At 74.1% G+C, this 53784-nt stretch carries 40 protein-coding genes; 37 read left to right on the top strand and 3 right to left on the bottom strand.

Annotated features, from left to right (window positions below; genetic code table 11):
• The 33 genes from infB to AC6EXY_RS24485 form a co-directional block, all read left to right on the top strand.
• Positions 1-1769 (top strand): translation initiation factor IF-2 (gene infB, locus AC6EXY_RS24645; protein WP_499842415.1); only part of this gene is annotated, 1769 nt, incomplete at its 5' end.
• A gap of 83 nt (positions 1770-1852) precedes the next feature.
• Complete coding sequence (locus tag AC6EXY_RS24640; protein WP_499818877.1) at positions 1853-2185, top strand: DUF503 domain-containing protein; 333 nt, start codon at positions 1853-1855, stop codon at positions 2183-2185.
• A gap of 123 nt (positions 2186-2308) precedes the next feature.
• Positions 2309-2980 (top strand): 30S ribosome-binding factor RbfA, encoded by a 672-nt coding sequence (gene rbfA / locus AC6EXY_RS24635; RefSeq protein ID WP_341477237.1) that lies wholly within the window; start codon positions 2309-2311, stop codon positions 2978-2980.
• Positions 2981-3046: 66 nt separating this feature from the next.
• A complete protein-coding gene (locus AC6EXY_RS24630) occupies positions 3047-4285 on the top strand; it encodes a DHH family phosphoesterase (RefSeq protein ID WP_101832645.1) in 1239 nt (412 codons plus the stop codon).
• The gene (truB, locus tag AC6EXY_RS24625) at positions 4282-5202 is read left to right on the top strand and encodes a tRNA pseudouridine(55) synthase TruB (protein ID WP_101832644.1); all 921 of its coding nucleotides are present in this window, start codon (positions 4282-4284) and stop codon (positions 5200-5202) included. The genes AC6EXY_RS24630 and truB overlap by 4 nt, the downstream gene beginning before the upstream one ends.
• A gap of 67 nt (positions 5203-5269) precedes the next feature.
• Positions 5270-6199 (top strand): bifunctional riboflavin kinase/FAD synthetase, encoded by a 930-nt coding sequence (locus AC6EXY_RS24620; RefSeq protein WP_101832643.1) that lies wholly within the window; start codon positions 5270-5272, stop codon positions 6197-6199.
• Between the two features lie 218 nt (positions 6200-6417).
• Positions 6418-6687, top strand: a complete 270-nt coding sequence (rpsO, locus tag AC6EXY_RS24615) for a 30S ribosomal protein S15 (RefSeq protein WP_101832642.1) — start codon at positions 6418-6420, stop codon at positions 6685-6687.
• Between the two features lie 285 nt (positions 6688-6972).
• Positions 6973-9159 (top strand): polyribonucleotide nucleotidyltransferase, encoded by a 2187-nt coding sequence (locus tag AC6EXY_RS24610; protein WP_101832641.1) that lies wholly within the window; start codon positions 6973-6975, stop codon positions 9157-9159.
• Between the two features lie 139 nt (positions 9160-9298).
• Positions 9299-10609, top strand: a complete 1311-nt coding sequence (locus AC6EXY_RS24605) for a M16 family metallopeptidase (protein WP_499818879.1) — start codon at positions 9299-9301, stop codon at positions 10607-10609.
• Positions 10610-10693: 84 nt separating this feature from the next.
• Positions 10694-11461: a 4-hydroxy-tetrahydrodipicolinate reductase gene (dapB, locus tag AC6EXY_RS24600; RefSeq protein ID WP_165818452.1), complete on the top strand. Its 768-nt coding sequence runs from the start codon at positions 10694-10696 to the stop codon at positions 11459-11461.
• Positions 11462-11502: 41 nt separating this feature from the next.
• The gene (locus tag AC6EXY_RS24595; protein ID WP_499818878.1) at positions 11503-13467 is read left to right on the top strand and encodes an Hsp70 family protein; all 1965 of its coding nucleotides are present in this window, start codon (positions 11503-11505) and stop codon (positions 13465-13467) included.
• Positions 13468-13478: 11 nt separating this feature from the next.
• A complete protein-coding gene (locus AC6EXY_RS24590) occupies positions 13479-15911 on the top strand; it encodes a hypothetical protein (protein ID WP_499842414.1) in 2433 nt (810 codons plus the stop codon).
• 504 nt (positions 15912-16415) lie between these two features.
• Entirely contained in the window at positions 16416-17369 is a 954-nt protein-coding gene (locus AC6EXY_RS24585) for a UDP-glucuronic acid decarboxylase family protein (protein WP_101832639.1), read from the top strand.
• 358 nt (positions 17370-17727) lie between these two features.
• The gene (galE, locus tag AC6EXY_RS24580; RefSeq protein ID WP_499818525.1) at positions 17728-18771 is read left to right on the top strand and encodes a UDP-glucose 4-epimerase GalE; all 1044 of its coding nucleotides are present in this window, start codon (positions 17728-17730) and stop codon (positions 18769-18771) included.
• Entirely contained in the window at positions 18771-20402 is a 1632-nt protein-coding gene (locus tag AC6EXY_RS24575) for a UDP-glucose dehydrogenase family protein (protein ID WP_243407687.1), read from the top strand. The genes galE and AC6EXY_RS24575 overlap by 1 nt, the downstream gene beginning before the upstream one ends.
• Positions 20403-20652: 250 nt before the next feature.
• Positions 20653-21975, top strand: a complete 1323-nt coding sequence (gene hisS, locus AC6EXY_RS24570) for a histidine--tRNA ligase (protein WP_101832637.1) — start codon at positions 20653-20655, stop codon at positions 21973-21975.
• 713 nt (positions 21976-22688) lie between these two features.
• Complete coding sequence (thyX, locus tag AC6EXY_RS24565) at positions 22689-23423, top strand: FAD-dependent thymidylate synthase (protein ID WP_101832661.1); 735 nt, start codon at positions 22689-22691, stop codon at positions 23421-23423.
• Positions 23424-23463: 40 nt separating this feature from the next.
• Entirely contained in the window at positions 23464-24591 is a 1128-nt protein-coding gene (locus tag AC6EXY_RS24560) for an acetate/propionate family kinase (protein WP_101832636.1), read from the top strand.
• A gap of 215 nt (positions 24592-24806) precedes the next feature.
• The gene (locus AC6EXY_RS24555) at positions 24807-26330 is read left to right on the top strand and encodes a hypothetical protein (protein WP_499818527.1); all 1524 of its coding nucleotides are present in this window, start codon (positions 24807-24809) and stop codon (positions 26328-26330) included.
• A 21-nt stretch (positions 26331-26351) separates the two neighbouring features.
• Entirely contained in the window at positions 26352-26546 is a 195-nt protein-coding gene (locus AC6EXY_RS24550) for a hypothetical protein (protein ID WP_101832635.1), read from the top strand.
• Between the two features lie 479 nt (positions 26547-27025).
• Positions 27026-28033 carry a 4-hydroxy-tetrahydrodipicolinate synthase gene (gene dapA, locus AC6EXY_RS24545; RefSeq protein ID WP_101832634.1) on the top strand — a complete coding sequence of 336 codons (1008 nt, stop codon included), beginning with the start codon at positions 27026-27028 and terminating at the stop codon, positions 28031-28033.
• The gene (locus tag AC6EXY_RS24540; RefSeq protein ID WP_101832633.1) at positions 28030-29715 is read left to right on the top strand and encodes a ribonuclease J; all 1686 of its coding nucleotides are present in this window, start codon (positions 28030-28032) and stop codon (positions 29713-29715) included. Before dapA ends, AC6EXY_RS24540 begins: the two co-directional genes overlap by 4 nt.
• Positions 29716-30095: 380 nt before the next feature.
• Positions 30096-32720: an FtsK/SpoIIIE family DNA translocase gene (locus AC6EXY_RS24535; RefSeq protein WP_499818526.1), complete on the top strand. Its 2625-nt coding sequence runs from the start codon at positions 30096-30098 to the stop codon at positions 32718-32720.
• Positions 32721-32833: 113 nt separating this feature from the next.
• On the top strand, positions 32834-33679 hold the full coding sequence (locus tag AC6EXY_RS24530) for a helix-turn-helix domain-containing protein (RefSeq protein WP_101832631.1): 846 nt from the start codon (positions 32834-32836) through the stop codon (positions 33677-33679).
• A gap of 38 nt (positions 33680-33717) precedes the next feature.
• On the top strand, positions 33718-35382 hold the full coding sequence (gene rimO, locus AC6EXY_RS24525) for a 30S ribosomal protein S12 methylthiotransferase RimO (RefSeq protein ID WP_101832630.1): 1665 nt from the start codon (positions 33718-33720) through the stop codon (positions 35380-35382).
• Positions 35379-36023: a CDP-alcohol phosphatidyltransferase family protein gene (locus AC6EXY_RS24520; protein WP_243407684.1), complete on the top strand. Its 645-nt coding sequence runs from the start codon at positions 35379-35381 to the stop codon at positions 36021-36023. The genes rimO and AC6EXY_RS24520 overlap by 4 nt, the downstream gene beginning before the upstream one ends.
• Positions 36013-37323 carry a competence/damage-inducible protein A gene (locus AC6EXY_RS24515; RefSeq protein ID WP_101832629.1) on the top strand — a complete coding sequence of 437 codons (1311 nt, stop codon included), beginning with the start codon at positions 36013-36015 and terminating at the stop codon, positions 37321-37323. Before AC6EXY_RS24520 ends, AC6EXY_RS24515 begins: the two co-directional genes overlap by 11 nt.
• Before the next feature lie 108 nt (positions 37324-37431).
• Complete coding sequence (locus AC6EXY_RS24510; RefSeq protein ID WP_101832628.1) at positions 37432-37746, top strand: helix-turn-helix domain-containing protein; 315 nt, start codon at positions 37432-37434, stop codon at positions 37744-37746.
• 120 nt (positions 37747-37866) lie between these two features.
• Positions 37867-38334 (top strand): Dps family protein, encoded by a 468-nt coding sequence (locus AC6EXY_RS24505; protein ID WP_101832627.1) that lies wholly within the window; start codon positions 37867-37869, stop codon positions 38332-38334.
• Positions 38335-38528: 194 nt separating this feature from the next.
• On the top strand, positions 38529-38723 hold the full coding sequence (locus AC6EXY_RS24500) for a hypothetical protein (RefSeq protein WP_101832626.1): 195 nt from the start codon (positions 38529-38531) through the stop codon (positions 38721-38723).
• Positions 38724-38876: 153 nt separating this feature from the next.
• Positions 38877-39839 (top strand): PspA/IM30 family protein, encoded by a 963-nt coding sequence (locus tag AC6EXY_RS24495; RefSeq protein ID WP_101832625.1) that lies wholly within the window; start codon positions 38877-38879, stop codon positions 39837-39839.
• Positions 39840-39895: 56 nt separating this feature from the next.
• Complete coding sequence (pspM, locus tag AC6EXY_RS24490; RefSeq protein ID WP_101832624.1) at positions 39896-40720, top strand: phage shock envelope stress response protein PspM; 825 nt, start codon at positions 39896-39898, stop codon at positions 40718-40720.
• 542 nt (positions 40721-41262) lie between these two features.
• Positions 41263-41760, top strand: a complete 498-nt coding sequence (locus AC6EXY_RS24485) for an RNA polymerase sigma factor (protein WP_243407683.1) — start codon at positions 41263-41265, stop codon at positions 41758-41760.
• 5 nt (positions 41761-41765) lie between these two features.
• Here AC6EXY_RS24485 and AC6EXY_RS24480 read toward each other — a convergent pair whose 3' ends face one another.
• From AC6EXY_RS24480 to AC6EXY_RS24470, 3 genes are read right to left on the bottom strand one after another with little or no spacing between them, the layout of a single operon-like run.
• Positions 41766-42722 carry a DNA-formamidopyrimidine glycosylase family protein gene (locus AC6EXY_RS24480; RefSeq protein ID WP_101832622.1) on the bottom strand — a complete coding sequence of 319 codons (957 nt, stop codon included), beginning with the start codon at positions 42720-42722 and terminating at the stop codon, positions 41766-41768.
• A complete protein-coding gene (locus AC6EXY_RS24475) occupies positions 42709-44346 on the bottom strand; it encodes an MFS transporter (protein ID WP_101832621.1) in 1638 nt (545 codons plus the stop codon). The genes AC6EXY_RS24480 and AC6EXY_RS24475 overlap by 14 nt, the downstream gene beginning before the upstream one ends.
• Positions 44343-49106, bottom strand: a complete 4764-nt coding sequence (locus AC6EXY_RS24470; protein ID WP_101832620.1) for an ATP-dependent helicase — start codon at positions 49104-49106, stop codon at positions 44343-44345. Before AC6EXY_RS24470 ends, AC6EXY_RS24475 begins: the two co-directional genes overlap by 4 nt.
• A 211-nt stretch (positions 49107-49317) precedes the next feature.
• Between AC6EXY_RS24470 and AC6EXY_RS24465 the strand changes: the two genes are divergently transcribed.
• The 4 genes from AC6EXY_RS24465 (at position 49318) to rny (ending at position 53657) form a co-directional block, all read left to right on the top strand.
• Positions 49318-49512, top strand: coding sequence for a DUF3046 domain-containing protein (locus AC6EXY_RS24465; protein ID WP_499818528.1), 195 nt, complete (start codon positions 49318-49320; stop codon positions 49510-49512).
• 168 nt (positions 49513-49680) lie between these two features.
• Positions 49681-50721, top strand: coding sequence for a recombinase RecA (recA, locus tag AC6EXY_RS24460; protein ID WP_101832619.1), 1041 nt, complete (start codon positions 49681-49683; stop codon positions 50719-50721).
• Positions 50722-50724: 3 nt separating this feature from the next.
• Positions 50725-51303, top strand: a complete 579-nt coding sequence (recX, locus tag AC6EXY_RS24455) for a recombination regulator RecX (RefSeq protein ID WP_101832618.1) — start codon at positions 50725-50727, stop codon at positions 51301-51303.
• 356 nt (positions 51304-51659) lie between these two features.
• Complete coding sequence (rny, locus tag AC6EXY_RS24450) at positions 51660-53657, top strand: ribonuclease Y (protein ID WP_101832617.1); 1998 nt, start codon at positions 51660-51662, stop codon at positions 53655-53657.
• Positions 53658-53784: the final 127 nt, after the last annotated feature.

Below are 53784 nucleotides of genomic sequence, written 5' to 3'. Positions count from 1 at the left end.
CGCTGGCGGACTTCGCCGACAAGATCGACGCCAACCCCGGCGCGCTGGTCCAGGTCGTGTTCACCCAGCTCGGCGAGATGGTGACGGCGACCCAGTCCTGCACCGACGAGACGCTGCAGCTGCTCGGCGTCACGCTCGGGTACGAGGTGCAGATCGTCAGCCCCGAGGACGAGGACAAGGAGCTGCTGGAGAGCTTCGACCTGTCCTTCGGCGGCGAGTACGGCGACGATGTCGAGCTGGCCATCCGGCCGCCGGTGGTGACCGTCATGGGTCACGTCGACCACGGTAAGACGAAGCTCCTCGACGCCATCCGCTCCACGGACGTGGTCGGGGGCGAGGCCGGGGGCATCACCCAGCACATCGGTGCCTACCAGGTGCGGGCGACGGTCGACGGCGACGAGCGACCGATCACCTTCATCGACACCCCGGGTCACGAGACCTTCACCGCCATGCGTGCCCGCGGTGCCCAGGTCACCGACATCGTGGTCCTGGTCGTCGCGGCGGACGACGGCGTGAAGCCGCAGACCATCGAGGCGCTCAACCACGCCCAGGCGGCGAACGTGCCGGTGGTCGTCGCGGTCAACAAGGTCGACAAGGAGGGGGCGGACCCCGCCAAGGTGCGCGGCCAGCTCACCGAGTACGGCCTGGTGGCCGAGGAGTACGGCGGCGACACGATGTTCGTCGACGTCTCCGCGCGCAACCGGACCAACATCGACGGGTTGCTCGAGGCGATCGTCCTGACCGCCGACGCCTCGCTGGACCTGCGGGCGCCGACGGGCACGGAGGCCCAGGGCGTCGCGATCGAAGGCCGTCTCGACCGTGGCCGCGGCCCGGTGGCGACGGTGCTCGTCCAGCGCGGCACGTTGCGGGTCGGCGACTCGGTCGTCGCCGGCGAGGCGTTCGGTCGCGTCCGCGCCATGCTCGACGAGCATGGCGGTCAGGTCACCGAGGCGGGCCCGGCCCGCCCGGTGCAGGTGCTCGGCTTCACCAGCGTCCCCGATGCGGGTGACAACTTCCTGGTGGTGCCCGAGGACCGGGTGGCCCGTCAGATCGCCGAGCGTCGCCAGGCGCGTGAGCGCAACGCCGAGCTCGCGCTCAGCCGTGGCCGTCCGACCCTGGAGACGATCCTCGAGCGGATGAAGGAGGGCGAGAAGACCCAGCTCAACCTCATCCTCAAGGGTGACGTCTCCGGGTCCGTCGAGGCCCTTGAAGACGCCCTGCTCAAGATCGACGTCGGCGACGAGGTCGGTCTGCGGATCATCGACCGCGGTGTCGGCGCGATCACCGAGACCAACGTCATGCTGGCGTCGGCCTCGGACGCGATCATCATCGGCTTCAACGTCCGCCCGCAGGGCAAGGCGACGGAGCTGGCCGACCGCGAGGGCGTGGAGGTCCGCTACTACTCGGTGATCTACCAGGCCATCGAGGACATCGAGAACGCCCTCAAGGGCATGCTCAAGCCGGTCTACGAGGAGGCCCAGCTCGGCACCGCCGAGGTGCGCGAGGTCTTCCGCGTGCCGCGCATCGGCAACGTCGCGGGTTCGCTGGTCCGGTCCGGGATCATCCGCCGCAACACCAAGGCCCGCCTCATTCGCGACGGTGTGGTCGTGGCGGACAACCTCACGGTCGAGTCGCTCAAGCGGTTCAAGGACGACGCCACCGAGGTCCGCGAGGGCTACGAGTGCGGTATCGGCCTCGGGTCGTTCAACGACATCAAGGTGGATGACGTCATCGAGACCTTCGAGCAGCGGGAGGTTCCCCGCGTCTGAGGCACGACGTCGATCGGTGCCGGCCGGCCAGCCAGTGCGGCCGGCCGGCGCCGGACACCCGTGCCGCACAGCGGGAGACGATCATGTGGATCGGAACCCTCAGCCTGGATCTTCTCCTCGGGGACGTGCACTCCCTCAAGGAGAAGCGATCGGTGGTCCGGCCGATCATCGCCGAGGTGCGGCGCCGCTTCGCGGTGAGCGTTGCCGAGACCGGACAGCTTGACCTGCACCGCCGCGCCGAGATCGGGGTGGCGGTCGTCGCCGCCGACCGGGCGCACTGCGCCGAGGTCCTGGCGGCCTGTGAACGGCTCGTGGCGGACCGGCCCGAGGTCGAGGTGCTCGCCGCTCGCGAGCGCCTTCTCGCCGAGGACGACGCCGACGGCCAGCCGCACGCGACGGCGGGCCTGCCTGACTGACCGCTCGCCCGGAGGGGGCCGCACCCCCACCCCCGCCCGGGCGGCGGACCGCGACGCCCGCCCGGTGGTGGGGCGCGCTGCCCGCCCTCGCAGCGGGGCACACACGGAGCAAGGAGATGAACGGTGGCTGATCCGGCCCGGGCGCGGCGGCTGGCCGTGCGTATTCGCGAGGTGGTCGCGTCCACACTGGAGCGTGGCGTGAAGGATCCGCGGCTCGGCATGGTCACGGTCACCGACGTGCGGGTGACGCCGGATCTCGTCGACGCGACCGTCTTCTACACCGTCTACGGCGACGAGGACGCGCGGCGCACGTCCGCGCAGGCCCTGGAGTCGGCCCGCGGCCTGCTGCGCAGCCAGGTCGGGCGGGCCACCGGCATCAAGAACACGCCGACGCTGACGTTCGTGCACGATCGACTGCCCGACGACGCACAGCACCTCGAGGACCTGATCAGCGTCGCGCGGGAGCGCGACGCCCGCCTCGCCGAGGTCCGCCGGGATGCGCAGCCCGCCGGCGACGACGATCCCTACCGTCGCCCGCGCGTCATCGACGACGATGCCGACGCCGACGGCTCCGACGAGCCCGACTCGGACGAGCCCGACTCGGACGAGGCAGACCGCGGCGAGGCCGGCCTGGGCGCCGCCGATCCCGCCGGCGCCGGCCTCGCCGACCGAGATGGCTCGCGGCGCGGGGAGGCCGACGACCTCGACGGGACCGACGGGACCGTCCGCGGCCCGGCGTGGCGGATGTACTCGGCGTCACCCGGGCAGGGTTCGGGCGCCGTCGGCGGGCAGTGACAAGCCCCTGAGGGGGACGGGCCACCCGGGTGACGGCGGGCGGCGGAGACGGCGAGGGGGCCGGCGATGACCGATCTGTGTGACACCGCGACGGGCGTCGCCGACCCGCCGCCCGCCGGCTGGGACGACGTCCCGGCCGGGCGGGCGGCCGTGGCCGCGCAACTCGCCGGTGCGGTCGCCACGGGCACGGAGGTCGTGCTCGCGGCGCACGTCAGCCCGGACGGCGACAGCCTCGGCTCGGCGCTCGCGCTCGCTCTCGCCCTGCGGGCGATGGGCGGCCGGCCGCGGGTGACCTTCGACGCCGAGCCGTTCGCGGTTCCCCGCACCCTGCGTTTCCTCGCCGGGCAGGAGCTGCTCGCCGATCCGGTGACGATCAGTGGCCCACCGGAGCTGGTGGTCTGCCTGGACGTGGCGAGCCGATCCCGGCTCGGCCGGCTGGCCCGCCTCACCGAGCCGGCCGGCAGGGGTACGTCGCCGGCGACGGGATCCCAGCCGGCGACGGGATCCCGGGAGGCGACGGGATCCCGGGAGGCACCGCGCGTGGTGGTCATCGACCACCACGCCTCCAACACCCGGTTCGGCACGCTCAACCTCGTCGATCGTGACGCGGCGTCGACCAGCGCGATGGTCATGGAGCTGATCGACGCCCTCGGCGTGCCCCTCGACGCCGACATGGCGGCGGCGATCTACACCGGCCTGGTGACCGACACCGGCTCGTTCCGGTTCGTGGCGACGACCCCCGCGGTGCACGGCCTGGCCGCCCGACTGCTGGCCACCGGCATCCGGCACGACCTGATCAGCCGGGCGCTGTGGGACACCCACCGGTTCGGCTACGTGAAGCTGCTCGGCACCGTGCTCGGCCGGGCCCGCCTGGAGCCCGAACACGACCTCGTCTGGAGCTGGTGCGGCGAGGGCGACCTGGGCACGGCCGGACTCGACCACGACGAGATCGAGGGATTCATCGACACGCTGCGCACCGTGTCGGAGGCGCAGGTCGCGGTGATCTGCAAGCAGGACGGCGCGGCCTGGAAGGTCTCGGTGCGCTCCCGCGGCGGCGTCGACGTCGGGGTGCTGTGCTCCGGTCTCGGCGGGGGCGGCCATCAGCTGGCCGCCGGCTTCACCTCCCGGGCGCACCTGGCGGCGCTGATGGACACGTTCCGCGACGCCCTGGTGCGCGCGCCGCGGCTGGCCGATCCCGCGGCCGGGCCGCTCGCGGGGCCCGACGACGCGGCTGGACGCACCACCGTCCCCGCCGCTCGCCGCGGCGGCGAGCCGTCGATCGGCCCGGCGCTGGGGCGCCGGTGAGCCCGCGCGGCCGGGCCGCGCCCGGGCCGCAGGTCGACGGGCTCGTCGTGGTCGACAAGCCGGCGGGATGCACCTCGCACGACGTCGTCGCCCGCGCCCGGCGCTTCCTCGGCCAGCGGCGCGTCGGCCACGCCGGCACCCTCGACCCGATGGCGACCGGGGTGCTGCTGCTCGGCGCCGGGCGCGGCACGCGGCTGCTGGGCCATCTCGCGCTCACCGACAAGGTGTACGACGCGACGATCCGCCTCGGCCGGACCACGACGACCGACGACGCGCAGGGCGAGCCGGTCGAGGACCGCCCGGTCGACGTCGACCCCGAGCGCCTCGCCGCGCGGATGGCGGCGCTGACCGGGCGGATCGACCAGGTGCCGTCCAGCGTCAGCGCGGTCAAGGTCGACGGGGTCCGCGCCTACGCCCGGGTGCGTGCCGGCGAGGAGGTGAACCTCGCGCCCCGGCGGGTGACGGTGCACCGTTTCGACCTGCTCGCCCGGCGCGGCGCGCACGGCGCTCCCGACCCGGCGGGGACGGATCTCGACGTGACGGTCCACTGCTCCAGCGGCACCTACATCCGGGCACTGGCCCGTGATCTCGGCGCGGCGCTGGGCTGCGGGGCGCACCTGACGGCGTTGCGGCGCACCGTCGTGGGACCGTTCGCGCTCGCGGACGCGGTGAGTCTCGACACGTTCGAACAGCGGGGACGCGCGGCGGTGACGCCGCTGGGGGAGGCGGTCGCGGCCGGTTTCGCCCGCCGTGACGTCGACGCCGGGCCGGCGCTCGACGTGGCCCATGGACGCCGGTTGGAGCCGGTCGGGCGGGCTGGCACCTACGGCGTCTTCGGCCCTGACGGCGCGGTGCTGGCGCTCGTCGAGGAGACCGCGGACACCGTCCGCTCCCTCGTCGTGTTCGCCCCGGCCTGAACCGTCCGCCCACCGCCGGTGGGTCCCGCCCGGACCGCGCCCCGCGAGAATGTCCTAGGCTTCCCCCGTGCAAACGTGGCGAGGCGCGGAGAACACGCCAGCCGACTGGGACGGCGGAGTCGTCACGATCGGCTTCTTCGACGGAGTGCACCTCGGGCACCGGCAGATCATCGGGCGGGCGGTGGCCCGTGCCCGGGAACGCGGCGAACGGTCGCTCGTGCTCACCTTCGACCCGCATCCGGGCGAGGTGCTGCGCCCGGGCAGCCATCCCGCGCTGCTGACGACCCTGCGGTTCAAGGCGGAGCTGCTGGCGGCCATCGGGGTGGACGCGATGTGCGTGCAGCCGTTCACGCTGGGGTTCAGCAAGGTGTCGGCCGCCGGTTTCGTGCGGGAGGTGCTCGTCGAGCGGCTGCGCGCCAGCGTCGTGGTGGTCGGGGAGAACTTCAGCTACGGCCACCGGGCCGCCGGACGGCTGGCCTCGCTGGAGGCGGCGGGCGCCCGCGAGGGGTTCGAGGTCGACGGGGTGCGCCTGGTCCGCGTGGGCGAGCAGGTGATGTCCTCGACCGCGATCCGCAGCCGGGTGGCCGACGGGGACGTCGAGGCGGCCGCGGCGGCGCTGGACCGCCCGCACCGGGTCGAGGGCGTCGTGGTGCATGGCGACGCGCGGGGCCGGACGATCGGCTACCCGACGGCCAACGTCGACGTGACGCCATGGGCGGCGGTGCCCGCGGACGGCGTCTACGCGGGCTTCGCCTGCTGGGACGGCCGCCGCCAGCCGGCCGCGATCTCGATCGGGACGAACCCGACCTTCGCCGGACGGGAGCGGCGCGTGGAGGCGTTTCTGCTGGACTTCGACGGGGACCTGTACGGGCAGTACATGGCCTACGAGTTCACCCACCGGCTGCGCCCGACGCTGCGCTTCGAGTCCGTCGACGAGCTCGTGACCCAGATGGCCGCGGACGTCGAGGCCACCCGGGAGCTCACCCTGACGGTGTGAGCCACCGTCCCGGGCATGTCCGTGCCGGGTCACGGCCCGCGACCCGCGGCGGGCCGACGACCGGTGGCCGGGCGGTTCCCCTCGGGTTGATAGGCTTCGGGACCAGGCGGGTGCGGCGTGTCCGGATCGCGCGGCGACGGTGCCGTGTGCCGGAGGTCGGTCCGGGTGAGGAAGACCCCGGGCGCGCGCCGTCCCGAAGCAGAAGGAGAGGGTGGAGCGTGCCGCTCGCGAACGACGTCAAACAGAAGATCATGTCCGACTACGCCACGGTCGAGAGGGACACCGGCTCGCCGGAGGTCCAGGTGGCGATGCTGACCCGTCGGATCAGCGACCTCACCGAGCACCTGAAGGTGCACAAGCACGACCACCACAGCCGCCGCGGCCTGCTTCTGCTCGTCGGGCGCCGGCGCCGGCTGCTGAACTACCTGGCGAAGACGGACATCAGCCGCTACCGCGCCCTGATCGAGCGACTCGGGCTACGGCGGTAGCACGTGAGAGGGAGCGACCCCGCCGGGGACGCTCCCTCTGACGCATCGGGGGTAGATACCGGATGCGTCGTCCGCCGGCGGGCAGATCCGCCGGCGGTGGAGGACCTGACCGGGTCCGTGGTGGTGGGAGCCGCCGGTCCTCGGTCGTGGCCGTCGGGAGCGGGCATGTCGCCCGTGGTTCCCGGGGACTTCGACTGAGCGCCGGCATCCTCAAGGACGCGGACCCGGCCGACGTACAAGATCGGCTGCGTGGACCCGGCCGAAGAAGAGGATGGAGTGGTTCGAGTGGACGACTCGACACATGCGGCCGAGGCGGTCATTGCGACCCCGGCCGGCAACCGCACGGTGCGTTTCGAGACCGGCCGGGTCGCCCGGCAGGCCGCGGGATCCGCGGTCGCCTACCTGGGCGACACGATGGTGCTCTCCGCGACGACGGTCAGCAAGAACCCCAAGGAGCAGCTCGACTTCTTCCCCCTGACGGTGGACGTCGAGGAGCGGATGTACGCCGCCGGGCGCATTCCCGGCTCGTTCTTCCGCCGCGAGGGGCGGCCCAGCGAGGACGCGATCCTCACCTGCCGGCTCATCGACCGGCCGCTGCGCCCCTCGTTCGCCAAGGGGCTGCGCAACGAGATCCAGGTCGTGGCCACCGTGCTGGCCCTCGACCCGGACACGCTCTACGACGTGGTCGCGATCAACGCGGCCAGCGCGTCCACGACCCTGTCGGGCCTGCCGTTCAGCGGCCCGATCGGCGCGACCCGCGTCGGGTACGTCGACGGCGAGTGGATCGCCTTCCCGACCCACGAGGAGCTCGCCCGCGCGACCTTCGACATGGTCGTCGCCGGCCGGGTCGTGGACGACGGTGCCGACGTCGCGATCATGATGGTCGAGGCGGAGGCCACCCCGGGCACGGTGGAGCTGATCGCCGGCGGCGCTCCCGCGCCGACCGAGGAGGTCGTCGCCGCCGGTCTCGAGGCCGCCAAGCCCGCCATCCGCGAGCTGTGCCGGGCGCAGAGCGAGCTGGCGGCCCTCGCCGGCAAGCCGGCGCGCGAGTTCCCGGTCTTCATCGACTACCACGACGACGTGCTCGACGCGCTGGCCGCGGCGGTCGGCGACGAGCTGTCCGCGGCGCTGCGCATCGCCGGCAAGGCCGAGCGGGAGAACGAGCTCGACCGGGTCCGCCAGCTCGCCGTCGAGAAGGTCACCGGCCAGTTCGAGGGCCGCGAGAAGGAGATCTCCCCGGCCTACCGCGCGCTCACCAAGAAGCTGGTGCGGGCCCGGATCGTCGGCGAGGGGGTGCGGATCGACGGTCGCGCGACCACCGAGATCCGCGCGCTGTCCGCCGAGGTGGACTACATCCCGCGGGTGCACGGCTCGGCGCTGTTCGAGCGGGGTGAGACGCAGATCCTGGGCGTCACCACGCTCGCGATGCTGCGCATGGAGCAGACGGTCGACACGCTCAACCCCGACCGCACCAAGCGCTACATGCACAACTACAACTTCCCGCCGTACTCCACCGGGGAGACGGGCCGGGTCGGATCGCCGAAGCGCCGCGAGATCGGCCACGGCGCGCTCGCCGAGCGGGCGCTGCTGCCGGTGCTGCCCAGCCGCGAGGAGTTCCCCTACGCGATCCGCCAGGTCTCCGAGGCGCTGAGTTCCAACGGCTCGACCTCGATGGGCTCGGTCTGCGCGAGCACGCTGTCGCTGCTCAACGCCGGCGTGCCGCTCAAGGCGCCGGTCGCCGGCATCGCGATGGGCCTCGTGCACGCCGACGACGCCTACGTCACGCTGACCGACATCCTCGGTGCCGAGGACGCGTACGGCGACATGGACTTCAAGGTCGCCGGCACCCGTGATTTCGTCACCGCCCTGCAGCTCGACACCAAGCTCGACGGCATCCCCGCCTCGGTGCTGGCCGGGGCGCTGCAGCAGGCCCGCGGCGCGCGCCTGGCGATCCTGGACGTCATGGCCGAGGCGATCGGCAGCCCGGACGAGATGTCCGCGCACGCCCCGCGGGTCATCTCGGTGAAGATCCCGGTCGACAAGATCGGTGAGGTCATCGGGCCCAAGGGCAAGATGATCAATCAGATCCAGGCGGACAGCGGCGCCGAGATCACCGTCGAGGACGACGGCACGATCTACATCGGCGCGGCGGACGGCACCTCGGCCGAGACCGCCCGCTCGGCGATCAACGCGATCGCGAACCCGCAGATGCCCGAGGTCGGGGAGCGCTACCTCGGTACGATCGTCAAGATCACCAATTTTGGCGCGTTCGTGTCGCTCACGCCTGGTCGGGACGGCCTGCTGCACGTGTCCAAGCTCAAGACGCTGTCGGGGGGCAAGCGGGTGGAGAAGGTCGAGGACGTGCTCACCGTGGGCCAGAAGCTCCAGGTGGAGATCACCGAGATCGACAGCCGAGGCAAGATCAGCCTGTCTCCGAGTGCCGAGGCCGCGGACGCGGCGGACGCGTCCTGACGGCCGCGCCGTGAGCGACGCCTCCACGCCCACCCGTCCCGTGGACTCCGCCGGCGCCTCCGGTGCCGGCGGGCCAGCCGCCGGCACCGGACCAGCCGGCACGGCGGGGTCCAGCGAGCCCGGCGACCGGGTCGCCCGGCTGCTCGCCGCCGGCGGGTCCGGCGAGTCGCTGCTGGGCGGTGCCGTGCGGCGCACCGTGCTGCCCGGCGGCCTGCGGGTCGTCACCGAGCGCGTCCCCGGGGTGCGCTCCGCCGCGATCGGCGTCTGGGTGGGCGTCGGCTCGCGCGACGAGACCCCGGTGACCGCCGGCTGCTCCCACTACCTGGAGCACCTGCTGTTCAAGGGGACGCCGACCCGCGACGCGCTGACCATCAGCGCGTCGCTGGAGGCGGTCGGCGGCGATCTCAACGCGTTCACCAGCAAGGAGTACACCTGCTACTACGCGCGGGTGCTGGATTCCGACCTGCCGCTGGCCGTCGACGTCGTCGCCGACATGGTCACCCGCTCGCTGGTGACCGCGGACGACGTCGAGGCCGAGCGTGGCGTGATCCTCGAAGAGATCGCCATGCACGAGGACGACCCGGGCGACGTCGTCCACGACGTGTTCGCCGAGGCGATGCTCGGCTCGTCCGCGCTCGGCCGGCCGGTGCTCGGCTCGATCGCGTCGATCGAGGGGCTGGGCCGCGAGACGATCGCCGACTACTACCGCTCGCGGTACACCCCGCCGGCGATGGTCGTCTCGATCGCCGGCAACCTCGACCACGACCGGGCGCTCGCCCTCGTCGTGGACGCCTTCGGCGATCAGCCCACGGCGGCCGCGGCGGACCCGAGCCCACTGCGTGCCGGCAGCTACGACTACCCGCCGGCGCCGGGCATCGTGGTCTCCGAGCGGCCCACCGAGCAGGCGAACCTGGTGCTCGGCACGGTCGGCATGTCGCGCCACGACCCGCGCCGGTTCGCCCTCGGGGTGCTCACCACAGCGCTCGGCGGCGGGATGAGCTCCCGGTTGTTCCAGGAGATCCGGGAGAAGCGGGGCCTGGCGTACTCCGTGTACGCGTTCGCGTCCCACTTCGCCGACGCGGGGTTGTTCGGCGTCTACGCGGGCTGTGGGCCGCGGCGCGCCGACGAGGTGCTGGAGATCGCCCGCGCCGAGGTGCGCTCGATCGCCGAGCGCGGGATCACCGCGGAGGAGCTCGAGCGGGCCCGCGGGCAGAGCCACGGCTCGCTGCTGCTCGGCCTGGAGGACACCGGCTCGCGGATGAGCCGGCTCGGCAAGAGCGAGCTCGTCCACGGGGAGCTGCTCTCCGTCGACGAGATCATGGCTCGGGTCGACGCGGTCACCCTCGACGATGTTCAGGCGGTCGCGGCGACCCTGGTCGAGCAGCCCTGGGCGCTGGGCGTCATCGGCCCGTTCGACGATCACGACTTCACCGCGGCCGTCGCCCGCTGACGGCCCGCCGGCCGCGCCCCGGACCGGGGCCGGCCGCGGGCCGCGTGCCCACTCGGCCCGCGCGTACCTGAGGAGGACTGCACCATGAGTGAGCGGCTCGCGGTGGGCGTGCTCGGCGCGCGCGGGCGGATGGGCGCGACGGTGTGCGCCGCCGTCGAGGCCGCCCCGGATCTCGCGCTCGTCGCCGCGCTGGACGCCGGCGACGACCGGGCGCCGCTGCGCGCCGCCGACGTGGTCGTCGACTTCACCACCCCGGACGCGGTGCTCGACAACATCCGCTGGTGCGTCGAGGAGGGCCGGCACGTCGTCGTCGGCACCACCGGGTTCGACGACGGGCGGCTGGCGACGGTGCGCGGCTGGCTGGGCGAGTCGCCCAAGGTCGGGGTGCTCGTCGCGCCGAACTTCGGCGTCGCCGCCGTGCTGATGATGATGTTCGCGGCGCGGGCGGCGCGCTATTTCGACTCCGTCGAGATCGTCGAGCTGCACCATCCGAACAAGATCGACGCGCCGAGCGGTACCGCGCGGCGCACCGCCGAGCTGGTCGCGCAGGCGCGGGCGGCGGCCGGTCTTGCGCCGGGCGGGCCGGACGCGACGGCGACGGCCCTCGACGGTGCCCGCGGCGCCCGGGTGGCCGGGGTGCCGGTGCACGCCGTGCGCCTCGCCGGCCTCGTCGCCCACCAGGAGGTGCTGCTCGGTGGCTCCGGCGAGACGCTGACCCTGCGCCACGACTCCTACGACCGCACGTCGTTCATGCCCGGCGTGCTGCTGGCCGTGCGTCGCGTCGCGGACCGCCCGGGCCTCACCGTGGGCCTGGAGCACCTGCTCGACCTCGACCGAACGTCAGATAGCTGACCACGGTGAGGTCAACCGGAGCCGAAAGATAGGTTTCCGGTGTGGTCGGACACGTTGACCGCCGTCTGCCGGCGGGAACCCGCAGCGTCTACGGTATCGATCTGGGCACGACGTTCAGCTGCCTCGCCCGTGTGTCGGGTTCGGGGGAGCCGCAGATCGTGCCCTTGGCCGATGGAGCGCAGACGCTGCCCAGCGTCGTGCTGTTCGTCGGTGCGGACGACTACCTGACCGGGCAGACCGCCCGCCAGCTCGCCCGCGCCCGCCCCGACGACGTCTGCTCGCTGGTCAAGCGGCGGATGGGCGACGGCGACTGGCGCTTCGTCACCCGGGGCGCGGCCTGGTCGGCGCCGGCGGTCAGCGGGCTTATCCTCAAGGCTCTGATCTCCGACGCGACGCTGGCCACCGGCGAGCCCGTCGAGGACGCCGTCATCACCGTCCCGGCGTACTTCGGCGACGAGGAGCGGCGGGCGACGGTGCTGGCCGGCGAGTACGCGGGCCTGCACGTCGTCGACGTCATCAACGAGCCGACGGCCGCCGCCCTGTCCTACGGCTTCGCCCGTTTCGAGATCGGCGGGCGGCGCACCCTCGGCGGCCCGGGCACGGTCGCCGAGGAGGTGGCCCTCGTCTACGACCTGGGCGGCGGGACGTTCGACGTGACGGTCGTCGAGCTCGCCGACCGGCGGGTGTCCGTCGTCGCCATCGACGGCGACCATCAGCTCGGCGGCGCCGACTGGGACGAGAAGATCGTGCTGCTGGCCGGCGACCGCTTCCTCACCGAGCATCCGGGCGCGCCGGACCCGCTCGATGAGGGGGACAGTGCGCAGGCACTGCTGCTCGCCGCCGAGACCGCCCGCCGGGAGCTGACCGACGCGCCGTCCACGACGATCGTCGTCGAGCACGCCGGGCGGCGCAGCGAGATCACGCTGACCCGCGACGAGCTCGAGGCGCTCACCGCGGGCCTGCTCGACCGGACCGTGGCACTCACCCGGGCCGCCCGCGACGCGGCGCTGGCCCGCGGGGTCCGCGGCATCGACCGGATCCTGCTGGTCGGCGGGGCATCGCGGATGCCGGCCGTCGCCCGCCGGCTCGAAGCCGAGTTCAACGTGCCCGTCGAGCTGTCCGACCCGGATCTCGCCGTCGCCCGCGGCGCCGCCATCTACGGCGAGAAGAAGGCCCTGGAACGGCTCGTGCTCGCCGATCTGGTCACCCGGGGCCAGCTGGTCGACGGCGCCGGGGTGGACGCGGCCGCCCCCGCCGACCTCGACGCGGCCTGCCGCCGCCTGGCCGAGGTGCTCGGCCTGCCTCCCACCCGGGTGCGGCGCACCGTCGAGGTGCAGGTCGTGAACGTGGTGTCCCGGGGGTTCGGGGTGCTCGCGCTCAACCGGTTCGGCGAGCAGGGCGCGGTGTTCCTGGTGCATCGCAACGACCGGCTGCCGGTCGCGGTCCGCCGGTCCTTCGGCACGGTGCGCGACGATCAGGACGCCGTCACCGTGTATGTCGTCGAGCAGGCCGGTGGGGTCGAGTCCACTCGGGTAGAGGACAACAAGGTGATAGCCGAGGCGGAGATCACCGGCATTCCGCCCGGCTTCCCGGCGGGCTCGCAGATCCAGATCCTGTTCCGGATGGGATTCGACGGCATCCTCGAGGTCACCGCTACGCATGAGGGCATGGCCGACCGGCCGCTGACCGTGCGGGTGGAGACCTCGGCGGCCCTCAGCCAGGCGGACGTGGCCCGGGAACGGGAGCAGGTGGCCAGGGCCCGGCGCGAGCGGGGCGGCATCCCCGGCGCGTTCGGCGCTCCCGGCGGATGGGAGAAGCCGGCGGGCCTCGGGGGTACCGACGGAACGGGCGGCCCCGGCGGTCCTGCCGGGTTCGGCGGATCTGGCGGATCTGGCGGATCTGGCGGATCTGGCGGATCTGGCGGACCCGGCGGACCTGGCGGTGCCCGGGGACCGGACGAGCCCGGTGGGCCCGGCCCGGCGGGCGCACCCGGCCTCGGCGGCTGACGGGGGAGACGATGCTGGACTTCGACTCCGACGACTATCGCCGCCGGGTGCTGGCGGTGATCCACCGTCGCGGCGGCGCCGAGCACAGCGACCCCTTCGAGATCTACGACATCCCGCTGGACGAGGTCGACACGCTCGACGACGCGGCGGTGCGAGCCCGTATCGCCGAGGTCTGGGCGTTCTGGCAGCGCGGCCGTGACCATCCGCGGTATCGCGGTGTGATCATCGGCCTGCTCGAGCGGCACGGCGACCTGTCGGCGGCCCTCGCCGACCGGACGTCCCGCCTCGCTCTGCGCGACCGGGTGATCGCGGCGCGCGCCGAGCGGGACGGCGAGCGCTTCACCGCCCTCGACGCCGCCGCCGCCCGCCTGGTCGCCCGCTTCGGCGGGCTGCCGGCGGACCGGATCGACGGCCTGCGGGCGTGGGCGGCCACCCAGGGCATCGACGAGGCGGAGTTCGCCGCGCGCATCCGGCGCCACCGCGTCCTGTCCGCGCAGCCCACCGGCGGGCCGACCGACCGGGCCGAGCCCGAGCCGATCTCTCCGGCGGTGCTCCGCCAGATCCGGGCCGACCTCGACGAGCTCGGCCGGATCACCGCCACCCGACCGCCGCGCAGCCTGTTCGACCTGCTCGGCCTGCCGCCGGGAACGCCGCAGGACCGCATCCGCTCCGTGCGCGACGTCGCGCTCGCCAGCAACCGGGCCCGCCGTCCGGACCGCCGGCGCGCTCTGCTCGACGATCTGCTCGCCGCAGTCGGCTCCCTGCTCGTCGACGGCGACCCGGACGCCTACCTCGACGCCCTCGCCGCCGCCACGAGCGCGCGGCTGCGCCCGCGAGTGGCCGCCGCCGTCCTTGTCGAGGACGCGCTGCTGCCGGCGGAGGCCGCCGCGCTCGTCACCGAGGCCGAGACCGACGGCCTCGATCCGCACCGGGCCCGGGAAGTGGTCCGGGCTCTCGCCCGGGAGCACGGGGTCAGCCCGCCGCGGATGCCGGCCCCCGCGGCTCGGAGCGGCCCGCGTCCTGGTGGTGCCGCCCGGCCCGGTCCGCCGGAGACGTCGCGCACCCCGGCAGCGTCGCGCGCCGCGCAGACGCCGCCGGGGGCGGGCGGCCGCGCGGGGCACTGGCAGGCGGCGGTGTCCCAGGCTCGCGCCGCGCTGCGGGCGGGCCGCCCGGTGGAGGCCAGTGAGCACGTCGCCGCCGCGCGGGAGCTGGCGGGGGAGACCCTGCCGCCCATCCGCGCCATGGACGACGAGGTCGAGGCCGCGATCCGCGCCGCAGGCGCACAGTGGGCCACCCTCGCCCCGCTCGTCGCGGCCGGGCGCTACCAGCACCTGGTCGAGGCGGCGCGCCGGCTCGCCCGCAGCGCCGGTGACGTTCCCGGCCCGGGCGGCCAGCTACCCGGCGAGCTGCTGTCCCTGGCCGAGTCGCGCTGCCGGGCCGCGGACGAGCTCGTCGTCCGCGCGCGGGCGACGGCCGCGGACACCCCCGACCGGACCCGGCTGCTCGACGAGGCGCTCGGCCTGGTGGCCGACCACGCCGAGGCCCTCGCCCTACGCGCCGGCGCCGCCGGTCCCAGGGCGTCGTCCGACCCCGTCCGCGCCGGCCGCGCCGCGCCGCGGCCGACCGCGCCGACCGCGCCGACCGCGCCGGGGCAGGACAGCGCTGACGCCCCGGCCCCGGTCTCGGTCGCGCCGCCCATGCGGGTGCTGGTCCGCCGAGAGGGGGGTTCGGTCGTCGTGAACTGGCAGCCGTCGGCGACGCCCGGCGAGGTCCGCTACCGGGTCGCCCGGATCGCCGCGGACGGCACGGCGCGCGCGGTCGGTGTCACGACGGCGACCAGCCTCGAGGACGGCGGCGCCCCGCGAGACGCGGTCCCGGTCTACGCGGTCACCGCCGGCGTGGGCGGAGCCTGGTCCGCCGCGGCTCGCAGCGAGGTTTCCGCGGCCGCCGACGGCGCGCCGCAGCGCCGGCCTGAGGCGGCGGCCAGCGGCGCGGCGCGGGCCGGTGGCGCCGCCACGGCGGATGGCGATGCGTCGACCACCGCCCAGGTGCCGGCGGGCCCGGCCAACACCGCCGACACTGCCGACACTGCCCAGACCACCAACGCGGCCAACACTGCTGACGCTCTGGCGCCGCCCGCTGGGCTGCGATGGGTCGAGGGACGGTTGCGGTGGAGCTGGCCGTCCGGCTGCACGGAGATGGTGGTGGTCTGCCGGACCGACGCCCCTCCCGACGGCGCGGCCGATCCCCAGGCCCAGGCGCGCAAGGTGACCAACACTCGCTACGAGATCGACGGCGGCGTCTCCGTCCCGTCGGCGAGACCACTGCACGTCGCGCTGTTCGGGTGTGTCCGGTCGGAGGGCCGCCTGGTCGTCGCGACGACGCCGGGAGCGCGGCTGCGGCTCGGGCCGCCCGAGGCCGACACGTCCGGCGAATCAGTGTGACGGTCATCTCGGAAATGAGCGCCGGAGCGGCCGCCGGGTATCGGATCGCCCTCGTCGCTCGGCGGTCGTTTGCTTACGGAAGGCAAAGAGGCCTACCGGCCACCATTGCGCACTCACGAGAAGTGACCGGGTGTCGGCCGGCCGACGGTTTTCGGGCCGTCGGCCTCACGCTGGGGGAGGCTGGTGGGTATGCCCGGCCGGGTGTGTGTACCATGCCCCGAAAGGGGTCGGTACGGCCGGCCGGACCACTGGGGGGTGGTGCTGTGGTGAGGTCGTATGACCTTTCCTGGCGGGTGTCGCCGGGGCTGTGCTGACCGGCCGGGTGAGCCGGCGGCCGGGTGTGATTCCTGATGTCGCGCCGCCCGCGGCGCGCCGCCTCTGGTGGAGCCAGGGGTTGTGTCGGGTGCCCGGGGCGAGGTCGGTCGACGCGGGAGCCCGCGCCCGAGGCAGTCGGCGGGAATTTTCCAGGGTTCGGCAAGTATCACAGCTCCGGGAGCACTTGACGTGCGTGCGATAGTGACCGGCGGCGCCGGTTTCCTTGGCAGTCACCTCTGCGAACGCCTGCTCGGCGACGGGTATGAGGTCGTCTGTATCGACAACTTCCTGACCGGTCGGCCGGACAACGTCGAGCATCTGCTCGCCGACCCGCGCTTCCGTCTGGTCAACCGGGACGTGAATGATTTCATTTATGTTTCCGGTCCGGTGGACGTCGTCCTGCACTTCGCGTCGCCGGCCTCGCCGATCGATTATCACGAGCTGCCGATCGAAACGCTCAAGGTCGGCTCGCTGGGCACCTTCCACGCCCTCGGTCTCGCCCGGGAGAAGAACGCGCGATTCCTGCTCGCCTCCACGTCGGAGTCGTATGGCGATCCGTTGGTCAATCCCCAGCCGGAGTCCTACTGGGGCAATGTGAACCCGGTAGGGCCGCGAAGTGTCTACGACGAGGCGAAGCGGTTCGCCGAGGCGCTCACGATGGCCTACCGGCGCAAGCACGGCGTCGACACCGCGATCGTGCGGATCTTCAACACCTACGGCCCGCGGATGCGGGTGGACGACGGCCGCGCCATCCCCGCGTTCGTCTCGCAGGCGCTGCGCGGCGAGCCCATCACCGTGGCCGGCGACGGGTCGCAGACCAGGTCGATCTGCTACGTCGACGACCTGATCGAGGGGATCCTCCGGCTGCTGCACTCGGACCTGCCGGGCCCGGTGAACATCGGCAATCCGCACGAGATGTCGATTCTCGACACGGCGATGCTGGTCCGGGACCTGTGCGGCTCGTCCGCCCCGATCACCTTCGTCCCGCGCCCGCAGGACGATCCCTCGGTGCGCCAGCCGGACATCACCATCGCCCGGACCCAGCTCGGCTGGGAGCCGCGCACCGCGTTGCACGAGGGCCTGACCCGCACGATCTCGTGGTTCGCCGGGCAGTTGACCGACAGCCCCCAGGTCGTCGCCTGACCCCGGCCCCGACGCCGGGCGGTGGTCGATCCGCCGCGGGCATACCGCACCACTGCGCACCACTGCGCGCCCGACGGGACCGTTCCGTTGGCGGACAGCCGGAGCCGCGAAGGAGCGGAAACGGGATTCCGGACCCGGCCGCCCGGTTTGGCCGGGCCCGCGGCGGCGCCGCGATGGTCTGATTGTGGGGTCGGTGACCGTGCGACCTCGGAGTTATGTTCTCCTGTGCCAGTTGTCCGCGGCAACGACGCCGCGGCGCACCTCAGCGGTTCGCCTCGCCCGGGTCGGCTGTCGACGTGTGGCAGATGCCCGGGCGGCGGTGCGAGGTGATGACGAGGAAAGGGGACACGCAGCGGTGATGTCCACCGACCGGGCCGGGGCGATCCTGGTGACCGGAGCCACGGGATTCATCGGTTCACACACCTGTGTCGACCTGCTCGCCGCGGGCCACCGGGTGGTGGGTGTGGACAACTTTCTCAACAGTTCGCCACGCGCGTTGGACCGTCTACGCAAGGTCGCGGACCGCGACCTCGACTTCGTCCGTCTCGACGTGCGTGACCGCGACGCCCTCAACGAGGTGTTCCGCCGCTGGAAGATCGACGGGGTCGTGCACTTCGCCGCGCGCAAGGCGGTCGGCGAGTCGGTCGAGATGCCGCTGGAGTACTACGACACGAACGTCAACGCGACGCTCGGCCTGGTGCGCGTGATGGCCGAGCACGACGTCCGGCGGCTGGTCTTCTCCTCGTCCTGCTCCATCTACGGCACGGTCGACAGGGTGCCGATCACCGAGGACACCCCGGCCCGGCCGACGAACCCGTATTCGCGCACCAAGTGGATGTGCGAGCAGATCCTCGCCGACGTCTGCGCGCAGGACCCGGCCTGGCACGCCATCTCGCTGCGGTACTTCAACCCGGTCGGCGCCCACCCGTCGGGGCTGCTCGGTGAGGATCCGCGCGGCGTGCCGAACAACGTGATGCCCTACCTCGCGCAGGTGGCGGTCGGCCGGCGGGCGGAACTGGCCATCTTCGGCGACGACTACCCGACCCCGGACGGCACCGGCGTGCGCGACTACATCCACGTGGTCGACCTGGCCGAGGGGCATCGCCTCGCCCTCGACCACCTCGACGACCAGCCCGGCCACCGGGTCGTCAACCTGGGCACCGGCACGGGCACCTCGGTGCGGGAGCTGCTCGACGCCTTCTCCGCGGCCTGCGGCCGGACGCTGCCCCACCGGGTGGTGCCCCGCCGCCCGGGGGACGTCGCCGCGCTGGTGGCCGACCCGACGCTTGCCCGCGAGGCGCTCGGCTGGACGGCCCGCCACGACATCGCGCGGATGTGCCGGGACGCCTGGGAGTTCCAGCGTCTCAATCCAGCGGGGTACGACGATGAAGAGGGAGCCTGATGAGCACGTCGGACAGCCATGAGGACGCGGCGGACGGGCATCGGCCTCGACTGACGGTCATCGGAACGGGTTATCTCGGCGCCACCCACGCGGTCTGCATGGCCGAGCTGGGCTTCGAGGTGCTCGGCGTGGACGTCGACCAGTCGAAGATCGAGCGGCTGTCCGCCGGCGAGATCCCCTTCTACGAGCCCGACCTCGCCGACCTGCTGCGCGCGAACCTGGCGTCCGGCCGGCTGCGGTTCACGACCTCGTTCGAGGAGATCGCCGAGTTCGGCGACGTGCACTTCGTCTGCGTCGGTACCCCGCAGCGCGCCGACGGCTACGGGGCGGACCTCAGCCACCTCAACTCCGCGGTCGAGCGCCTCGCGCCGCTGCTGCGCCGCCCCTGCCTGGTCGTCGGCAAGTCGACCGTGCCGGCGGGCACCGCGGCCGGGATCGCCCGCACCCTCGCCCGCCTCGCCCCCGCGAACCATCCGACCGGGGCCGCGAGCGCCACGCCCGGCGCCGCCGTGCTGGCCGCGACCGGCACGAACGGGCGCGCCCAGGCCGCCACCCCCGACGCCGCCGGCCAGGGCGGGACCGTCGACGTGGATATCGTCCGCGAGCTCGGCGGCGTCCAGCTCGCCTGGAACCCGGAGTTCCTGCGCGAGGGCTTCGCCGTCGCCGACACCCTGCACCCCGACCGACTCGTGTTCGGAGTGGCCTCCCCGGCCGCGGAGGGCGCGCTGCGGTCGGCGTTCGCCCCGGTGATCGCCCAGGGGGTCCCGGTGATCGTGACAGACTACGCGACCGCCGAGCTTGTCAAGACCGCCGCGAACTCGTTCCTCGCGACGAAGATCTCCTTCATCAACGCGATGGCCGAGGTCTGCGAGGCGGTCGACGCCGACGTGCTCACCCTGGCCGAGGCGCTGTCCCACGACGTGCGCATCGGCGGAAACTTCCTGCGCCCCGGCGTCGGCTTCGGCGGCGGCTGCCTGCCGAAGGACATCCGGGCCTTCCAGGCGCGCGCCGACGAGCTCGGGGTCGGCGCGGCGCTGCGGTTCCTGCGCGAGATCGACGGGATCAACGACCGTCGCCGCGACCGGGTCGTCGAGCTCGTCGCCGCCGCGCTGGACGGCACCCTCGCCCACCGCCGGCTGCTGGTCCTCGGCGCCGCGTTCAAGCCGAACTCCGACGATGTCCGCGACTCGCCCGCGCTGGCTGTCGCCGACCTGCTCACCCGGACCGGCGCCGAGGTGACCGTCGTCGACCCGGTGGCGACGCACAACGCCCGCCGCGCGCTGCCGCAGGTCACCTACAGCGAGTCGGTGGACGAGGTCGCCGCGGGCGCCGACGCGGTCGTGCTGCTCACCGAGTGGCGCCAGTTCGCCGAGCTCGACCCGGTCCGGCTGGGCCAGCTGGTCCGCCGCCGCGTGGTCGTCGACGCCCGGCACGCTCTCGACGGCGACCGCTGGCGCCAGGCCGGCTGGGTCTACCTCGCCCCCGGCCGGCCGACGGGGGTCATCCCCAGCCCGGTGCCGGAGCAGCGGCCGTGGGCGGTCGGGCCCGATGCCGCCGGTTCCGACGGTGTCACGCCCGTGCGCGACCAGTCGATCGCCGGGATCGAGACCTCGGTCGGGCGCCCGTCCTGAGCGGCCGGCAGGCGGTGCTGACGGGCAGCGGCGCCCGGCGGCGCCGCGGGGCTGCAGTGGCGGGCCGGGGCGCCACGCGGTCGGGATCTACGGAGTAGGGTGCACGCACGTCTCCCCTCACGCGCCCCTGGGCGCGGGCCCGCCGTCGGGTGATCAGTCGACATCGGTGAGTACCAGCCCATGGCGCCGCCGTCGGCGTCCGGGCGGCGTGTGCCCACCCGATCGAGATCGATGAGGAGAGCTCCCGGCGATGAGTGACGCGCCGATCGTCCGCCCCCTGCCCGTCAGCGGCTTCCCGGAGTGGTTGCCGGAGGTCCGGATCGTCGAGCAGCGCTGGCTCGACACGATCCGCGTCGTCTTCGAGCGGTACGGGTTCTGCTCCGTGGAGACCCCGTCCGTCGAGGCGCTCGACGTGCTGCTGGCCAAGGGCGAGACCTCCCAGGAGGTCTACACGCTGCGCCGGCTGCAGGCCGACGCCGCCGACGACAGCGCCCGGCTCGGCCTGCACTTCGACCTGACCGTGCCCTTCGCCCGGTACGTGGCCGCGCACTTCAACGAGCTCGTCTTCCCGTTCAAGCGGTACCAGATGCAGCGCGTGTGGCGGGGGGAGCGCCCGCAGGAGGGCCGCTTCCGCGAGTTCACCCAGTGCGACATCGACGTCATCAACGTCGACCGGGTGCCGCTGCACTTCGACGCCGAGCTGCCCCGGATCGTGCACGAGGTGCTCACCACCCTCGGCGTCCCGCCCTGGACCCTCAACATCAACAACCGCAAGGTGCTGCAGGGCTTCTACGAGGGGATCGGGATCGGTGACCCGCTGGAGGTCATCCGGATCGCCGACCGGATGGACAAGATCGGCCCCGCCGGGGTGGCGGATCTGCTCACCACCCGGGCCGGCCTCGACGCCGATCAGGCGCGGGCCTGCCTGGACCTCGCGGCGATCCGCGCCCCGGGTGCCGGCGTCGTCGACGAGGTCCGCCGGCTCGGCGTCAAGGGCGACCTGCTCGACGAGGGCCTGGACGAGCTCGCCACTGTCCTGGACGACCTCGCCGACCTGCCGGCGGGCAGTGTCGTCGCGGACCTGTCGATCGCCCGCGGCCTCGACTACTACACCGGCACCGTCTACGAGGCGAAGTTCGTCGACTGGCCCGACTTCGGCAGCATCTGCTCCGGCGGCCGCTACGAGAACCTGGCCGGCTCGTTCATCCGCCGCAGCCTGCCCGGGGTCGGCATCTCGATCGGCCTGACCCGCATCTTCGCCAAGCTGCTCGCCGAGGGCCTGCTGACGCCCGGGCCGGCGAGCCCCGCCGACGTGCTCGTCGTCGTCCCCACCGCTGAGCGCCGGGCGCAGGCGCTGGCCGCCGCCGCCGCGCTGCGCGCCCGCGGCCTGAAGGTGGAGACCTACCACCAGGCCGACAAGCTGGCCAGACAGGTCCGCTACGCGGCGCGCAAGGGCATCGGCCACGTGTGGTTCCCGCCGTTCGCGGATGATCGCGATCACGAGGTGAAGGACATGGCCAGCGGCGAGCAGGCCACCGCCGACCTCGACACCTGGTCCCCGCCTCCCGCCTGACGTGACTCGCCCGGATGCGCGCGGCGGGTGGACCGCCGCGCCATCGCGGGAGGGCTGCCCGCCGCGACGTGGCCGGCCGGCCGGGGACTGACGGGGGCGGAGATCCCCGGGCCGGCCGGGCCACGCCGCGAGGGCGGGCGCTGTGACGCCTCGTCGTTGGGGACCGGCGGGGCGTCCATCTCCGGTGTACCACGGGTTCCCGGGGCGCCAATCCCTGTGCGCCGATCGCGTGACCGGACGGGTAAGTGGATGCCGACACCGGCCGCGTTGGGCGATTGCTGGCCCGCTCGGCGGATTGCTGACCGGCTCGACGCATTGCTGGTCCGCTCGCCGGATTGCCGTTCCGCGCGGCGGAATGCGGTCCCGTCCGGCGGGCGCGGTGCGCGGCCGCCGGGGGCCGCTCGGGTGCCCCGCGGCGGGGCCGGTGCGCGGGTGCGCCGCAGCGCGGCGGGTTCGCCGCGTCCGGGCGCATCGCCGGGTCCGGGGTACGCCGCCGGGCCCGGGGCGTCTACCGTGGTCCGGGTCCGCGTCGTGTGCCGGGCCAGCGGGCGCGTCGACGGTGGTGCGCCCAGAAAGGTGCGCGCCCAGGGAGGTGCGAGCCGATGGAGGTGGCAGTGTCACAGCCGGCGTCCGATCCGGTGTCCGGGCAGTCCGCGGCGTCCCGGCAGGTGCCCGAGCAGGCGGCGGCGCCCGTGGGGGTCGCGTCGGCCCGGATGCGGGTCCAGGTGATCGCGAAGACGGAGTTCCTGCCGCCGGCGGACGTGCCGTGGAGCACCGACGCCGACGGCGGGCAGGCGCTGGCGGAGTTCGCCGGGCGGGCCTGCTACCAGAGCTGGAACAAGCCGAATCCGGCGACCGCGACGAATTCCGGCTACCTGCGCCACATCCTCGACGTCGGGCACCTGTCCGTCCTCGAGCACGGGACGGTCACGCTCTACATCACCGGCGTGTCCCGCAGCCTGACCCACGAGCTGGTCCGCCACCGGCACTTCTCCTACAGCCAGCTGTCGCAGCGCTACGTGCCCGAACGCGACGCGGCCGTCGTCGAGCCCGAGGTCGTCGCCGCCGACCCGGAGCTGCACGCGCTGTTCCAGGAGGCCGCCGCGGCGTCGCTGGAGGCGTACTCGCGGCTGCTGGAGGGGCTGGAGAAGCGCTTCGCCGACGTCTCCGCGCCCACGTCGCGGCGCAAGCAGGCCCGGCAGGCGGCGCGCAGTGTCCTGCCGAACGCGACCGAGACCCGCATCGTCGTCACCGGCAACTACCGGGCCTGGCGGCACTTCATCGCCATGCGGGCCAGCGAGCACGCCGATGTGGAGATCCGCGGGCTCGCGGTCATGGCTCTGCGGGAGCTGCTCGAGGTGGCACCGAACGTCTTCGCCGACTTCCGCATCTCGACGCTGGACGACGGTACCGAGGTCGCCTCCAGCCCCCTCGTCGGCGAGGGCTGACCGTCCGCCAGGCGAGCTGATCGAGTGCGGGAGTCTGACCGTGCACGTGCTGGTGGTCAACAGCGGGTCGTCGAGCCTGAAGCTGCGCGTCATCGGCCCGGCCGATGACCTGCTCGCCCACGGCGACCTGGACGCGCCGGACGGCCGCCCGCGGCCGGACGAGCTCGACGCCGCCCTGGCCGAGCTCATCCGGGCCGCGGGCGCGCCGCGGGACGGGCTCGCCGCGGTGGGGCATCGGGTCGTGCACGGGGGCACCGAGTTCACCGGGCCGGTGCGCGTCGACGCGGCGGTCGCGGCCCGGCTGCGGGCGCTGACCGCGCTCGCCCCGCTGCACCAGCCCGCCGCGCTCGACGCCTATGACCTGGTCCGCGCCGCGCTGCCGGACCTGCCGCACGTCGCCTGCTTCGACACCGCCTTCCACAGCCGGCTGCCGGCGGCGGCGGCCACCTACGCGCTGCCCGCGGCGTGGCGCGAGCGGCACGGGCTGCGCCGCTTCGGCTTCCACGGCCTGTCGCACGCCCACGCCTCGCGGCGGGCCACCGAGCTCACCGGCGCCCGCCGGGTGGTGACCTGCCATCTGGGCTCGGGGGCGTCGCTCGCCGCCGTCCGCGGCGGGGTGAGCGTCGACACCACGATGGGCTTCACCCCGCTGGAGGGGCTCGTCATGGGCACCCGGTCCGGGACCGTCGACCCGGGCGCGCTGCTGTGGCTGCAGACCGAGGCGGGGATGACGGCGCGCGAGCTCACCGACGGGCTCTTCCATGCCGCCGGGTTACGGGGACTCGCCGGCACCGCCGACATGCGCGCCGTCGAGTCCGGGGCCCGTGCCGGTGACGCGGCCTGCGGGCTGGCGCTCGATGTGTACCTGCACCGCCTGCGCGGGCAGATCGCCGCGATGGCCGCGGCGCTCGGCGGCCTGGACGCCCTGGTGTTCACTGGCGGGGTCGGGGAGAACTCGCCCGGCGTGCGGGCGGGCGCGGCGGCCGGCCTCGGCTTCCTGGGGGTGACGATCGACCCGGAGCGCAACGCGGCGCCGCCGGCCGGCGCGGCGGCCGACCGGGAGATCGGTGCGCCCCGCTCGGCCGTGCGCACGCTGGTCCTGGCCGCCCGGGAGGATCTGGAGATCGCCCGAGGCGTTCGGTCGGTGATTGATCGTCGCGGAGGGTAAGGGGGTGCCTCGGTCTGGCGTCCGGTAATGTCAGGATTTGTGACCGCCGCCTCTCCTCTCGCTGACCACGGTCGGGCGGGGCGGGACGGCGGCGGGTGATCAGCGGGGGCGTCGGTGCCGGGCCTGGCCCGATCGGCCGGCTGCGGCGGTGGACGCGGCGTGACGACGCCGACCACGCGCCCGTCCTCGACCTCACGGACGTCGACGAGGTCACGATGACGCTGCTCGCCCCGCCCGCGCCCTACCAGGGGCTGCGGCGCCGGGTGGTCGACCAGTTCACCATCGTCAGCGCCAACCGGTGCCGGCTCGCCCGATCGGTCAACTGGGGCCCGCTCGACGCCGTCCTCAACGAGATCGTCCCGGTCACCGGCACCGGCCGGGTGGACACCGCGGGCCGGCTGCCGCCCGAGGTGCTGGTCCTGCTGCCGGTCTCGACGCTGTCCAAGCGGGCGCTGGTCGCCTTCGACCTGACCGGCCCCGGCGGCTCCGACGCCCATCTGATGCCCTACGGCACCTCCGTCGCCGTCCAGGGCAATCTGATCGCCGGGCTCGCCGATCCGCTCGGCGCGCCGCTGGACGAGACGGCCCGACGCGTCGTCGACGCGATCTCCCGGTTCCGGCCGGGTCGGCTGTCCGGCAACTATCCGCGGCTGGCAGCGACCCGCGGCCGCCCGCTGCGGCTCGGCGCGATCCGCACCTACCTGGAGCGCGAGGCGGACCTGGCGGTCACCGAGGAGCGGTTGCGCCGCTGGCGCGGGCTCGTGGGCGACGCGGAGCGGGCGCTCGCCGCGGCGCTGGGTGAGCCGTTCGACCCGCTCAGCAGCGCCGAGACGCTGCTGCTCGCCGTCGGGGAGCTGTGGCGGGACCCGGACGTGTCCGACGGGCTCGACCCGACGGCGATCGAGGGCTACCTCACCGCCTTCACCAGCTGGATCGACGCGCTGGTCGGCGTGGGCCCGGACGCGGTGCCGGTGCTGTCCACGGTCGCCGAGTACGGCCGGCGCTGGGAGGCCCTGGCCGCCGTCACCGTGGACCCCTACCGGCCGTTCCTGATCAAGTCCAGCGAGGAGCTGCGCACGATCCTGGTCCGCTCGGTGTTCGCCCGCTCGACCTTCGGCGGGTCGGTGCCACTGTGGCGCCAGCTGCTGCACCCGGCGGCGGTGATCGACGTCGACTCGGGCGGCACCGCCAGCCACCACGTCAGCATCGGCACCGACGACACCAGCATCGAGCTCGACACCCCGGTGATGGTCGACCAGTTCGGCGACCCGGTGCGGCGCACCTACATCGAGGACATCCAGCGCAACCGCGAGGTCTACGCCTTCTACACCACCGACGCCCGCAGACCGGCCCGATCCCGGCTGATCGTGGGGCTCAGCGTCTCCGCCGACGTGTCCCGGGTCACCGGCGCCATCAGCGTCCTGATGGCGCTGACGGTCGGGCTGTCCGCCCTGCCCGTCAGCCTCGCGCCCGACGCCGTCGCCGTGATCACGCTGCCGTCGTCGTTCGCGGCGACCCTGCTGCTCACCCGGGAGCGCAGCAGCCTCGCGGCCTGGGTCCTCGGACCGGTGAAGACGGTGCTGCTCGCGCTGCTGGTCGCCTTGGCGGTTCTCGCCGGGCTGCGGGCGGCAGGCTGGCACGCCCCGCCTGATTCCGCCCCTGCCAGCACCGTGGGCCGGGGGTGTGCCGTCGTCCCCGTCCCGGACCGGTCCGGTGGCGGTACTCTAAAGGCCGTGTAGCAGCGGACGGGACGGTGGCGGATGCCGAAGAACTACGGCCCGGGTGTTGCCTTCGGCACCCCGCGTGCCGGTGGGCTGCGCTCGCTGGTACGTCTCGGCCGTCGGGAGTTGTGGTTGCGGCTGGACCGCAACATGCTGGTCGCGGGCGATCGCGGGACGACCGCTGGGCTCACCTCGCCCGGCCGGGTGCCCAGGGGGTCCGCTCGCGCGCACTGAGTAGTTCCGTCCCGGGTATCTCGGTCGGCCCGGCTCCCTGCCGGGTGCCGTGGCGTGTCCCGGGCGGGTGGTGGTTGTGTCACCGGGCGGAGGTTCGCCCGGGCAGGTCGGCTCCGCGGGTGTCGGTGCGCGGCCGGAGTGGGCTCGCTCCCGGTGGCGGGCAAGCCCGGTGGTGCCGGTCGCGTGGTGCCGGGCACCGCGATGCCGGCGCTGGCCGTCGGCGTCGCGGTGGCGACGCGGTCGGGCCGTCGGGCGGTGGTGCACCGTCGCGCGGCTCCTCGCGGCGGTACCACGCGGCGCTGACGCGCGAGTGCGGTGAGGTCCGGTCCAGGGCAGCATGTCCACCCGGCGGCTGGTCGACCTGGCCAGGCCGGGCCGCGGGGCGGACGATGGAGTGGCGTGCGTGCACGCGCGGCTCCGGGTGGTGACGGGTGAGTTCGGTTCGATGGCCTGGCGGTAGCCCGCCGGCCGGGAGAGAGATGTCGGAGGTGCGCTCTAGCGTGACCGGTATGTCAGTGTTGCCGCCGGCGCCGTTCGGGCGCATGGCCACGGCGATGATCACGCCATTCCAGGCGGACGGCGCTTTCGACGAGGCGGGCGCGGCGCGCCTCGCCGCGCATCTGGTGGAGGTGGGCAACGACGCGCTCGTGGTCAACGGCACCACCGGGGAGTCGCCGACCACCAGCGACGCGGAGAAGACCCGCCTGGTCCGGGTCGTCGTCGAGGCCGTCGCCGGCCGGGCCCGCGTCGTCGCCGGTGTGGGTACGAACGACACCGCCCACACCGTCGAGCTCGCGCGTGCCGCCGAGGCCGCGGGCGCCGACGGGCTGCTCGTCGTGTCGCCGTACTACAGCAAGCCGCCGCAGGCCGGTCTCGCGCGGCACTTCGCCGCCGTCGCCGACGCCACCGGCCTGCCCGTCATGATCTATGATATTCCGGGTCGTTCGGGGGTGCCGGTCGCCACCGAGACGCTGGTCCGCCTGGCGGAGCACCCGCGCATCGTCGCCGTCAAGGACGCGAAGGACGACCTGGCCGCCTCCTCCTGGGTACTGGCGCGGACCGACCTCGCCTACTACGCCGGCACCGACGTCCTCACGCTGCCCCTGCTGTCGGTCGGCGGCTGCGGGGTCGTGAGCGTCGTCTCGCACGTGGCCACCGGTGCCATGCGGGCGATGATCGAGGCGTTCGCGGCGGGTGATGCCCGGCGGGCGATCGCGCTGCACCGGGGCCTGCTGCCAGCGTTCGAGGGGATCTTCCGCACCCAGGGGGCGATCCTCGCCAAGGCCGCGCTGAAGCTCGCGGGGCTGCCGGCCGGCCCGGTCCGCTCGCCGCTCGTCGACGCGACGCCGGCCGAGATCGCCCAGCTGCGCGCCGACCTCGCGGCGGCGACCCTCGACGTCGTCGATCCACCGGGTCCACCAGGTGGGCCCGCGCACCGGCCCGCCCGGGTCGGGTTCGCCGTCGCCGCGGCGGGGGAGGCCTCATGAGCCACCCGCACCCCGACTACGGACCCCCGCCGCCCCTGCGGGCCGACGGCCTGCGCATCATCCCGCTCGGCGGGGTCGGCGAGATCGGCCGCAACATGACGGTCTTCGAGCACTCCGGCCGGCTGCTGATCGTCGACTGCGGCGTGCTGTTCCCCGAGGATGTCCAACCCGGCATCGACCTGATCCTGCCGGACTTCTCGGCGATCCGGGACCGCCTCGACGACATCGACGCGCTGATCCTCACGCACGCGCACGAGGACCACATCGGCGCCGTGCCCTACCTGCTGCGCGAGCGCCGCGACATCCCGATCGTCGGCACCCGGCTCACCCTCGCCCTGCTGAACGCCAAGCTCACCGAGCACCGGATCAAGGCGGTCACGCAGGAGATCCGGGAGGAGGAGCGGCACACCTACGGCCCGTTCGAGTGCGAGTTCTTCGCGGTCAACCACTCCATCCCGGACGCGGTCGCCGTCGCCATCCGCACCGAGGCCGGCCTGGTGTTGCACACCGGCGACTTCAAGATGGACCAGCTGCCGCTCGACGGCCGGCTCACCGACCTCGGCGGGTTCGCCCGGCTCGGCCGGGAGGGCGTGGACCTGCTGCTGTCCGACTCGACCAACGCCGAGGTCCCCGGGTTCGTCACCTCGGAGCGGGAGATCGCCCCGGTGCTCGACGGGGTGTTCCGGGAGGCGACGCGGCGGATCATCATCGCCTGCTTCGCCAGCCACGTGCACCGCGTGCAGCAGGTGCTCGACTCCGCCGAGGCGCACGGCCGCTCGGTCTGCTTCGTCGGCCGGTCGATGGTGCGCAACATGGGCGTGGCCCGCGATCTGGGTCTGCTGCGGGTGCCGCCGGGCCTCGTCGTCGACGCCCGCGACATCGACTCGCTGCCTGACCGCAACATCTGCCTGATCTCCACCGGATCGCAGGGCGAGCCGCTGTCCGCGCTGTCCCGGATGGCCAACCGCGACCACCAGATCCGCATCCAGGCCGGCGACACCGTGGTGCTCGCCTCCAGCCTCATCCCCGGCAACGAGAACGCGGTCTTCCGCGTGATCAACGGCCTGACCCGCCACGGCGCCAGGGTCGTCCACAAGGGGGTGGCCAAGGTGCACACCTCCGGCCACGCCCCGGCGGGGGAGCTGCTGTACGTCCTCAACGCGACGCGGCCGTCCAACGTCATGCCGGTGCACGGGGAATGGCGTCACCTGCGGGCGCACGCCAAGCTCGCCGAGGCGACCGGCGTGCCCGCCGACCACGTCGTGCTCGCCGAGGACGGCATGGTCATCGACCTGCTCGACGGCCGAGCCCGGATCACCGGGGTGGTCCCGTGCGGCTACGTCTACGTGGACGGCGCCGCGGTCGGGGACGTCGGCGAGCCGAGCCTGAAGGACCGGCGGATCCTCGGCGAGGAGGGCTTCATCACGATCACAGTCGTGGTGGACGCAGCGGCCGGCAAGGTCGTCGTCGGGCCCGATCTGTCCGCGCGCGGGTTCACCGACTCGCCCGGCACCTTCGACGCGGTCGCGAAGCTGGTCAGCGATGCGATGTCCGACGCGATGCGGTCCGGGATGAACGACTCCTCCGCCCTGCAGCAGCTCGTGCGCCGCACGGTCGGCCGCTGGGTCAACGAGAACTACCGCCGCCGACCGATGATCGTCCCGGTGGTCCTGGAGGTCTGAGCCGGTGTCCTACCGCGGCACGCCCGGTTCGTCGGGGTTGCAGCGACTCGGCCCCCGGTCTGTGTAGCGTCTCGATGGTGGCCACACGGACTAGTGGCGCGCGGACGCGTGCGCAGACGGGGACGGCCACGGCCCGGCCGGGGGGCGGTGGACGTCAGGGTGCCGCGCGTGCGCGTGGTGGGTCGAGCGGATCCGGGGGATCCGCCGGCCGGGCAGGTCCCGAGGGCCGTTCGGGCTCGGGTGGCCGGGCCGGCTCGGCCACCAGGACTGGCGCCGGCGGCCGACCCAGGGCTTCGCCGCGCCCGGCGGCACGCGAGCGGCGGGCGCCGCTGTCCCTGCTGATCGGTCAGGCCGTCGTCCGCTCGGTCTACCGGGTGTGGATGGCCGCGGCGACGATGCTCGGCACGGCCCTGCGCCGCACCGGGCGCGGTGCCCGGGATCTGCGCATCGATCCGGCGCACCGCCGCGACGGCCTCGGTCTCGCCGCCCTCGGCGGGGCCCTGCTGTCCGCCGTGGCTGTGTGGTTCTCCGCCGCCGGGCCGGTCGGCTCCTTCATCGCCGCCGCGCTGGAGCTCTGCGTCGGCGCGGGCGCGTGGGTGCTGCCGCTGTTCGGCCTGGGTGCCGCCTGGCGGCTGGTGCGCTCGCCGACCGACCCGGACAGTCGCGGCCGGGTCGTGATCGGCTGGGCGGCGGTCACGGTCGGCCTGCTCGGCGTGGTGCACATCGCCCGCGGGCTGCCGGACTTCAGCGACGGCGCCGGCCGGGTGCGCGGTGCCGGCGGGCTCGTCGGCCTCGTCGGCGGCCTGCCGCTGGCCAGCGCGGTGACGCCCTACCTCGCCGTTCCGCTGTTGCTGCTGCTCTCCGCCTTCGGCCTGCTGGTGATCACGGCGACGCCGATCCGGCAGGTCCCCGAGCGGCTGACCGGCATCCTCGAACGCCTCACCGCCGGGGTCGTGCGCGACTCCACCGCCCGCGACGGCCACGACGACGAGTACGGGTTCGACGAGGACGTGGTCGACGACTACGGCCTCACCGACGACCTGATGGCGGACGAGCGGGCCGGTGGCCGTCCGTCCCGGCGCTCCCGCGGTGCTCGGAACACCGCCGCGGCGGACGACGCCGGGGCGGCCGGGGACCCGGCGGCGCCGGGCGGCCCCGACGTCTACGACGTCGACACGGATGTGGACGAGGGCCGCGGGCGCCGCCGGTCGCGACGCGGGAGAGCCGCCGCGGCCTCGGCGGTCAACGCGGCCTCGGCGGACAACGCGGCGCCCGACGCCGCCGGCGATCTGACCCTCGACCTGTTCGGCGAGGTCGCCGGCCCGGAGGCCGACACCGGCTACGCGGACGACGCGGACGCCGACGAAGCGGCCGCCGGCGCCGCGACGGCTGGGGCGGCCGGGGCCTCGGGGCGCCGCCGCGGCCGGGAGCGGGTGGCGCGGGCGAGCGCCGGTGCCGCCGACACGGCGACCGGCAGCGCCGGCCCGGGCTCCCCGGGCGCCGCCGGCGAGATCGAGCACCTCGTCCCGCCGATCGACGGCGACTACACGCTGCCGTCACCCACACTGCTGCGCTCGGGCACGCCGCCGAAGGTTCGCTCCGCGGCCACCGACGCCGTCATCGCGTCGCTGACCGACGTGTTCAGCCAGTTCAAGGTCGACGCCAAGGTCACCGGCTTCACCCGGGGTCCGACGGTCACCCGCTACGAGGTCGAGCTCGGTGCCGCGGTCAAGGTCGAGCGGATCACGCAGCTCGCGAAGAACATCGCGTACGCGGTGAAGAGCCCCGACGTGCGGATCATCAGCCCGATACCGGGCAAGAGCGCGGTCGGCATCGAGATCCCGAACACCGACCGCGAACTCGTCTCGCTCGGCGACGTGCTGCGCAGCGGCGAGGCGTTCGCGAACGCTCATCCGCTGGTCGTCGGCCTCGGCAAGGACATCGAGGGCGGGTATGTGCTCGCCAACCTGGCGAAGATGCCGCACATCCTCATCGCGGGCGCGACCGGCGCCGGCAAGTCGACGTGCATCAACACCCTGATCACCTCGGTGCTCGCCCGGGCCACCCCGGACCAGGTGCGGATGGTGCTCGTCGACCCCAAGCGGGTGGAGCTGACGAACTACCAGGGCATCCCGCACCTGATCACGCCGATCATCACGAACCCGAAGAAGGCGGCCGACGCGCTGCAGTGGGTCGTGAAGGAGATGGAGAACCGGTACGAGGACCTGGCCGCCTGCGGGGTTCGCCACGTTGACGACTTCAACCGCAAGGTGCGGGCCGGGGAGATCGTCACCCCGCCTGGTTCCGAGCGGGTGTACACGCCGTACCCGTACATCCTGGCGATCGTCGACGAGCTCGCCGACCTGATGATGGTCGCCCCGCGTGACGTGGAGGACGCGATCTGCCGGATCACGGCGATGGCGCGCGCGGTCGGGATCCACCTGGTGCTCGCCACCCAGCGTCCGTCCGTGGATGTCGTGACCGGCCTGATCAAGGCGAACGTGCCGAGCCGGCTGGCGTTCGCGACCGCCTCGCTCGCCGACAGCCGCACGATCCTCGACCAGGCCGGCGCGGAGAAGCTCGTCGGCCTCGGTGACGCGCTGTTCCTCCCGATGGGGGCGAGCAAACCGGCCCGTATTCAGGGTGCGTTCGTCTCCGAGGACGAGATCGCCGCCATCGTCGACCACACGAAGGAACAGTCCCCGCCGGCATTCCGGGAGGACGTGTTCGACGGGGGCGGCGAGGCCAGGAAGGAGATAGACGAGGAGATCGGTGATGATCTGCAGCTTTTCCTGCAGGCGGTCGAGCTCGTCGTGAGCACCCAGTTCGGTTCCACCTCGATGCTGCAGCGCAAGCTGCGGGTCGGGTTCGCCAAGGCCGGCCGGCTGATGGATCTGATGGAAAGCCGCGGCATCGTCGGTGCCAGCGAGGGTTCGAAGGCCCGCGACGTCCTGGTCATGCCGGACGAGCTGGAGGGCCTGCTCACCACTCTGCGCGCGGGATAGGCCGGGCCCCGGACGGGTAGGTCCGCGCTTTCGGGGTCGGGTCGCGGACCGTAAACTTCGGGTGCGTGCCTGCACGGCAGGCAGCGATATATGAACGGGTGCGGAGGTCGGTCATGCAGTCCGTGAACGATCCCCAGCCGGCCAGCGCCGGCGCCCAGCTCGCCGCGGCCCGCCGTGAGCGGGGGCTGACGGTGGACGAGGTCAGCGCGCGCACCAGGGTCCGCGCGAGCCTGATCGAGCAGATCGAGCGGGACGACTACGCGCACTGTGGCGGCACCGTGTACGCGCGGGGTCATCTGCGCAGCATCGCCGGCACCCTCGGGCTCGACCCGGGACCGGTTCTCGCCGCGTATGACGCGTCCCACGAGTCGCTGACCGGGCCGGTCCTCGTCGTGCCGCCGGGCGAGTTCGATCCGCTGCGCGGCGGTGCCGGCGGCGGGGGCGGCCGGGGCGGCTTCCGCTGGGGCACGGCGATGATCGTTTCGCTGGCGGTGGTGTGCGTCGTGGCCGTCGTGCTCCTGCTGCTGCCCGGTGGGTCCGGAAAATCCGGCGACGCGTCCGGTTCGGCCCGCCAGCAGCCGGCGAGCGCGGCGCCGAGCCGCCCGCCGACTCCCGCGTCCGCCGCGCCCACGACGCCGGCCAGCCCCGCCCCGACCGGGGTGAACGTGGTGCTGGCGGCGCGGGACGCACAGAGCTGGCTGGAGGTACGCGACGACGACCGGCACGTCCTGCTCTCCCAGCTGCTGCACACCGGCGACTCGCGGACGGTCACCGCGCCCGGCGCGCTGCACATCCGGATGGGCAACGCCGGCGCGGTCGACGTGTCCTGCAACGGCAGGAGCCTCGGCCCGTCCGGCGGCCCCGGCCAGGTGGTCACGATCACCGTCAGTGTGGGCGCCTCCGGCAGCTGCGAGGTCGGGCCGGACGGGCAGGGCCCGCTGTCCGCCATGTCGGGCTGATGCGGCGCCGCCCAGCGGCGTCCCGGTAGCCTGACCTCGTGTCGACACGCGTCCCCCGCCGGGTAGCCCTGATCACGCTCGGTTGTGCCCGCAACGAGGTGGACTCGGAGGAGCTGGCCGCTCGGCTCGCCACCGAGGGCTTCGAGCTGGTCGACGAGGCCGCCGACGCCGACGCTGTCGTGGTCAACACCTGCGGTTTCGTCGACGCGGCGAAGAAGGACTCCATCGACGCGCTGCTCGCCGCGGACGATCTGCGCGCGCCGTCCGGCGCGGCCGGGGACGACGCCGCGGCTGCTGACGGCGCCGCCGGCCCGCGGGCGGTGGTGGCCGTCGGCTGCCTGGCCGAGCGCTATGGCCGGGACCTGGCGGAGAGCCTGCCCGAGGCGGACGCGGTGCTCGGCTTCGACGCCTACCCGTCCATCGGCGAGCACCTGCGGGCGGTCCTCAGCGGCGCCGCCGTGCCGGCGCACGCCCCGCGCGACCGGCGCACCCTGCTGCCGATCACCCCGGTGGAGCGCGGCGCCGCGGCCGGCGGCCATGCCGGTGCCGGCGTGCACATCCCGGGCCATGGCGCGGCCCCCGCTGCGGCCCCCAGCTCCGGCCCGGGCCCGGGTTCCGTGGCCGGGGCGTCGCCGGTGCGACGGCGGCTGACCACGGGTCCGGTGGCGCCGTTGAAGATCTCCAGCGGCTGCGACCGCCGCTGCGCGTTCTGCGCGATCCCGTCCTTCCGCGGCTCGCACGTCTCCCGACCGGCCGACGACGTGCTCGCCGAGGCCGAGTGGCTGGCCGGCCAGGGCGTGCGCGAGCTGGTGCTCGTCAGCGAGAACTCCACGTCCTACGGCAAGGACCTCGGTGATCTGCGGGCACTGGAGAAGCTGCTGCCGCGGCTCGCCGCCGTGCCCGGCATCGTCCGTGTGCGCACGGTCTACCTCCAGCCGGCCGAGCTGCGGCCCTCCCTGCTGGAGGCGCTGCTGACGACGCCGGGGCTCGCACCCTACCTGGACCTGTCCTTCCAGCACGCGAGCCCGGACGTGCTGCGCCGGATGCGCCGCTTCGGCGGCGCCGAGCACTTCCTCGACCTGCTGCGCCGCGGCCGGCGGCTGCTGCCCGACCTCGGCGCCCGCTCCAACGTCATCGTCGGCTTCCCCGGTGAGACCGCCGCCGACCTCGACATCCTGGCCGACTTCCTGGTCGGCGCCGACCTCGACGCGATCGGCGTGTTCGCCTACTCCGACGAGGAGGGCACCGAGGCCGTCGGGTTGCCCGGCAAGCTCGACGAGGAGGAGGTCGAGCGGCGCCGGGCCCGCATCACCGACCTGGCCGAGCAGCTGACCGCCGCCCGGGCGGAGCAGCGGATCGGCAGCCGCGTCCAGGTGCTCGTCGAGGAGGTCGCGGGCGGGCTGGCCCATGGCCACGCGGGGCACCAGCAGCCCGATGCCGACGGGGCGTGCGTGGTGCGGCTGGGACCCGCCGCGCGCGCCGAGATCGGCGACCTGGTCGAGGCCCGGGTCGTCGCGACAGAGGGGGTGGACCTGATCGCCGAGTTCACCGCGGTGCTCGACCGGGCGCCCCGGCCCGTCGCCGGGCTGGCGGAACCGACCTCCTCGCCGCCGCCCGCGGCGGCCACATCCGCGCCGTCGCCGCGGGGAGTGGGGCGGGTGCTGTCGGCCCTGCCCGCCGGCCGCGGCGCGGCGCGAACGTGACGGCCCCGCCCGCCGGCGCCCCGGGCGACCGGCCGGCCGTGCCGGTGCTCAACGTCGCGAACATCCTGACGATCGCGCGCCTGATCCTGGTACCGGTGTTCGTGGCGTTCCTGTTCGCCGGACCCGACACCGACACATGGCGGTACGCGGCCTTCGGGGCCTACGCCGTGGCCGCGATCACCGACCAGATCGACGGCTCGATCGCCCGCCACTGGCGGCTCGTGACCGACTTCGGGATCCTCGTCGACCCGATCGCCGACAAGGCGCTCACCGGCGCCGCGCTCATCTCGCTGTCGGTGCTCGGCGAGCTGCCCTGGTGGGTGACGGCGCTCATCCTGCTGCGCGAGGTCGGCGTGACGCTGCTGCGGCTGTGGGTGATCCGGTTCGGGGTGATCGCCGCGAGCCGCGGTGGCAAGGCCAAGACGCTGCTGCTGAACGTGGCGATCGGCCTCTACGTCCTGCCGCTGGGCGGTCCCGCCGCGACGTTGCGCGCCGTCATCCTGGCCGCCGGGGTGATCGTGGCCGTCGCCACCGGCATCGACTACATCTACCGGGCGCTCGCGCTGCGCCGGCGGGCGGCCAGTGGCACCGCGGGTGCCGCGACGGCCGACGACGAGGAGGAGTGGGCGGATGCGGGCTGAGTTGCTGGCCGTGGGGGACGAGCTGCTCTACGGCGACATCGTGAACGGGAACGCCGCGTGGCTCGGCCGCCAGCTCGCCGACGTCGGCGTGGACGTCGCGACCTCCACGGTGGTCGGCGACGAGATCGAGACGATCGCCACCGCCATCCGGGCGGCCCTCGCCCGTGCCGACGCCGTCGTCCTCACCGGCGGTCTCGGGCCGACCCAGGACGACCTGACCCGCGAGGGCATCGCCGCGGCGGCGGGTGTGGGGCTGCGCCGCAACGACTTCCTGGAGGCGGAGCTGCGCCGCCGCTTCCAGGCGATGGGCCGCGACGGGTCCGCGCTGCCCGCGATGAACTTCCGCCAGGCGGAGCTGCCGGACGGCGCGCAGCCGCTGCCGAACACGGCCGGGTCCGCCCCGGGCGTGCGGATGGAGATCGGTGCCGGTGTCGTCTACGCGATGCCGGGTGTGCCCTTCGAGATGACGGCGATGTTCACCGCCAGCGTGCTGCCCGATCTGCTGCGCCGCGCCGGGCAGCCGGCGGTGGTCGTGCACCGGGTGCTGCGGACCGCGGGCATGTGGGAGTCGGTGGTCGCCGAGGCGCTCGCGGCCGAGGTCGACCGGCTCGCCCCGATCGGCAACCCGCGCATTGCCTTCCTGGCCAGCGGCGGGCAGACCCGGGTCCGGATCACCGCGCGCGCCCGGGACCGGGCCGAGGCCGAGGCGCTGATCGCCCCGGTGGAGACGGCGGCGCGGGCCGCGCTCGGTGCCGGCGTCTACGGCGGTGACGAGGACTCGCTGGAGAGCGTGGTGCTGGGCCTGCTCGGCGCGCGCGGGGCCACGCTGGCGGTCGCCGAGTCGCTGACCGGTGGGCTGCTCGCCGCGGCGCTGACCGACGTGCCCGGCGCGAGTGCCGTGCTGCGCGGCGGCGTGGTCTCCTACGCGACCGAGGTCAAGGCGTCCGCCCTCGGGGTGGACGCGGACCTGCTCGCCACCGAGGGAGCGGTGTCGGCGCGCACCGCCGCGGCGATGGCCGCCGGCGTGCGTGAGCGGCTCGGCGCCGACTACGGACTGTCGACGACCGGCGTCGCGGGCCCGACCGAGCAGGAGGGCAAGCCGGTCGGCACGGTGCACCTCGGTCTCGCCGGGCCGGACGGCACGATCACCCGATCGGTTCTGCTGCCGGGCGACCGGCCGCGGGTGCGGACGAACGCCGCCGTGGCCGCGCTGGACCTGCTGCGGCGTACCCTGGCGGGACTCCCCGACGGGGATCTCGTCACGGGCGGTGAGCGCACCTCCGGCGGGTCTCGGGACTAATCGCCGGACCCGAGTTGCTTACACAGTTACAGTCCCATCAACGAGGGCCTGTGGGCCGTGGTGGTGGGTATACGGTGAACGCATCCCGCGGACGAAGGAGGAGGCTCGATGGTCCTGCTCCGACGCATGATCGGCGAGGCGTTGCGCCGCCGCCGTCAGGATCAGCACCGCACGCTCCGGGAGGTGTCGTCGGCGGCCAGGGTGTCGCTCGGCTACCTCTCCGAGGTCGAGCGTGGGCAGAAGGAGGCCAGCTCCGAGCTGCTCGCCGCGATCTGCGAGGCTCTGGGAGTACGCCTCGCGGACCTGCTGCGCGAGGTCAGTGAGGACCTGGAGCTCGCCGAGCTCGCGGTGGGAGCGGCGGTCGGTGGCGGCGCCACGGTCGTCGTGCCGGCCCGCCCGACCGTCGTGGAACGCGCGGCCTGAGCTCGTCCGCTCCGGCTGCGGTGTGGCGGCGACGGTGGGAGCGCGCGCCCGGCTTACCGGTCTCATTCCGGGGCACGCCTGTGGAGGCAGGCGGCAATCCGAGAGTGAGAGAGGACGAGCATGAGCGCGATCCGAAGCCCACTGTCCGACGAGGCCCGCACCATCACCGGCGAGGCGCTGCAGGGGGCCCTGATCGATCTGATCGACCTGTCCCTGTTCGCGAAGCAGCTGCACTGGAACGTCACCGGGCGAACCTTCCGCAGCGTCCACCACCAGCTCGACGATGTCGTGGAGCTGGCCCGCCGCTATGCCGACCAGACGGCGGAACGGGCGGTGGCGATCGGGGTGAACCCCGACGGGCAGTCCACGACGGTGGCCCGCGGCACGCACCTGCACGGCGTCGAGGTGGGCTACGTCGCGGACGAGAAGGTGGTCCGACTGGTCACCGAAGTACTCGCGGGCGTCATCACACGGATGCGTACCCGGATGGACGCCACCGAGAAGCCCGATCCGGTCACCCAGGACCTGATCATTGATATCGTCCATGACCTGGAGGAACAGCACTGGATGTTCCAGGCGATGATCTGACGTCTCTCCAAGCCGGGGTGCCATCCGATCGTCGGCGGGTCGACCGCAGCCCGGGAGCCAGGCCCGAACGGGCCAGTTCTGGTGGCGGTGGGCGCGTCGATCTGCCACCCTCGCCGGTTAGCGTTCGTGACGCAGCTTGAGCCCGTCGTCCCGGGCACGGCGCCCGGGTCCGCCCGCAGGGGAAAGAAGGCCACGTGAGCACCGCCTCGCGACCCGAGGAGGATGACGTCACCCCAGGCCAGCTGCCCATCCAGGTATGCAAGGGCTGCAACGGTCTCGGTGAGCAGCTGGTCGTGTTCGCCACCGCCCGCGGTGGCTTCGTCCCGGCCTGCCGGTCGTGCGCGGTATGTGACGGCCGCGGCCGTACCGTCCTGCATCCCCCGGTCTGACCTCGCTGCCGGCCGCCGCCACCAGCCCGTCCTCGCGCCCGCCTGCCGGTCTCGCCTCCGCGAGGGTCGTCCGGGCCCGGTCTGACGTCTTGACGACGCGATTGGGCCGTCCTCGGGCCCACCACCCGGGCCGCGTCGTGCGACGATCGTGGTATGGCGAATGTCGTCCGCAAGATTGCCCGGTATCTTTCGGCGTCGGCGAATCGCAGGTTCGACGAGCGAGCCGATCCGCGCGTGCAGATCGACCAGGCCATCGAGGAGGCCCGCCGTCAGCATGAGGCGCTGGTCCAGCAGGCGGCGCTCGTCGTCGGCAACCAGCGGCAGCTGGAGATGCGCCTGGCCCGGCAGGCGGAGGAGGTCGCGAACCTCACCGAGTCGGCGCGCTCGTCGCTGCTGCTCGCCGACAGCGCCCGGGCCGCCGCAGACCCGGCCCGCGCGGCCGGCTACGAGGAGACGGCGCAGGCCTTCGCCAGCCAGCTGGTCTCCGCCGAGGGTTCCCTGGAGGACCTCAAGAACCTGCACCGCCAGGCGGCGTCCTCGGCGGCCCAGGCGCGCACCGCGGTCGAGGACAACACCGCGCGGATGCAGCGCCACCTGGCCGAACGGGCCCGGCTGCTGACCCAGATCGAGCACGCGGCCATGCAGGAGCAGATGACCCGGGCGATGGAGGGCATGTCCTCGCTCGCGCCGTCCGGTGACACACCGAGCCTTGCCGAGATCCGCGACAAGGTCGAGCAGCGGTACGCCGTCGCGCTCGGCCGCCACGAGCTCGCCTCGCAGGGCATGGATGCGCGGATGGTCGAGGTGCGGCGCGCCACGATGGATGCCCGGGCCCAGAGCCGGCTCGCGGAGCTGCGGGGCGCGCTCGGCACGGACGGTCCGGGTGCTCTGGGCGCTGGTGGCCCCGGTGGCGCGGGCGGCGATCTGGGGGCGCCGGCAGTGACCGGCGGGGCCGATCCGCATCGCCCGTCCCTGGCGAAGGGGCAGGGCGCCGGTGCGAACGGGCATCCCGAGCATGACGCCCAGCAGGGCCTGCCGCCCGGTGCCGGCGGCGCCAGGTCCGCTGGCGCGCCGCCGCCCGGTTCCCCGGCGGGCGGTTCTCCGGTGGCCGGCTGAGCCGGCAGGGACGGGTTTCGCGGCGGCGCCGGCCCGGGACGAGGAGCGACGACGGCATGAGTGGTTCGGGCGGGTGGGACCAGGGACTCGGGCATCTGCGGGCGGTGTTCGACGCCCGCTCAGCGGGTGACGCCAGCATGGCGGCGCGCCGCGCGGCGTCGGCCGCCGGTCCCGCGCTGCCGGACTGGGCTGGTGCCGGCTACGAGCGATGGTCGTTGCGGCGGGCGCAGCGCCGCGCCGGCCGGGGCCGGCGATGGGCGCGCCGTTGGTCGGCGGGCAGCGCCACGCTGTGGGCGGCGGTGGCCGCCCTGTCGACCGTGCCGGCGGTGTTGGACCGGTGGGAGTGGCTGCTGCTCGGCGCGGTGTCCGCGGCCCGCGCGGCTCTCGCCGGGCGCGAGCTGGCCGAGCTCGGCCGGGACGAGGACGCCCTGCCGATGCCGACCGCCGCGGCGCCGGGGCCATGGGAGCTGCGGGGTTCGGCCGCGGCTGAACCTCTGCGGCGCGGCGAGGCGGCGCTGGTCGCCCTCGCCGCGATGACGCGCTCGATCGCCGAGAGTCCCGCCCGCGTGTTGCTGCGGGGTGGGGTCGCCGGTGGCGCCGAGCTGGTCGACGGGCTGCGTGCCGGGGCGGTGCGGGTGGTGGCCTGCGAGTCGGCGGCGCGCGCGGTGGCCCATCCCGATCGGCGGGCCGAGCTGCTGCGGACCCGCGACGGCCTGGTGGCCACGATGACCACGTCGGTGGCGACCTTCGACGATCTGCTCGTGGCGGCGGCCGAGGCGGTCGGCAGTGTGTCGACCGCCGCGCCGGGACTGGAGCGGCTGCGGGCCGACACCGAGGTGCTGCGCGAGTACGCGGCGGCGCTGCGGGCCCTGACCGGCTGAGCCGACCCGCGCGGGTGTTCGGTCCGGTACGAGCGGCCGGGCCGGAGCCATCGTGTCGCCAACGCAACTGGGTGGCACCTTGGGGTGGGAGATCGCCACGTTTACGGTGGGTTCACCGATCACGCTACGTAGTACATGGCGGTTTGGCATGCATGACGGTCGTGCTGATGGCGCGTCTGACGTGGGTTTACTCGTTGTTTGCCACCTTTTGGTGGCTTTAATCCGCCCAGAGATCAACGGCGTAGGGCTTGCCGTGTGTACGGTGCGTACTCGTTGGGCGTTGCGCTCGCGCCGCCGAGTGGGCCGGGGCTGGCCTACCCAGGAGTGGATGTGTAATGTCCGGCTTGTCCAAAGTCCGCTGCTTGGCAGGCAGCGGGCGTACAAGACCAAGGCGTGTCGCGGTTCGACCGGTGCTGGCGCGTACCGGATCCGGCCGTGATGACGCTGGGGGGTGGCGCGGTCCGAGCACGTCTGAGGTGGACTTACCCGTGACCTGCCCTGCCGGGGAAATGCCCCCGGTTGAATCCGCAATCGCACCATCCGTGGCCGAGCTGGACCGGCCCTACAGCGAGCAGCGCTGGTCGCTGATGCTGCCCCACCGGGAGCGGCTGATCCACATCGCCCGCCGTCGGCTGCCCAGCAAGGCGGACGCCGAGGACTGCGTGCACGAGGCGTTCATCCGCGCCGCGGGCTTCCGTGATCTTGATGCGAACCGGGTTGGCCAGTTTCTGACCACCACGGTGCTGCGTCTGTGCGTCGACCATCACCGGGCCCGACAGCGGGCCGAGCGGGCCGTGGTCCGCGGCTACCTGCAGCCGTGGGAGCCGGCGCCGGACGACGCCGTGTGCGACCGGGCGGAGGCTCGCTGGCTGCTGTCCCGGGCGGGAACCCTGCGGGGCCGCGAGCGTCAGGTGATCATGGCTCGTGCCGCCGGGATGAGTACCCGGGAGGCCGCGGCCGACCTGGAGATCAGCCTCAAGGCCGCCGAGGGCGCCTTCACCCGCGGTCGCGCCCGGCTGATCTCCTTCTCCCGAAACTGACCAGCTCAGGCACGACCTCCGCCGGCAGGACGCCGACGGCGGCCGGAGCGGAACTCGCCGCCCCGGCCGGGAGGCTCACGACCGGTGACGGCTCCCGCGGGAGCCGTCGGCCCCGCCTGGCAGCGGGGACACCAGGTGGTACGCCGGCCTTCCTCGCCGATCCGGTCGGTGGTTCGGTCCGGGTCGGCGGTTCGGTTCGGGCCGGCAGGTCGGTGCGGGCCGGGCGAGCGAGCCTGGTCGGCCACGAGGATCCTGCCTGCGCACCGCCGGCAGGTCCGGCCGGCCCTGCCATAGACCCAGTGCTCCTCCCCGGGACGGGTGGAGCCCGTCGTGACCTGATGCCCGCCGTGGGCGCCGGCCTCGATCATCGCCTGGGCTCGACGCACGAGCCCGGCCAGGTCGGGTACGTCGCCCACGGGCGTCCACGGCGAGACACCGGCGAGGAAACACGCCTCGGTCCGCCAGATGTTGCCCAGGCCGGCGAGCAACCGCTGGTCGAGCAGCGCGGCGCCGATCGGCAGGTCAGGCCGCGTGCGCAGCCGGGCGACGGCGGCGGCCAGGTCCCAGTCGGGGCCGAGGACGTCCGGGCCCAGGTGACCGACCGCGTCCTGCTCCCGGCTCGTCGCCAGCAGCTCGACGGTGACCAGCCGGTAGCCGGTCGCTACGCGGGAGCTGGTGGTGAGGATCGCGCGGATCTGCCAGTCGGGACCGCCCGAGGCGGGCGCGCCCGGCCGGTGCAGATACCAGGCGCCCTCCATCCCGAAGTGGGTGTGCAGCGTCAGCCCGCCGTCGAACCTGGTCAGCAGATGTTTGCCGCGCGCCGCCACGGTGCTGATCCGCTGGCCGGACAGGTCGGCCGCAGCCAGCCGGGGCACGCGGAAGTCGCTGCCACGCAGCGTCTCGCCGGCGAGCGCGGCGTTCATGCGCCGGGCCGCCCGCCACACCGTGTCACCCTCCGGCATGGCCGTCCGCCCTCCCGGGCCTGCCCCGCGCGGCGTGCGTGGCGGTCTCGTGCGCCGTGGTGTCGTGCGTGGCGGTCTCGTGCGCGGTGGTGTCGTGGGCGGTGGTCTCGTGCGCGGGCAGCCGGCGCAGGGCCACGAGCGAGCCGAGCAGCCCGAGCAGGACGGTGAGCCCGAACGCGACCGCGAGGCCACCGTCCGGCGCGCCCGTCCGCGCCTGGCTCGCGGCGACCGCCACGCCGCTGACGCCGGCGCCGAACGCGGTGCCCAGATTGTCCGTCAGGGCGACCGCGGTGCTGGCCGCTCCCTGGCGGTGAGGCGGCGTCCGGGCCAGGACCAGCGTGACGATCGTCGAGTACGACATCCCGATGCCGAGCCCGGCGATGCCCCAACCGCCGATCGCCACCGGCAGCGGTACCCGGCCGGGCAGCAGGACGGTGGCGAAGACGGCCGTGCCGAGTGCGACCAGGCCGAGCCCCCAGCCGACCAGGGTGCGCTCCCGGACCCGTTTCGCCAGCCGGGCCTGCGTCCACGCACCCGCGGTCCAGCACAGCGTCGCGCTGGACACGGCGAGCCCGGCCGTCGTCGTCGACGCGTGCCGCACCGCGGTGATCGACAGTGGGACGAAGGTGTCCGCGCCGAAGAAAGCCCAGGTCAACAGGCCTCGGCACGCCACGGCGGCCGGCACGCCCGGGCGCAGCAGCAGGGTGCCGGCGGGCAGCAGGCGGCGCAGTGGGCCCAGGCCGCAGCCGATGCCGGCCGCGACGAGGGGCAGGCCGAGCAACGACCAGCTGGTCAGGCCGGCGAGGATGAGGCCCGCACCGGCACTCACCCGCACCGCGGCCACCACGGGCGCCCGCCCGCCCTCGCGGGGCGCGCCGGCAGCGTCCCTGGGGGCCCGGTCGGCATCGTCCTCGTCGGCATCGTCCCCGTGCAGCCAGCCGGCATTGTCCCCGGGGGCCGCGTCGGGGCCGGTCGCGGGAGGGCCGCCGGGAAGCGCACGCAGGGCCCGCAGCGGGATCAGGCCCGCGACGACCGTCAGCGGCAGCAGGCCGCCGAACACCCAGCGCCAGCCGACATGCGCGGCCACCAGCCCGGACAGCGCCGGACCGCCGAGCCCCGGCACGACCCAGGCCGAGGCGAGAAGCGCGAAGACCCGGGGGCGCAGCGCCGCGGGGTAGACGCGGCCGATCGTCGCGTAGGCGACGGCGGGGATCGCGCCGCCGCCGAGACCCTGCAGGCCACGCGCGGCGACGAGCACCGGCATCGTCGGCGCGACCGTGGCCAGGGCCAGCCCCGCGCCGAACAGCAGCAGTCCGGCGGCGAAGGGCCGAGCCGGGCCCACCCGGTCGGCATCCGACCCGGCGAGCACGATTCCGACCGTCGTGCCCAGGAAGAACGCGCTGGTGGTCCAGCCGTAGAGGCTGACACCGCGCAGCTGCGCGGCCACCTCGGGCAGGACCGTGACCACCGCCAGCGCCTCGAACGCGACCAGCGTGATGATCGTGACCAGGCCGATCGTCAGCGCCCGGATCCGCCGGTCGGTCAGCGTGCTGATCGGCGGATCCGGGCCCCCGACGGCCAGGACGCGGGCCTCGCCCGCCGCCGTCCGCGGACCCTGGCTCATGCCTGCAGCCGCAGGCCGCGGGGCGTGGGACGGAAGCCGGCCCGGGCGAGGGCCGCGCCGACCGCGCTCGACCCGACCGTCGCGCCGTCGGCCTTCTCGACGGTCAGCCGACCCAGCTGACCGTCGACGACCGCCGCCGCCAGCGCGTCCGCGGCGAGCCCGACGACGTGCTCGTCCCCGCTCCACGACAGCAGGGAGCGACCGCCGCGCTCGACGTAGAGGACCAGCTCGCCGCCGACGAGCACGACCAGCGCGCCCGCCTTGCGGCCCGGGCGGTGCCCGGCCGGGTCGGCTCCGGTTCCCGGCTGCGGGCGCGCCGGCCAGGGCAGCGCCGCCCCGAACGGGTTCGCCGGGTCCGTCGCGGCCAACACCACGGCCCCGGCCGGCCCGGCCCCGTCGCCGGTCCTGCCCCGCCGCGAGCCGTCCAGCGGCCCGGCGCCGGGACCAGAGCCGGCGCCGAAACCTGGTCCACCTCGTGGTTCGGCGCCCGGACCGGACCCGGCGACCGAGCCGGGCCGCTCGGCCCAGGCGGGCGTCGCGTGGGCGTCATGCTGGGCCGCGGCGACGGCGCGCAGCCGGTCGACGGCGCCGGGGACGGCGAACTGGGCGGCGCCGAGCGACTCGACGAAGTAACCGCGCCGGGCCCGCCCAGCGTCCTCGAACGCGCTCAGCACCCGGTAGACCGCCGCGAACCCGCCCGGGACGTGCTCGCTGGCCACCGCGCCGCGGGTCACGATGCCGTGCCGATCGAGCAGCGCCTCGGCCTGGGCGTGGCCGCGCCGCGTCGGGTCCTCGTCACGTTCGGGTAGCAGCGACCAGCGTCCGGCCGCGGTCGGCGGGCCGGTCCGGCGGGGCAGCACCGGCCGGCCGGGGCGGGACCGGGCCGATCGGGGCCGCGGGGTGCGCCGCCGCGCCGCGCCGCCGGTCGCGCCGAGCACGACCCGCAGCGGCGCGAGCGTGTCATTGGTGACCAGGCCCGCCCAGACCAGATCCCACAGGAGGGCGGTGAGCGCGGTGTCGTCGTGCGAGCCGACGCGGTCCGACAGCGTGCGGAAGAACAGCGCCGCTCCGTCGGCCAGCGCGTCCAGGACGGACAGATGGGCCGGTCCCGCGGCGGCGTCCGGATCGGGCGGGGGCAGCAGCAGGCCGGCCGCGTCGGCGGTGACCAGGGTGAGCCACCCGTCGCCGCCCGGCAGGCCGCCGGACCCGGCCCAGTGCACCTCGCCGGTCGAGCACAGCTCGTCGAGCATCGCGGGGGAGTAGTCGCCGACCCGCGCCGGCAGCACGAGCGCCTCCCAGGCGCTGGCCGGGATCAGCGCGCCCTGCAGCTGCTCGACCACCCGCAGCACGCCGTCCACCCCGCGGCCACGACCGCTGGTCACCCCCTGCCAGGCCGGCAGGAAGGCGCCGAGCGCGCGGGTCGGGGTGGGCTCGATCTCCCTGCGCAGGGCCGCGAGGCTACGCCGGCGCAGCATCCGCAGGACCTCGGCGTCGCAGAACTGGATGCCGGCGCGGTCGGGATGCAGCTCGCCGCGCACGAGCCGACCTCGCGCGACGAGCGCCTCCAGCACGCCGAGGACCACCGCGGTGCCGAGCCCCAGCCGCCGCGCCGGCTCCTCGGGGTCGAACGGGCCGTGGGTACGGGCGTACCGGGAGATCAGATCGCCGAGCGGATCGCGCACCGGCTCGGTGAAGGCGGCGGGCACGCCCACCGGCAGGGCCACGCCGAGCGCGTCGCGCAGCCGGCCGGCGTCCTCGACCGGCACCCACCGCTGCTGCCCGGCGATGCGCACCCGAAGGATCCGCCGCGCGTGTTCGAGCTCGGCGAGCCACGCCTCGGTGGCGCCGCGGGCGACGGCCTCCTCGGTGGTCAGGTCACCGACGATGCGCAGCAGGTCCGCGACCCCCTCGGCGTCGCGGGCGTGACGATCCGGGGCGAGGCGGGTGAGCTCCGCGCTGACCTGGGCCAGCGCCGCCGGGTCGAGCAGCTCGCGCAGGTCGGCCTCGCCGAGCAGCTCGGCGAGCAGGGAACTGTCCAGCGACAGCACCTGGGCGCGGCGCTCGGCCAGCGGCGCGTCCCCGTCGTAGAGGAAGGCGGCGACATAGCCGAACAGCAGCGCGGAGGCGAACGGCGACGGCGCCGGCGTCTCGACCTCGACGACCCGCAGCGAGCGGGCCGCGATCTCGCGCATCAGGCCGGCGAGCGACGGGGTGTCGAACACGTCCTGCAGGCACTCCCGCATCGTCTCCAGCACGATCGGGAAGTCGTCGAAGGCCGCCGCCACGGACAGCAGCTGGGCGCTGCGCTGGCGCTGCTGCCACAGCGGGGTGCGCCGGCCCGGCGTGCGCCGCGGCAGCAGCAGCGCCCGCCCGGCACACTCACGGAACCTGCTGGCGAACAGGGCACTGCCGCCGATCTCGGCCCGCACGATCGCGTCGACCTCGTCCGGCTCGAACACCGCGAGATCGGCGCCGGGCACCTCGGCCGCGTCCGGGATGCGCGCGACGATGCCGTCGTCGGTGTGCATGACCTGCACCTCTGTGCCGTAGCGGGCGCGCAGGCGGGCGCCGAGCGCGAGCGCCCACGGGGCGTTGACCGGCGCGCCGAACGGCGAGTGCACCGCGAGACGCCAGTCGCCGAGCTCGTCGCGGAAGCGTTCGACCACGAGGGTCCGGTCGTCGCTGAGGTGCCCGACGGCGCCGCGCTGCTCGTCGAGGTAGCGCAACAGGTTCGCGGTGGCCCAGGCGTCGAGCCCGGCGGCCCGCACCCGCTCGCCCGCCGCCGCCGCGTCGAGCCGGCCGAGCTCGCGCAGGAACGCGCCGAGCGCCCGGCCAAGCTCCGCGGGCCTCCCGGGGGCGTCACCGTGCCAGAACGGCAGCCGTCCCGGCCGCCCCGGCGCTGGGGTGACCAGCACCCGGTCGGCCGTGATCTCCTCGATCCGCCAGCTCGACGAGCCGAGCAGCACGACGTCGCCGACCCGCGACTCGTACACCATCTCCTCGTCGAGCTCGCCGACCCGGCTGGCCTTCTCCCCGACGAGGAACACGCCGAACATGCCGCGGTCGGGGATCGTGCCGCCGCTGGTCACCGCGAGCCGCTGCGCGCCGGGACGACCGCGCAGCGCCCCGGTCGCTCGGTCCCAGGTGATGCGGGGACGCAGCTCGGCGAAGGCGTCGGACGGGTAGCGGCCGGCCAGCATGTCGAGCACGCCCTCGAACACGGCCGCCGGCAGCGAGGCGAACGGGGCGGCGCGGCGGACCAGCGCGCCGAGGTCCAGGGCGTCCCAGTCCTCCATCGCCGTCATCGCCACCACCTGCTGGGCGAGCACGTCCAGCGGGTTGCGCGGATAGCGCAGGCCCTCGATCGTGCCGGCCCGCATCCGCTCGGCGACGACCGCGCATTCCAGCAGGTCGGCGCGGTGGCTCGGCAGCACCACGCCCAGGCTCGGCGCGTCCACCTGGTGCCCGGCGCGCCCCACCCGCTGCATGCCGGCGGCGACGCTCGGCGGCGACCCGATCTGTACGACCAGATCCACCGCGCCCATGTCGATGCCCAGCTCCAGGCTGGAGGTCGCCACCACGGCGGGCAGCCGGCCGGCCTTCAGATCCTCCTCGATGAGCTGGCGCTGTTCCCGGCTGACGCTGCCGTGATGCGCGCGGGCCACCTCCGGCCACGCCGGGTCGACGCGCCCCTGGCCGGCCTGGCCCATGGCGGCGGCCGGTGCCGTGCGCGCCGTGCCCCTCTGCGGCGCCGAGTCCCCGCCGTCTGCCTCGAGCAGCGCCGCCAGCCGGTCGGCGTGCAGCTCGTTCAGCCGGGCGCACAGCCGCTCGGCGAGCCGGCGGGAGTTCGCGAACACGATCGTGGACGAGTGCGCCAGCACCAGGCCGAGCACCCGCTCCTCGACCGCCGGCCAGATCGACGCCCTGGGGGTGACCGCCGCGGCGGAGCCGTCGGGGACGTCCTCGGCGCCGGGGCCGGCCAGGTTCGCCATGTCCTCGACCGGGACGACGACCTCCAGCTCCAGGGTCTTGGCCGCGGGCGGGCGCACCACGGTGACCGGGCGCGCACCCCCGAGGAAACGGGCGACCTCCTCGACCGGACGCACCGTCGCCGACAGCCCGACCCGTTGCGCGGGCGCGTCGAGCAGCGCGTCGAGACGCTCCAGGCTCACCGCCAGGTGGGCGCCGCGCTTGGTGCCGGCGACGGCGTGCACCTCGTCGACGATCACCGTGCGCACCCCGCGCAGCGCCTCCCGCGCGGCACTGGTGAGCAGCAGGAACAGCGACTCCGGCGTGGTGATCAGGACGTCGGGCGGTGTGCGGCCGATCTCGCGGCGCTGGGCGGCCGGGGTGTCTCCCGACCGGATGCCGACGGTGACCTCGGGCTGGGGAAGCCCGAGGCGCTGGGCCGCCCCCCGCATTCCCGCCAGCGGCGCCCGCAGGTTGCGCTCGACGTCCACCGCGAGCGCCTTGAGGGGGCTGATGTAGAGCACCCGGCAGCGGCGGGTGGGCTCGGTCGGCGGCTGCGAGCGGGCCAGCGCGTCCAGCGACCAGAGGAAGGCCGCCAGTGTCTTGCCCGATCCGGTGGGCGCGACGACCAGCGCGTTGCCTCCGCCGCGGATGGCCTGCCAGGCCCCGCGCTGGGCCGGCGTCGGCGCGGCGAAGGCCGCGCGGAACCACGCCCGCGTCGGCGCGGAGAACGGCGCGAGCGGATCGGCGGCCTGCTGGTCCGGCTGGTCGGCGGGGCTGTCGGTGGGCACGCAGACCAGTCTGCGTCGCCGCTGCGACAGTTTCCTCCGCTCGCCCGCTTCGTCCCACGCCCGCGCCCCGTGCCTCGGCCTGCTCGTCCCCGTCCTTCGGCCATCGCTGCGCCATGTCACCTCCCTCGCGTCGCGGGGGCTCGCGTCGTGGGGCCTCGCGTCGGTGGGGCGCGTTGGACTCGTCCTCGGCGGCGCGGTGCACACTGGCGGGGTGCGGTTGACCGAGTTCTGGGCAAGGATGAACAGCCAGTTCGGCGCCAGCTACGTGGAGTCGTTCGCGCGGGATCACGTGCTGGCCGGGCTCGGGGGAGCCACGGTGGAGGCGGCGCTGGCCCGGGGCGACGATGCCAAGGCCGTGTGGCGGGCGGTGTGTGAGGAGTTCGACGTGCCCGCGCGGAAGCGCTGAGCGCCCCACTCGGCGTGTCCTGTCGACCGTCGAACGCCTGTTCGGCTAGAGTTGTCCCCATGCGGCTACGTGTCCACAGATCAGCCCCGGCCCTCGAAACTGTCGGACCCACGGCCTAACGTCACCACCGTGGCCAAGAATCGACGACCTCAGCATGGAGTAACTCCAATGGCGGCAGGGCTCGACCGCGAGAAGGCGTTGGAGAACGCCCTCGCTCAGATCGACAAGGCGTTCGGCAAGGGCTCGGTCATGCGGTTGGGGGACGACTCCCGGCCGCCGATCGAGGCCATCCCCACCGGCTCGATCGCGCTCGACGTGGCGCTCGGCATCGGCGGGTACCCACGTGGGCGCATCATCGAGATCTACGGGCCGGAGTCATCCGGAAAGACGACCGTGGCGTTGCACGCCGTCGCGAACGCGCAGGCGGCCGGGGGTATCGCCGCGTTCATCGACGCCGAGCACGCGCTCGACCCGGAGTACGCGGGCAAGCTCGGGGTCGACACCGACAGTCTGCTCGTCTCCCAGCCGGACACCGGCGAACAGGCGCTGGAGATCGCGGACATGCTCGTGCGCTCCGGTGCGCTGAACATCATCGTCATCGACTCGGTCGCGGCCCTCGTCCCGCGCGCCGAGATCGAGGGTGAGATGGGCGACAGCCACGTCGGCCTGCAGGCCCGGCTGATGTCGCAGGCGCTGCGGAAGATGACGGCGGCGCTCGCGAATTCCGGCACGACCGCCATTTTCATCAACCAGCTGCGCGAGAAGATCGGCGTCATGTTCGGCTCGCCGGAGACCACCACCGGTGGAAAGGCACTGAAGTTCTACGCCTCCGTGCGCCTGGACGTGCGTCGTATCGAAACGCTCAAGGACGGCACGGAGGCTGTCGGTAACCGCACCCGGGTCAAGGTCGTGAAGAACAAGATGGCCCCGCCGTTCCGGACCGCCGAATTCGACATCGTCTACGGCGGCGGTATCAGCCGTGAGGGCTCCCTCATCGACATGGGGGTCGAGCACGGCATCATTCGCAAGTCCGGTGCCTGGTACACCTACGATGGCGACCAGCTCGGTCAGGGCAAGGAGAATGCCCGGTCGTTCCTGCGGGACAATCCCGACCTGGCCAACGAGATCGAGAAGAAGATCAAGGAGAAGCTGGGCGTCCTGCCTACTCTCGAGTCCGACGCCGTGGCGCCGGTCCCGGTCGATCTGTAGCCGATGCGGTCCGGTCGGCGTGATGCCGAGCGTCGCCCGGCCGAGGCTCCCGGTGCCGCCGGCGGGTCGGCAGCCGACCCGATCGAGGTCGCCCGCGAGATCTGTCTGCATCAGCTCGCCGCGAGGGCGCGCAGCCGAGCCGAGCTGGCCACGACTCTGCGGCGTCGTGGCGTCGCGGACGAGGTCGCGGAGGTGGTGCTCGATCGGTTGACCGCTGTCGGGCTCGTGGACGACAGTGCCTTCGCCGCTGCCTTCGTGTCGTCCGCGCGCGCCCAGCGCGGGCTGGGGCGGCAGGCCCTCGCCGCGGAGCTGCGCCGCCGTGGTGTGCAGCCCAAGGTCGTCGAGGAGGCCACCGCGGTCGTCGAGGAGTCGGACGAGGAGGAGACCGCCCGTGACCTCGTCCGTCGCCGGCTGGCGTCCATGGGGCGGCTGCCGGTCGAGGTGCGGGCACGGCGCCTGGTCGCGATGCTGGCCCGTCGGGGCTACTCGATCGAGCTCGCGGTCCGGGTCGTGTACGAGCTGGTCGGTGCGACCGACGACGGCGAGGACGAGCCGCCCGAGCTGGACGATCTCGACGGGTAGGGCGTGGCCGGCGGGTAGGGTGAGGGGGATTGCGCCTGCCGTCAATGTGACGAATTTCTTGACCAGGGAATGCGTCCGACCTATTCTTCCTGAAAGGTGACAGGATCCCGCGGTGACGCGGTGCAGATAGCTCGTCCAACTTCACACGGAGGCAGCCGCCGCGCGCGGATGCCCTGGTCGGTGTGTGTGGCAGGTGGTCTCCATTGCCGTCCTGTCCATCGTGCCGGCGTGGGCCTCGTAGCGCCATAGGCCCGTTCACCGCCGCTCTCCACGACTGTTTCGCGCCTGGTCGTGGGTCCTTCGCCGCTCCAAGTCCAGCCCGTTCCGCGGGCCTGGTGACCGCGGAAGGAGCAGCGATGGACAGCGTTCTGGTCATTCTCCTGTCACTCGTTCTCGTCGTGCTCGGCGCTCTTATCCTGATCGTGGCCCGGCTGGCGGGGGTGGACCGGCGTTCCCTGGTCGCGCTGCGCGCGCCGGCTCCGCGGCGGGCCCCGGGCCCCGTCATCGCCGCCGCGGCGGTCGCGACCGGCGGCGACGAGCCCGCGTTGGACGACGATGGCGAGCCCATGGTGCGGGTGCTGCCCGCCGGGACTGCGGGGGCGGCCCCGGCGGCCTCGGACGCTTCGACCGTCGTCGCGGATGCCGGCGGGGCTGAGGCCACGGCGTCCGCGCCGGAGGCGGTCACCGAGCCAGCGCGGGCGTCCGCGCCGGAGGCGGTCCACGAGCCGGATCCGGCGGCACCGGGGGAGGAGGTACGGGCGAAGGAGCGTCCAGGGGTCGCGGCGGAGGCCACGCAGGTGCTGGCCCGCGCCGAGCGGGAGGTGCGGGAGCGGCTCGCCCGGGCCGAGCGGGAGGCCGCCGCGGTCCGCCGTCGCGGCGAGGAGGAGGCCGCCGCGCTGCGCGATCGGGTGCTGGCGCAGGCCAGGGCCGAGGCGGCCCGGGTGGCGTCCGCGGCGCGGGAGGAGCTGGCCGCCGTTCGGGCGCAGGCCGCCGCGTCCCGGGCAGCCGTCGAGGATGATCAGCGGTCCAGGCGTGCTGAGCTGGCGCGCCGTGAGAGCGAGCTTGGCGCCCGGGAGCAGCGGGTCGAGCAGCGCGGCGCCGGGCTGGACGAACAGGCGACCGGACTGGCCGAACGGGAGCGGGAACTGCGGGAGCGGGAGGCCGAGATCGCGCGCCGGGCCGCGGCGGCGGGCGATCTGGAGGCCGCCCGCCAGGCGGCACTGGAGCGGATAGCCGACCTCACCGCGGCCGAGGCGCGCGCCGAGCTGGTCACGGCCATCGAGCACGACGCGAGACGCGAGGCCACGCTGCTGGTCCGCGAGATCGAGGCCCGCGCTGAGGAGGAGGGCGAGCAGCGGGCCCGCCGGATCGTGACCACGGCCATCCAGCGGGTCGCCTCCGAGCAGACCACCGAGTCCGTCGTGACCGTGCTGCACCTGCCGGGCGACGAGATGAAGGGGCGGATCATCGGCCGGGAGGGGCGCAACATCCGGGCCTTCGAGTCGGTCACCGGCGTGAACGTGCTCATCGATGATACGCCGGAGGCCGTGCTGCTCAGCTGCTTCGACCCGGTCCGGCGGGAGATCGGGCGGATCACGCTGGCCGCGCTGGTGTCCGACGGGCGCATCCATCCCCACCGCATCGAGGAGGAGTACGCCCGGGCGCAGGTCGAGGTCGAGGAGCGCTGCGTGCGGGCGGGCGAGGACGCCCTGGTCGAGACCGGGGTCTCCGAGATGCACCCGGAGCTCGTCACCCTGCTCGGCCGGCTGCGTTACCGGACCAGCTACGGCCAGAACGTCCTCGCGCACCTGATCGAGAGCGCGCATCTGGCCGGGATCATGGCCGCCGAACTGCGGATGGCGCTGCCGCTGGCGAAGCGGGCGGCGCTGTTGCACGATCTCGGCAAGGCCCTGACCCACGAGGTGGAGGGCTCGCACGCTCTCATCGGCGCCGACATGGCGCGCCGGCACGGGGAGAGCGAGGAGGTGGTGCACGCCATCGAGGCCCACCACAACGAGGTCGCCCCGCGGTCGCTGTGCGCCGTGCTCACCCAGGCCGCCGACCAGATATCCGGCGGCCGGCCGGGGGCTCGCCGCGACAGCCTGGAGTCGTACGTGAAGCGGCTCGAGCGCATCGAGCAGATCGCCGGCGACCGCCCGGGCGTCGACCGGGTGTTCGCCATGCAGGCCGGCCGCGAGGTGCGGGTCATGGTCGTCCCGGAGCAGGTCGACGACGCGGCCGCCCACCTGCTCGCCCGCGACGTCGCCCGCCAGATCGAGGACGAGCTCACCTACCCCGGCCAGATCCGGGTGACCGTCGTCCGCGAGACCCGCGCGGTCGGAATGGCCCGCTAGGCCCGTCTTCCGCACATGGGGCTTTGATGCGTTGACGGGCCCGTATGTCGATCATGGTGGGCGGGTTGGGTCGACGCCGAGGATGTCGAGGAGGTGCTGGTGCAGGTGTGGTGGGCGCGGGATGTAG

Source organism: Frankia sp. RB5, from assembly GCF_059816245.1.
This window is presented reverse-complemented; position numbering and strand designations above follow the sequence as displayed.

Coding starts and splice junctions, on each gene's coding strand:
- AC6EXY_RS24640 (WP_499818877.1), top strand. CDS start 1,853: ATGTGGATCGGAACCCTCAGCCTGGATCTTCTCCTCGGGGACGTGCAC.
- AC6EXY_RS24630 (WP_101832645.1), top strand. CDS start 3,047: ATGACCGATCTGTGTGACACCGCGACGGGCGTCGCCGACCCGCCGCCC.
- dapB (WP_165818452.1), top strand. CDS start 10,694: ATGAGTGAGCGGCTCGCGGTGGGCGTGCTCGGCGCGCGCGGGCGGATG.
- AC6EXY_RS24590 (WP_499842414.1), top strand. CDS start 13,479: ATGCTGGACTTCGACTCCGACGACTATCGCCGCCGGGTGCTGGCGGTG.
- galE (WP_499818525.1), top strand. CDS start 17,728: ATGTCCACCGACCGGGCCGGGGCGATCCTGGTGACCGGAGCCACGGGA.
- AC6EXY_RS24575 (WP_243407687.1), top strand. CDS start 18,771: ATGAGCACGTCGGACAGCCATGAGGACGCGGCGGACGGGCATCGGCCT.
- hisS (WP_101832637.1), top strand. CDS start 20,653: ATGAGTGACGCGCCGATCGTCCGCCCCCTGCCCGTCAGCGGCTTCCCG.
- thyX (WP_101832661.1), top strand. CDS start 22,689: ATGCGGGTCCAGGTGATCGCGAAGACGGAGTTCCTGCCGCCGGCGGAC.
- AC6EXY_RS24555 (WP_499818527.1), top strand. CDS start 24,807: ATGACGCTGCTCGCCCCGCCCGCGCCCTACCAGGGGCTGCGGCGCCGG.
- AC6EXY_RS24550 (WP_101832635.1), top strand. CDS start 26,352: ATGCCGAAGAACTACGGCCCGGGTGTTGCCTTCGGCACCCCGCGTGCC.
- dapA (WP_101832634.1), top strand. CDS start 27,026: ATGTCGGAGGTGCGCTCTAGCGTGACCGGTATGTCAGTGTTGCCGCCG.
- AC6EXY_RS24540 (WP_101832633.1), top strand. CDS start 28,030: ATGAGCCACCCGCACCCCGACTACGGACCCCCGCCGCCCCTGCGGGCC.
- AC6EXY_RS24535 (WP_499818526.1), top strand. CDS start 30,096: ATGGCCGCGGCGACGATGCTCGGCACGGCCCTGCGCCGCACCGGGCGC.
- AC6EXY_RS24530 (WP_101832631.1), top strand. CDS start 32,834: ATGCAGTCCGTGAACGATCCCCAGCCGGCCAGCGCCGGCGCCCAGCTC.
- AC6EXY_RS24515 (WP_101832629.1), top strand. CDS start 36,013: ATGCGGGCTGAGTTGCTGGCCGTGGGGGACGAGCTGCTCTACGGCGAC.
- AC6EXY_RS24510 (WP_101832628.1), top strand. CDS start 37,432: ATGGTCCTGCTCCGACGCATGATCGGCGAGGCGTTGCGCCGCCGCCGT.
- AC6EXY_RS24505 (WP_101832627.1), top strand. CDS start 37,867: ATGAGCGCGATCCGAAGCCCACTGTCCGACGAGGCCCGCACCATCACC.
- AC6EXY_RS24495 (WP_101832625.1), top strand. CDS start 38,877: ATGGCGAATGTCGTCCGCAAGATTGCCCGGTATCTTTCGGCGTCGGCG.
- pspM (WP_101832624.1), top strand. CDS start 39,896: ATGAGTGGTTCGGGCGGGTGGGACCAGGGACTCGGGCATCTGCGGGCG.
- AC6EXY_RS24480 (WP_101832622.1), bottom strand. CDS start 42,722: ATGCCGGAGGGTGACACGGTGTGGCGGGCGGCCCGGCGCATGAACGCC.
- AC6EXY_RS24475 (WP_101832621.1), bottom strand. CDS start 44,346: ATGAGCCAGGGTCCGCGGACGGCGGCGGGCGAGGCCCGCGTCCTGGCC.
- recA (WP_101832619.1), top strand. CDS start 49,681: ATGGCGGCAGGGCTCGACCGCGAGAAGGCGTTGGAGAACGCCCTCGCT.
- recX (WP_101832618.1), top strand. CDS start 50,725: ATGCGGTCCGGTCGGCGTGATGCCGAGCGTCGCCCGGCCGAGGCTCCC.
- rny (WP_101832617.1), top strand. CDS start 51,660: ATGGACAGCGTTCTGGTCATTCTCCTGTCACTCGTTCTCGTCGTGCTC.